Source organism: Paraburkholderia phenoliruptrix, assembly GCF_902859825.1.
GTDB lineage: Bacteria > Pseudomonadota > Gammaproteobacteria > Burkholderiales > Burkholderiaceae > Paraburkholderia > Paraburkholderia phenoliruptrix.
Genome location: NZ_CADIKB010000017.1, coordinates 1 through 56,622, shown reverse-complemented (window position 1 = coordinate 56,622; position 56,622 = coordinate 1). Strand labels below are relative to the sequence as shown.

50 protein-coding genes and 1 pseudogene (1 of these 51 only partly in view) are annotated in these 56,622 nt (G+C 64.5%); 26 read left to right on the top strand and 25 right to left on the bottom strand.

Going from position 1 to position 56,622, the window contains the following annotated elements; all coding sequences use genetic code 11:
• Positions 1-1,409: the 5' portion of a GMC family oxidoreductase gene (locus HV711_RS18075; protein WP_035480387.1), read on the bottom strand. It extends 304 nt beyond the left edge of the window; the window shows 1,409 of its 1,713 coding nt (coding positions 1-1,409); the start codon lies at positions 1,407-1,409; its stop codon lies off the left edge, out of view.
• Positions 1,410-1,529: 120 nt separating this feature from the next.
• On the bottom strand, positions 1,530-3,068 hold the full coding sequence (locus HV711_RS18070) for a CoA-acylating methylmalonate-semialdehyde dehydrogenase (RefSeq protein WP_013590072.1): 1,539 nt from the start codon (positions 3,066-3,068) through the stop codon (positions 1,530-1,532).
• A gap of 154 nt (positions 3,069-3,222) precedes the next feature.
• Between HV711_RS18070 and HV711_RS18065 the strand changes: the two genes are divergently transcribed.
• Positions 3,223-4,122: a LysR family transcriptional regulator gene (locus tag HV711_RS18065; RefSeq protein WP_028361416.1), complete on the top strand. Its 900-nt coding sequence runs from the start codon at positions 3,223-3,225 to the stop codon at positions 4,120-4,122.
• A 261-nt stretch (positions 4,123-4,383) separates the two neighbouring features.
• Complete coding sequence (locus tag HV711_RS18060; RefSeq protein ID WP_015004099.1) at positions 4,384-4,923, top strand: class IV adenylate cyclase; 540 nt, start codon at positions 4,384-4,386, stop codon at positions 4,921-4,923.
• 51 nt (positions 4,924-4,974) lie between these two features.
• On the opposite strand, the gene HV711_RS18055 is transcribed toward HV711_RS18060, so the two are convergent.
• Complete coding sequence (locus HV711_RS18055) at positions 4,975-5,466, bottom strand: Lrp/AsnC family transcriptional regulator (RefSeq protein WP_013590075.1); 492 nt, start codon at positions 5,464-5,466, stop codon at positions 4,975-4,977.
• 258 nt (positions 5,467-5,724) lie between these two features.
• Positions 5,725-5,949, bottom strand: a complete 225-nt coding sequence (locus HV711_RS18050; RefSeq protein ID WP_035480386.1) for a DUF3717 domain-containing protein — start codon at positions 5,947-5,949, stop codon at positions 5,725-5,727.
• 128 nt (positions 5,950-6,077) lie between these two features.
• On the opposite strand from HV711_RS18050, the gene HV711_RS18045 reads away from it, so the two are divergent.
• The gene (locus HV711_RS18045; RefSeq protein ID WP_013590077.1) at positions 6,078-6,764 is read left to right on the top strand and encodes a response regulator; all 687 of its coding nucleotides are present in this window, start codon (positions 6,078-6,080) and stop codon (positions 6,762-6,764) included.
• 132 nt (positions 6,765-6,896) lie between these two features.
• A complete protein-coding gene (locus tag HV711_RS18040) occupies positions 6,897-8,387 on the top strand; it encodes a sensor histidine kinase (protein WP_028361414.1) in 1,491 nt (496 codons plus the stop codon).
• A 66-nt stretch (positions 8,388-8,453) separates the two neighbouring features.
• Here HV711_RS18040 and HV711_RS18035 read toward each other — a convergent pair whose 3' ends face one another.
• The 7 genes from HV711_RS18035 to mnmC all read right to left on the bottom strand — a co-directional run bounded on the left by HV711_RS18035 (position 8,454) and on the right by mnmC (position 17,757).
• Entirely contained in the window at positions 8,454-9,011 is a 558-nt protein-coding gene (locus tag HV711_RS18035) for an SET domain-containing protein (protein ID WP_028361413.1), read from the bottom strand.
• A gap of 229 nt (positions 9,012-9,240) precedes the next feature.
• The gene (locus tag HV711_RS18030) at positions 9,241-10,353 is read right to left on the bottom strand and encodes an NADH:flavin oxidoreductase/NADH oxidase (RefSeq protein WP_035480385.1); all 1,113 of its coding nucleotides are present in this window, start codon (positions 10,351-10,353) and stop codon (positions 9,241-9,243) included.
• Between the two features lie 95 nt (positions 10,354-10,448).
• Complete coding sequence (locus HV711_RS18025; protein ID WP_035480384.1) at positions 10,449-11,162, bottom strand: glutamine amidotransferase; 714 nt, start codon at positions 11,160-11,162, stop codon at positions 10,449-10,451.
• A 123-nt stretch (positions 11,163-11,285) separates the two neighbouring features.
• Complete coding sequence (locus HV711_RS18020) at positions 11,286-11,924, bottom strand: MarR family winged helix-turn-helix transcriptional regulator (protein WP_035480383.1); 639 nt, start codon at positions 11,922-11,924, stop codon at positions 11,286-11,288.
• Between the two features lie 540 nt (positions 11,925-12,464).
• Entirely contained in the window at positions 12,465-13,580 is a 1,116-nt protein-coding gene (locus HV711_RS18015; RefSeq protein WP_013590083.1) for a YbdK family carboxylate-amine ligase, read from the bottom strand.
• Positions 13,581-13,679: 99 nt separating this feature from the next.
• A complete protein-coding gene (locus HV711_RS18010; RefSeq protein WP_013590084.1) occupies positions 13,680-14,885 on the bottom strand; it encodes a cation:proton antiporter in 1,206 nt (401 codons plus the stop codon).
• An 874-nt stretch (positions 14,886-15,759) separates the two neighbouring features.
• A complete protein-coding gene (gene mnmC / locus HV711_RS18005; RefSeq protein WP_035480382.1) occupies positions 15,760-17,757 on the bottom strand; it encodes a bifunctional tRNA (5-methylaminomethyl-2-thiouridine)(34)-methyltransferase MnmC2/FAD-dependent 5-carboxymethylaminomethyl-2-thiouridine(34) oxidoreductase MnmC1 in 1,998 nt (665 codons plus the stop codon).
• Between the two features lie 414 nt (positions 17,758-18,171).
• On the opposite strand from mnmC, the gene HV711_RS18000 reads away from it, so the two are divergent.
• Positions 18,172-18,450: an HU family DNA-binding protein gene (locus HV711_RS18000; RefSeq protein WP_006050811.1), complete on the top strand. Its 279-nt coding sequence runs from the start codon at positions 18,172-18,174 to the stop codon at positions 18,448-18,450.
• A 157-nt stretch (positions 18,451-18,607) separates the two neighbouring features.
• Here HV711_RS18000 and HV711_RS17995 read toward each other — a convergent pair whose 3' ends face one another.
• Both HV711_RS17995 and HV711_RS17990 read right to left on the bottom strand, forming a co-directional pair.
• Entirely contained in the window at positions 18,608-19,957 is a 1,350-nt protein-coding gene (locus HV711_RS17995; protein WP_035480380.1) for a GTP-binding protein, read from the bottom strand.
• Positions 19,958-20,119: 162 nt separating this feature from the next.
• Positions 20,120-20,566, bottom strand: coding sequence for a lytic transglycosylase domain-containing protein (locus HV711_RS17990; protein ID WP_013590087.1), 447 nt, complete (start codon positions 20,564-20,566; stop codon positions 20,120-20,122).
• Between the two features lie 562 nt (positions 20,567-21,128).
• Between HV711_RS17990 and gspD the strand changes: the two genes are divergently transcribed.
• From gspD to gspF, 3 genes are read left to right on the top strand one after another with little or no spacing between them, the layout of a single operon-like run.
• The gene (gene gspD / locus HV711_RS17985; protein WP_035480378.1) at positions 21,129-23,498 is read left to right on the top strand and encodes a type II secretion system secretin GspD; all 2,370 of its coding nucleotides are present in this window, start codon (positions 21,129-21,131) and stop codon (positions 23,496-23,498) included.
• Positions 23,495-25,057 (top strand): type II secretion system ATPase GspE, encoded by a 1,563-nt coding sequence (gspE, locus tag HV711_RS17980; RefSeq protein WP_035480377.1) that lies wholly within the window; start codon positions 23,495-23,497, stop codon positions 25,055-25,057. The genes gspD and gspE overlap by 4 nt, the downstream gene beginning before the upstream one ends.
• Positions 25,058-25,061: 4 nt before the next feature.
• Entirely contained in the window at positions 25,062-26,279 is a 1,218-nt protein-coding gene (gene gspF / locus HV711_RS17975; protein ID WP_013590090.1) for a type II secretion system inner membrane protein GspF, read from the top strand.
• 30 nt (positions 26,280-26,309) lie between these two features.
• Here the strand turns inward: gspF and HV711_RS17970 are convergent, their stop codons facing one another.
• Complete coding sequence (locus HV711_RS17970; RefSeq protein WP_028362220.1) at positions 26,310-26,723, bottom strand: type II secretion system protein N; 414 nt, start codon at positions 26,721-26,723, stop codon at positions 26,310-26,312.
• A gap of 155 nt (positions 26,724-26,878) precedes the next feature.
• Here HV711_RS17970 and gspG point away from each other — a divergent pair, with 155 nt between their 5' ends.
• From gspG to HV711_RS17930, 8 genes are read left to right on the top strand one after another with little or no spacing between them, the layout of a single operon-like run.
• Positions 26,879-27,343 carry a type II secretion system major pseudopilin GspG gene (gene gspG, locus HV711_RS17965; RefSeq protein ID WP_013340976.1) on the top strand — a complete coding sequence of 155 codons (465 nt, stop codon included), beginning with the start codon at positions 26,879-26,881 and terminating at the stop codon, positions 27,341-27,343.
• Complete coding sequence (locus HV711_RS17960; RefSeq protein WP_082201450.1) at positions 27,334-27,945, top strand: GspH/FimT family pseudopilin; 612 nt, start codon at positions 27,334-27,336, stop codon at positions 27,943-27,945. The genes gspG and HV711_RS17960 overlap by 10 nt, the downstream gene beginning before the upstream one ends.
• 1 nt (position 27,946) lies before the next feature.
• Positions 27,947-28,360: a type II secretion system minor pseudopilin GspI gene (gene gspI / locus HV711_RS17955; RefSeq protein WP_015004114.1), complete on the top strand. Its 414-nt coding sequence runs from the start codon at positions 27,947-27,949 to the stop codon at positions 28,358-28,360.
• Positions 28,338-29,063: a prepilin-type N-terminal cleavage/methylation domain-containing protein gene (locus HV711_RS17950; RefSeq protein WP_035480376.1), complete on the top strand. Its 726-nt coding sequence runs from the start codon at positions 28,338-28,340 to the stop codon at positions 29,061-29,063. Before gspI ends, HV711_RS17950 begins: the two co-directional genes overlap by 23 nt.
• A 1-nt stretch (position 29,064) precedes the next feature.
• Positions 29,065-30,324 (top strand): type II secretion system minor pseudopilin GspK, encoded by a 1,260-nt coding sequence (gspK, locus tag HV711_RS17945; RefSeq protein ID WP_244142699.1) that lies wholly within the window; start codon positions 29,065-29,067, stop codon positions 30,322-30,324.
• A 28-nt stretch (positions 30,325-30,352) separates the two neighbouring features.
• Positions 30,353-31,780, top strand: a complete 1,428-nt coding sequence (gene gspL / locus HV711_RS17940; protein ID WP_035480375.1) for a type II secretion system protein GspL — start codon at positions 30,353-30,355, stop codon at positions 31,778-31,780.
• Positions 31,777-32,280, top strand: coding sequence for a type II secretion system protein M (locus HV711_RS17935; protein WP_013590097.1), 504 nt, complete (start codon positions 31,777-31,779; stop codon positions 32,278-32,280). The genes gspL and HV711_RS17935 overlap by 4 nt, the downstream gene beginning before the upstream one ends.
• 22 nt (positions 32,281-32,302) lie before the next feature.
• Complete coding sequence (locus tag HV711_RS17930) at positions 32,303-33,082, top strand: type II secretion system protein N (protein ID WP_013590098.1); 780 nt, start codon at positions 32,303-32,305, stop codon at positions 33,080-33,082.
• A 47-nt stretch (positions 33,083-33,129) separates the two neighbouring features.
• On the opposite strand, the gene HV711_RS17925 is transcribed toward HV711_RS17930, so the two are convergent.
• Both HV711_RS17925 and HV711_RS17920 read right to left on the bottom strand, forming a co-directional pair.
• Positions 33,130-34,713: an efflux transporter outer membrane subunit gene (locus HV711_RS17925; RefSeq protein ID WP_035480374.1), complete on the bottom strand. Its 1,584-nt coding sequence runs from the start codon at positions 34,711-34,713 to the stop codon at positions 33,130-33,132.
• 212 nt (positions 34,714-34,925) lie between these two features.
• Positions 34,926-35,282: a hypothetical protein gene (locus HV711_RS17920; protein WP_035480373.1), complete on the bottom strand. Its 357-nt coding sequence runs from the start codon at positions 35,280-35,282 to the stop codon at positions 34,926-34,928.
• A 218-nt stretch (positions 35,283-35,500) separates the two neighbouring features.
• On the opposite strand from HV711_RS17920, the gene HV711_RS17915 reads away from it, so the two are divergent.
• The gene (locus tag HV711_RS17915) at positions 35,501-36,043 is read left to right on the top strand and encodes a MarR family winged helix-turn-helix transcriptional regulator (protein WP_035480371.1); all 543 of its coding nucleotides are present in this window, start codon (positions 35,501-35,503) and stop codon (positions 36,041-36,043) included.
• Positions 36,044-36,175: 132 nt separating this feature from the next.
• Complete coding sequence (locus tag HV711_RS17910; RefSeq protein ID WP_013590102.1) at positions 36,176-37,774, top strand: DHA2 family efflux MFS transporter permease subunit; 1,599 nt, start codon at positions 36,176-36,178, stop codon at positions 37,772-37,774.
• An 18-nt stretch (positions 37,775-37,792) separates the two neighbouring features.
• On the opposite strand, the gene HV711_RS17905 is transcribed toward HV711_RS17910, so the two are convergent.
• The 4 genes from HV711_RS17905 to ada form a co-directional block, all read right to left on the bottom strand.
• On the bottom strand, positions 37,793-38,326 hold the full coding sequence (locus tag HV711_RS17905; RefSeq protein ID WP_035480369.1) for a hypothetical protein: 534 nt from the start codon (positions 38,324-38,326) through the stop codon (positions 37,793-37,795).
• A 260-nt stretch (positions 38,327-38,586) separates the two neighbouring features.
• Positions 38,587-40,203, bottom strand: coding sequence for a glutamate--cysteine ligase (gshA, locus tag HV711_RS17900; protein ID WP_035480420.1), 1,617 nt, complete (start codon positions 40,201-40,203; stop codon positions 38,587-38,589).
• A 359-nt stretch (positions 40,204-40,562) separates the two neighbouring features.
• The gene (locus tag HV711_RS17895) at positions 40,563-41,480 is read right to left on the bottom strand and encodes a DNA-3-methyladenine glycosylase family protein (RefSeq protein WP_035480367.1); all 918 of its coding nucleotides are present in this window, start codon (positions 41,478-41,480) and stop codon (positions 40,563-40,565) included.
• Positions 41,477-42,643, bottom strand: a complete 1,167-nt coding sequence (gene ada, locus HV711_RS17890; protein WP_035480365.1) for a bifunctional DNA-binding transcriptional regulator/O6-methylguanine-DNA methyltransferase Ada — start codon at positions 42,641-42,643, stop codon at positions 41,477-41,479. Before ada ends, HV711_RS17895 begins: the two co-directional genes overlap by 4 nt.
• A 418-nt stretch (positions 42,644-43,061) precedes the next feature.
• Here ada and HV711_RS17885 point away from each other — a divergent pair, with 418 nt between their 5' ends.
• Positions 43,062-43,487: a VOC family protein gene (locus tag HV711_RS17885; RefSeq protein WP_028362209.1), complete on the top strand. Its 426-nt coding sequence runs from the start codon at positions 43,062-43,064 to the stop codon at positions 43,485-43,487.
• Between the two features lie 89 nt (positions 43,488-43,576).
• Here HV711_RS17885 and HV711_RS17880 read toward each other — a convergent pair whose 3' ends face one another.
• Both HV711_RS17880 and HV711_RS17875 read right to left on the bottom strand, forming a co-directional pair.
• Complete coding sequence (locus HV711_RS17880; RefSeq protein ID WP_035480419.1) at positions 43,577-44,131, bottom strand: YaeQ family protein; 555 nt, start codon at positions 44,129-44,131, stop codon at positions 43,577-43,579.
• Between the two features lie 143 nt (positions 44,132-44,274).
• The gene (locus HV711_RS17875) at positions 44,275-45,252 is read right to left on the bottom strand and encodes a LysR family transcriptional regulator (protein WP_013590109.1); all 978 of its coding nucleotides are present in this window, start codon (positions 45,250-45,252) and stop codon (positions 44,275-44,277) included.
• Positions 45,253-45,399: 147 nt separating this feature from the next.
• On the opposite strand from HV711_RS17875, the gene HV711_RS17870 reads away from it, so the two are divergent.
• From HV711_RS17870 to HV711_RS17850, 5 genes are all read left to right on the top strand, one after another.
• Positions 45,400-46,848 carry an aldehyde dehydrogenase family protein gene (locus HV711_RS17870; protein WP_013590110.1) on the top strand — a complete coding sequence of 483 codons (1,449 nt, stop codon included), beginning with the start codon at positions 45,400-45,402 and terminating at the stop codon, positions 46,846-46,848.
• Between the two features lie 132 nt (positions 46,849-46,980).
• Positions 46,981-47,985: an arabinose ABC transporter substrate-binding protein gene (locus HV711_RS17865; protein ID WP_013590111.1), complete on the top strand. Its 1,005-nt coding sequence runs from the start codon at positions 46,981-46,983 to the stop codon at positions 47,983-47,985.
• 116 nt (positions 47,986-48,101) lie between these two features.
• A complete protein-coding gene (araG, locus tag HV711_RS17860) occupies positions 48,102-49,661 on the top strand; it encodes an L-arabinose ABC transporter ATP-binding protein AraG (RefSeq protein ID WP_028362207.1) in 1,560 nt (519 codons plus the stop codon).
• Positions 49,662-49,758: 97 nt separating this feature from the next.
• Positions 49,759-50,763, top strand: coding sequence for an L-arabinose ABC transporter permease AraH (araH, locus tag HV711_RS17855; protein WP_013590113.1), 1,005 nt, complete (start codon positions 49,759-49,761; stop codon positions 50,761-50,763).
• Between the two features lie 50 nt (positions 50,764-50,813).
• Positions 50,814-52,547 (top strand): IlvD/Edd family dehydratase, encoded by a 1,734-nt coding sequence (locus HV711_RS17850; RefSeq protein ID WP_035480363.1) that lies wholly within the window; start codon positions 50,814-50,816, stop codon positions 52,545-52,547.
• Positions 52,548-52,831: 284 nt separating this feature from the next.
• On the opposite strand, the gene sap1 is transcribed toward HV711_RS17850, so the two are convergent.
• Positions 52,832-53,170, bottom strand: coding sequence for a surface attachment protein Sap1 (sap1, locus tag HV711_RS17845; protein WP_013590115.1), 339 nt, complete (start codon positions 53,168-53,170; stop codon positions 52,832-52,834).
• A gap of 465 nt (positions 53,171-53,635) precedes the next feature.
• Between sap1 and HV711_RS17840 the strand changes: the two genes are divergently transcribed.
• Positions 53,636-53,848, top strand: a complete 213-nt coding sequence (locus HV711_RS17840; RefSeq protein ID WP_374725903.1) for a hypothetical protein — start codon at positions 53,636-53,638, stop codon at positions 53,846-53,848.
• 64 nt (positions 53,849-53,912) lie between these two features.
• Here HV711_RS17840 and HV711_RS17835 read toward each other — a convergent pair whose 3' ends face one another.
• Together HV711_RS17835 and HV711_RS17830 are read right to left on the bottom strand one after the other, a co-directional pair.
• Positions 53,913-54,338, bottom strand: coding sequence for an HIT family protein (locus HV711_RS17835; RefSeq protein ID WP_035480361.1), 426 nt, complete (start codon positions 54,336-54,338; stop codon positions 53,913-53,915).
• Positions 54,339-54,401: 63 nt separating this feature from the next.
• Complete coding sequence (locus HV711_RS17830) at positions 54,402-54,929, bottom strand: Lrp/AsnC family transcriptional regulator (RefSeq protein WP_013590118.1); 528 nt, start codon at positions 54,927-54,929, stop codon at positions 54,402-54,404.
• Positions 54,930-55,080: 151 nt separating this feature from the next.
• Between HV711_RS17830 and HV711_RS17825 the strand changes: the two are divergent.
• Positions 55,081-56,529: pseudogene (locus HV711_RS17825) on the top strand (thiamine pyrophosphate-binding protein); the annotation flags it as partial.
• Positions 56,530-56,622 lie beyond the last annotated feature (93 nt).

Genomic DNA, 56,622 nt, shown 5'->3' with positions numbered 1-56,622 from the left:
TCCTCGGTCTGATACTCGATGCCCGGCAAGATTTCCCGAGGCTGGTAACGCGCGAGCGCGGGCGCGGCTGCAATGCGGCGCGTGAGACGCAGCGCGTTCGCGGCCACGTGCCGGTCATAGTCGGTGGAGAGATAGTTGGGCGCGATGAGCGGAGGCGCCGCAGCGTCCGCCGATTCGATATGAATGCTGCCGCGCGATGTGGGCCGCAACTGGCACACAGATGCGGTGAATGCATTGAAGCGGTGCAGCGGCTCGCCGAAGCGATCCAGCGAAAGCGGCTGCACGTGATATTCGAGGTCGGGGCGCGTGAGCGAGCGATCGTCCGGATCGGACTTCGCGAAAGCGCCCAGTTGCGACGGCGACATCGACATAGGACCGCTTTGGAAAAGCGCATACTGCACGCCGATCATCAGCTTGCCCCACCAATGCGCGGACGCAGTATTCAGCGTGCGAACGCCGTCCACGCGATAGGCCATGCGCAGTTGCAAATGATCCTGCAAATTTTCGCCGACGCCGCGCAGATCGTTGACCACGCCGATACCCAGGTTCTGCAGACGCGCACCATTCCCGATGCCGGACAACTCAAGCAATTGCGGCGAGTTGACCGCGCCCGAACTCAATATCACTTCGCAGCGCGCCTTCGCCACATAGTCGATACCGTCGCCGCGATATTCGACGCCGGTACAGCGGCGTCCTTCGAATGTGACGCGCTGAGTGTGCGCGCCGGTAATGACAGTGAGATTCGGCCGCCGCATTGCCGGACGCAAGAATGCCTTCGACGCATTCCAGCGAATGCCGCGCTTCTGATTGACGTCGAAATAGCCGACGCCGGTGTTATCGCCGCGGTTGAAGTCGTCGGTAGCGGGAATGCCTGTCTGTTGCGCCGCCTTCGCAAACTCCTCGAGTATCTTCCACTTGAGGCGCTGTTTTTCGACGCGCCACGGCCCACCCGCGCCGTGCGATTCGCTCGCGCCCGCGTAGTGATCTTCGCTGCGTTTGAAGACCGGCAGCACCGCGTCCCACGACCACGACGGATCATTCGTCACGCGCGCCCACTCGTCGTAGTCCTCGCGTTGCCCGCGCATGTAGATCATGCCGTTGATCGACGAACAACCGCCGAGCACGCGGCCGCGCGGATACGAAAGCGCGCGCCCGTCGAGGCCCGGCTCCGCCTGCGTTTTATAGAGCCAGTCAGTGCGAGGATTGCCGATGCAGTACAGATAGCCGACCGGCACATGAATCCAGTGATAGTCGTCCTTGCCGCCTGCTTCGAGCAGGAGCACCTGCACGTCGGGATCTTCGGTCAGACGATTGGCGAGCACGCAGCCCGCCGTCCCCGCGCCGACAATGATGTAGTCGAACTCGCCTTCGAGACGCCGCCCCGAAGACGCGGCTTGCACGTGGCTCATCGTTCAGTCTCCTAATCATTTTTACCGGCAGCGCCGTGGGCGGCGACCGGTTTTATCGATGCCTTCGGCGCGCCGCGCGAAGCACTGCGCGAGCGCCGCCAAAGGCCAACATCATGAGCACTACTTGGCGACCGGCATGGTGAACTCGGCGCCCTTCGCGATGCTGTCAGGCCAGCGCTGCATGATGCTCTTGTAGCGTGTGTAGAACCGCACGCCTTCCTCGCCGTACGCATGATGATCGCCGAACAGCGACTTCTTCCAGCCACCGAACGAGTGCCACGCCATCGGCACCGGAATCGGCACGTTAATGCCGACCATGCCGATCTGGATCTGCCGCGAGAAAGCGCGCGCGATCCCGCCGTCCGACGTGAACAACGACACGCCGTTCGCAAACTCGTTGGCGTTGATGAGCTCCACCGCCGACGCGAAATCCGGCACGCGCACCACGCACAGCACCGGCCCGAAAATTTCCTCGCGGTAAATCTTCATATCGGTCGACACATTGTCGAACAACGTACCGCCGAGAAAGAACCCCTTCTCGTGTCCGTCGACCCGATGAGCGCGGCCGTCCACGACGAGCTTCGCGCCTGCGGCGATGCCGGCTTCGATATAGCCCAGCACTTTGTCGCGATGCGCGGCGGTTACCAACGGTCCCATTTCGGCAGCCGATTCCATGCCGTTCAGAATCTTCAGGCTCTTCACGCGAGGCGTGAGCCGTTCGATCAACTCATCGGCGATATGCCCGACCGCGACCGCCACGGAAATCGCCATGCAACGCTCGCCGGCGGAACCGTATGCGGCGCCGATCAGCGCATCGACGGCCTGGTCGAGGTCGGCATCCGGCATCACGACGAGGTGGTTCTTGGCGCCGCCCAGCGCCTGCACGCGCTTGCCGTGCCTGGTGCCTTCCGTGTGGATGTATTCGGCAATCGGCGTGGAGCCGACAAACGAGACCGCGCTCACGTCGGGATGCACGAGGAGCGCGTCGACGGCGACCTTGTCGCCGTGCACGACATTGAACACGCCGTCGGGCAAGCCCGCTTCCTTCAACAATTCCGCGAGACGGTTCGCCGCCGACGGGTCGCGCTCCGACGGCTTCAACACGAACGTGTTGCCGCAGGCGATGGCGACGGGGAACATCCAGCACGGCACCATCATGGGAAAATTGAACGGCGTAATGCCGGCGACCACGCCGAGCGGCTGGCGCAGATTCCAGTTGTCGATGCCGCCGCCGATCTGGTCGGTAAAGTCGGTCTTCAGCAGATTGGGAATGCCGCACGCGAACTCGACCACTTCGATGCCGCGCATCACCTCGCCCTTCGCGTCGGAAAACACCTTGCCGTGCTCGCGTGTGATCAGTTCGGCCAGCTCGTCGTGGTGGCGGTCGAGCAACTCCTTGAACTTGAACAGCACGCGCGCCCGCTTGATGGGCGCCGTTTCGCTCCACGCGGGAAACGCGGCATAGGCGGCGGCAACCGCGGCGTCCACTTCGGCCACACTGCCGAGCGGCACCCGCGCGCTCACCTCCCCGAGTGCGGGATTGAAGACGTCGCCGTGACGGCCGCTGGTTCCGTCGATAGCCTTGCCGTTGATGAAATGCGCCAGCGTGCGCACGCCGGCACCCGCGCGGACGGTTTCGTCCTGATATGTCTCGCTCATGTTGTTCCTCTCGGTGGTGGACCATCATCCGGGATGGCTGCCGCGATCTTCCGCCACAAGAATGGCGTGCCGAAACACGAGCGTACGGCGCTTCGCCGAGCGAAATCCAATGAGTAATGCTCAACTGGGCTATAAGCAGCGTTAATATCAGCGCATGGATCTCATTCTGTTACGCGCGTTCGTCACCGTCGCACGCGAGGGCAACCTCACGCGTGCGGCGGTGCAACTGCATCTGACGCAGCCGGCCGTCAGCCTGCAAATCAAGCATTTGCAGGAGACGCTCGGCGTGACGCTGTTCACGCGGGCATCGCATGGACTCTCGCTCACGCGCGACGGCCAGGCGCTGCTGCCGCACGCCGAACGCGCGCTGGCCGCGGCGAGCGACGTGCAGCGCGCGGCGCAGTCGCTGCGTCAGGAGGTGCGCGGGCGGCTGCGCATCGGCACCATTCTCGACCCTGAGTTTCTGCGGCTGGGCGGCTTTCTCAAGCAGCTGGTGGAGACGTGGCCGCATATCGAAACGGCCTTGCGGCACGGCATGTCGGGCTGGGTGCTGGAGCAGGTCCGCGCGGGCGAACTCGACGTCGGCTACTACATCGGCGTGCCTTCCGACGACGAGAGCCGCGACGCGCCCGCGTTCCACACGCTGACGCTCACGCATTTCCAGTACCGCGTGCTGGCGCCGGCCGGCTGGAAAGACCGCGTCAAAGGCGCGCGCGACTGGCGCTCGCTCGCCGCGTTTCCGTGGATCTGGACGCCGCCAGCCTCCGCACACAACCGGCTCTTGTCGCGCGCATTCGGCGAGGCGGGCGTGAAGCCGGTGAAGGTCGCGGAAGTGGATCAGGAGCCGTCCATGCTCGATCTCGTCAAATCCGGCGTGGGTCTCACGCTGGCGCGCGACGCGATTGCCCTTGCCGAGGCGCACGCGCATGCGCTGACGATCGTGGAAGGCATTACGGTGCCGACGCAACTGAGCTTCATCGCGCTTGCCGAACGCAAAGACGAGCCCGCGATAGCCGCCGCGCTCAAGCTGATCGAACTGCAATGGGCCAGCTGACGGACGCCCCGAGCACGCCTTGACGATCGTCTGGGCATGCCGCGTTGCGATATGAGCGGTTCTCATGACAGCACGCGCGAAGCTGCGTCCCACGCTTCGCTGCGGGATGAAACCGCGGCGTCACGCAGTTTTTGTTAGATTGGCGGTTCGCTCACGCGCCCGTCTCGCCGCTTTTCCGTTCCAACCGACTCTGTCTTTCCCGGCAGCTTCGCCGCACATGACGCAAGCCGCCGGCCATTCCATTCCCGACAGGAGCCCGACATGGCACGCAACATCGAAATAAAAGCCCGCGCCCAGCATTTCGAGCAGCTGCGCGAACGCGCGGCGCAGCTCGCGCCGGACGCGCCGCTGATCTTCCGCCAGCAGGACTTTTTCTACGACGTCCCGCGCGGGCGCCTGAAGCTGCGCCAGTTCGACGACGGCACGCCCGCCGAACTGATCTTCTACCAGCGCGACGACCGCGACGGGCCGAAGGCCTCGTACTACACGCGCAGCCCGGTGACGAATCCCGAAGCCATGCACGCGCTGCTTGCGACGGCGCTGACCACGCGCGGCATTGTGACCAAGGAACGGCACGTGTATCTCGCGGGACGCACACGCATTCATCTGGACCGCGTCGACGGCCTTGGCGATTTCGTCGAACTCGAAGTGGTGCTCGGACAGGACGACGACGAGGAGCACGGCCACGCGGAAGCGCATGCGATGTTCGCGAGCCTCGGCGTGCCCGAAACGGATCTCGTGGCGGTGGCCTATGTCGATCTGCTGAGCAGCCCGAACGGCGAGCCGAAGCAGGCTGCATGAAAGCGCCAAAATGCGCGCTAGGGCCTGCGCGCCAGGGCCGCCCGAGCCGCTTCAGCCCGCGGCCGTTCCCGGCGACAGATGCGCAAGCGGCAGCGGCCCGTTGCGCTTGAACGTGGTGAGCACGATGTTCGAGCGCACGCTATCCACCCCCGGCACGCGCATCAGCTTCTTCATGACGAAGGTGGACAGGTAGTTGAGGTCGGGCGCGACGATGCGCAGCAGATAGTCGGCGTCGCCCACCACCGCGTGGCATTCCAGCACTTCGGGCAACACGTCGATCTGCTGCTGGAACTGCTCGATGATCGAGTCGCCGTGATGTTTCAGCTTGAGGCTCGTAAAGGCGGTGACGCCCAAGCCGAGCTTTTCCGGCCGCAGCACGACGCGATAGCCGTCCACCACACCGACCTGCTCGAGCCGCTGCAAGCGCCGCCCAATCTGCGACGGCGACAGCGGCACCTGTTCGGCAAGCTGCTGATGCGTGGCGCGGCCAAAACGCTGCAGTACGTCGAGCAGCGCGAGGTCGAAGTGGTCGAGATCCAGCATGTAGAAAATCTGCATCGAATTCAAGTTTGATGCACGATTATTGCATGGCGTAGGCACCACGCGTCGGATCACCCGGAGCGATTCAACGCGTAGGACAAGGTGGAGATCACTCTGTCGAAGCACGAAGCGAATGGCCTCATGACGCGCGACATTAAACCGGCGCGGTGTATCGACCGTGTGCCAGCCCACGCAGCCACCGCTCAGAATTCGTCGTATTGAAAGGGCTTTGCAGGCAATGCCGTAGACAAACCTTCAGTTCTACAGGCCATTCTTAAGGCGCACGTAAGAATCCCATGCCTGCTGTGCATTCGCGTCCAAACGATCCCGCGATAGCGTGTTCCGACGCTGTACAATCAGGAGCGCATACGGCTTGGAGAGCGCGCTTGCCTCCTTGCACAGAACGAGTTCGTCCCCGCTCGCGGGTGGGCGGGCGCGCCAGAAGTTGATCGCGGCTTCGAGTTCCTGAATGCTGATCTCGGACATGGCTTCGATTATCCGGAGGGCGCGAGCAAGCTGCTCGATGCAGCAGACGGGCGAACCAGTCTGTGAAGCAGGCGCCCCGGCGAACCGCTTGCCCGAACGCCTAAACCCATTGTACTTGAGCGAAATCCATGCGACTCCTTCTGATCGAAGATGACCGTCCCATCGCACGCGGCATCCAAAGCAGTCTCGAACAAGCCGGCTTCACTGTCGACATGGTCCACGACGGCATTTTCGCCGAACAGGCCCTCACGCAAAACCGCCACGAACTGGTGATTCTCGACCTCGGCTTGCCGGGCATCGACGGCATGACGCTGCTCTCGCGCTTCCGTCAGAGCAATCGCCATACGCCGGTGATCATCCTCACCGCGCGCGACGAACTGAACGACCGCGTGCAAGGCCTCAATTCTGGCGCGGACGACTACATGCTCAAGCCGTTCGAGCCGACCGAACTCGAAGCGCGCATTCGTGCCGTGATGCGCCGCAGCGGTCCGCACGGCGACATGCCGCGTCCGGAAGTGTCGCTCGGCGGCGTGCGCCTGTCGGGCGTGGATCGCCGCATTTTCAACGACGACAAGCCGCTCGAACTCTCGCCGCGCGAATTCGCCGTGCTCGAAATGCTGCTGCTGCGCCATGGCCGCGTGGTCAGCAAGGCGCAACTGCAGGACCATCTGACGCATTTCGGCGGCGATCTCGGCGACACAGCCATCGAGGTCTATGTGCACCGCGTGCGCAAGAAGCTCGAAAACTGCCGCGTTGAAATCGTCACCGTGCGCGGTTTCGGTTATCTGTTGCAGGAAATCCGCCAGGCCGCATAATCGTCGTGAAGGCCGCCATCCGCCGGCGGCCCGACGGCGCCGGGCCGGCGCAGCGCACCGCGTGTGCGAGTTGCCGGCATCCGGTGAAACTTCAGGGCGCCTCGCGCCTGCTCTTTCCCCGCGCGCTCGATCATGCCCCAGCCGGCCGCCAATAGTCTGCGCCGCACGCTGCTGCGGCGCCTCGCTGCTCCCCTTTCGCTGCTCGCGCTGATGAGCGGCCTGATCGCCTACTGGCTCGCGTGGCAGTACACGCAGCACGTGGTCGACCGCTCGCTCGCCGATCTCGCCACCGCCATCTCCAAGCAAATTCAGATTGCGGGTCCGGAAGCGCCCATTACCGTGCCGCCGCTCGCGCAAGCCATGTTTTCCGATCCGATCGAGCATCTGGTTTATCGGATCAGCAACGGCGAAACCGAAATTGCCGGCGATAAAACGCTGCCGCTGCAAGGCACGAGTGTTCGGCGTATGCACTATGCGTACGTGTTCGAAACGCAGCACCAGGGCGTGACGGTGCGCGTCGCGCAAGTGCGCGTCGATCAGCCGGTCGGCAACCCGATCGTCGTCGAGGTCGGGCAGCCGGTCCATCACCGCTTTCGCATCGCCGCCGAGTTTCTCGTGGCGATCATGATGCCGCTGCTGTTGCTGCTGCTCGCGGGCTGGGTGATCGTGTGGCGAGTGGTGAATCAGCAGCTCAACCCGCTGACCGATCTCGCCGATTCGCTGAACCGCCAAACGCACACTTCGCTCGAGCCGGTCGACGAAACCTATGTGCCCGTCGAGATCCGCCCGTTGACCGGCGCCGTCAACGCGCTGCTCGGCCGTCTCAAGACCGCGCTTGACGGTCAGCGCAAATTTATCGCCGATGCCGCGCATCAGCTGCGCACGCCGCTCACGGCCGTCAAGCTGCACGCGGAGCAGGCCGCCGTCGCGCGCGATCCGCAGCAGACGCTTGCCGCGGTGCGGGAGCTGCGCGCGGCCGCCGATCGCGCGGTGCGCCTGTCGAATCAGCTGCTGTCGCTCGCGCGGGCGGAACCGGCCGAGCAGGCCGCGCGCTTCGTCAATGTCGACATGGCCGCGCTCGCCTTCGACACCGGCGCGGAATGGGTACCGCGCGCGCTGGCCTCGCACATCGACCTGGGTTTTCAGCGGCTCGACGATCCCGCCAACGATCAGCCGTTGATCGCGCGCGGCAATCCCGTGCTGCTGCATGAAGTGATTGCGAATCTGCTGGATAACGCGCTGAAGTATGTGCCGCCTTCGCGCTTCGACGGCGGGCGCATCACGGTCACCGTGTCGCAAACCGTGGTGGACGACGTGCGCATGGCCGAGATCGTGGTCGAAGACAATGGCGCGGGCGTGCCTCATACGCAGCAGGCCGATCTGTTCAAGCGGTTCTTTCGCGGCGACGGTCAAAGCGACGCCGGCGTGGACGGCGGCGCCGGGCTCGGCCTCGCCATCGTGCACGACATCATGGCGCTGCATCACGGCACCGTGCATTACGAAGATGCGCCGGAAGGCGGAGCGCGCTTTATCGTGCGCATTCCGCTCGTGAAAGCCGCTTTGCCGAAAGACGCGAACGACCTCAACAAAAAACCGGCGCACTCGGCGCCGGTCGATCTGTAGCGATAACTTATTGGAACGCGCTGCGCGGGCGTCATTCGCACGACGAACCACGCAGCTCGTCGCGTGTTACTTCTTTTTGGCTTTCTTTGCCGCTTTAGCGGATTTCTCAGACTTCGCGGACCTGGACGCTTTGGTCGCTTTAGTCGCCTTAGCCGCTTTATCCGCGCCCTTCTCCTTCTCCGGCGGCGCCAGCATGGTGCCGCGGCATTTGCGCGAGCCGCAGCGGCATTCGTATTCCTTCTTCAGCTTCTTGGTCTGGCGCGCGTCGATCACAAGGCCGTAGTCATAGAAGAGCTCCTCGCCCTCGGCGATGTCGCGCAGCGCGTGCACATACACGTGACCGTCGATCTCTTCCGCTTCGCAGTTCGGCGCACACGAGTGGTTGATCCAGCGCGCGCTGTTGCCGTTCACCTTGCCGTCGATCACCTTGCCGCTGTCGAGCGCAAAGTAGAACGTGTGATTCGGTTCGTCAGGATTATGCGGATGACGGCGCAACGCTTCTTTCCAGGAAATCCGCTCGCCCTTGTATTCGATTAGCCGCTCGCCGGCCGCAATCGGTTCGAGCGCAAACACGCCTTTGCCGTGCACACCGGAACGACGCACGGCGATCCTGCGTGAACTCATTGAATGAATCCTTGTGAAGAACTGGGGATGAAGTCCGGCAGCCGTCGGAAACGCCCGCGTCTGACGCGCTGATTTTTCTGGCGCTGATAGCAAACGCGGCGCCCTGCGAGCGCCGCGTCGACACTGCGACGCACATGCGCCACATCCGGCATCCTACACGGTCAAGACGGCTTCGTTCAACCGTCAAAACCATATGCCGCGTGAGCATGTGCGATGCGCGCGTGCTGCTTCAACGTTGCCCGAATGAAATCTCGCCGAACAGCGCCTTCTGGTCGCGCGGCTGCGAGCGCCAGTACTGCGGCGGCGCCTCGACTGTCGCGCCGAGTTGCGCGGCCGCATGCCACGGCCAGCGCGGGTTGTACAGCAACGCACGAGCCAGCGCGATGAGATCGGCGTCGCCCTCTACGATCAGCTGCTCAGCGTGAACCGGGTCGGTGATGAGTCCGACGCCGATGGTGGTGAGGCCCGTCGCTTTCTTGACAGCCTTCGCGAACGGAATCTGATAGCCCGGCTCGAGCGGAATCTTCTGCAACGGCGAGACGCCGCCGGACGATACGTCGATCCAGTCGCACCCGCGCTTTTTCAACTCATGCGCGAACGCAATGGTGTCGTCGAGCGACCAGCCGCCTTCGACCCAATCCGTGGCGGACACACGCACGCCGACGGGTTTGTCGGCGGGAAAAGACGCGCGCACGATGTCGAAGATTTCAAGCGGAAAGCGCATGCGATTTTCGAGCGACCCGCCGTAGTCGTCGTCCCGTTGATTGGCGAGCGGCGAGAGGAACTGGTGCAACAGATAGCCGTGCGCGGCATGCACTTCCAGTGCGTCTATGCCGAGGCGCGCTGCGCGCCGCGCGGACGCTGCAAAGGCTTCGCGGATGCGATTGAGCCCCGGCGTGTCGAGCGCGAGCGGCGGTTCTTCGCCGGCCTTGTGCGGCAAGGCCGAGGGCGCGTGCGGCAACCAGCCGCCTTGCGACACCGGAATCAGCTGGCCGCCTTCCCAAGGCGCATGACTCGACGCCTTGCGCCCCGCGTGCGACAGCTGCATCGTCACGTTGATATGCGAATGCTTGCGGATCGCGGCAAGCACTGGCCTGAGCGCGGCCTCGGTCGCATCGTCCCACAAGCCGAGATCGCCGGGCGTGATGCGGCCGTCCGGTTCGACCGCCGTCGCCTCGATGCACAGCATGCCCGCGCCGGACAAGGCGAGGCTGCCAAGGTGAATCATGTGCCACGCGGTGGCCTCGCCGCGTTCGGCGGAATACTGGCACATCGGCGAAACGACGATACGGTTCGGAAGCGTCACGCTGCGCAGCGTGAGTGGAGAAAATAGCGCGCTCATGGATCACCGCCCAGTAGAAACCCGAGAGCGATCGAGCATAGCACCGTGAGTCGTTTGCTGCAGGCAGCCCACGCTCATGATCAACGTGATGCCGCTCAGGGTTTCGCTTCGACCTGATCCAGCCATTCGCCGAACATGCGGCAAGCCGCGGCCTCCAGAGCCGGACCGAATTGCGCGGTCTCGGCGCGCAGTTGACGCGCGTCGATTCCATGACCGACGAGCTCGCCCGCATTGCCGATCAGCCATGGCTCGAAGCGATCTGTGCGGATCTCCGGATGACATTGCAGCGCGAGCACATGGCGGCCCCATGTGAAAGCCTGGTTCTCGCATGCACGCGTGGAGGCGAGGCGCGTCGCGTTGGCGGGAAGATCGAAGGTGTCGCCATGCCAATGCAGCATGGACGTATGCGCGCCATCCAGATGACGCACCGGCGACGAACGACCGGCATCGGTGAGCCTGAGCGGCTCCCAGCCGAGTTCCGTCTGGCCCGCCGGATACACCCGCGCGCCGAGCGCCCGCGCGATCAGTTGCGCGCCGAGACAGATGCCGAGTGTAGGAAGCCCTGCTTCGATGCGCTTTTCGATCATCGAAAGCAGCGGCACGAGCGTGGGATAAAGCGCGTCGTCGGTCGCGCTGATCGGGCCGCCGAGCACGACCATCAACGACGGCGTGACGGGGTTTGGCGCCTCGATGCGGGCAAAGCCGACGTCGAGATAACGGACTGGGCGCCCGCGTTCGCCGAGCACCAGCTCGAGACTGCCCAGATCCTCGAAGTGCACGTGGCGAATGGCCAGAACTTCCTGATTCATCAGCCGGTCACCTTCAGGTTGACTGCAGACTGCCGCTACGCGGCGCCGGAAAGGCCGGCAGACGGCGTGTGCCGTCTGCCGCTGCCGGTTGCAGTGTAGCGGATTGCCCGGTGAGCAGCCGCCTTACTGGGCGAAGATCTTCCAGGTCTTCTTCTGGTTGGCGACATCCGCGGTTTCATGCACCGCGCAATCCAGACGCAGGTCGGTATCTGCCATATTCAGATCGAGCAGCTTGCAGTGATGCGGCGCCTTCTTCGGATTCTTGCTCGGCTCGAAATGCGTGCAGCTCAGGCACATGCGGTGCGGCGGAATCGTGCCCTGCGCTTCCAGTTGATAAACCGTCTTGAGCAGCGTTCGGTAGAACATGGCCTGCTCGTCGTCGCGCAAGGTGCCAACTGCCTTCGCAAGGAAGTCCGGCCATTGCGCGGCGCGCTTCGCAGCTGTACGGCCACGAGCGGTGAGGCGCACGGCGAGCGCGCGGCCGTCATCGAGCGCGCGGCGTTTTTCGACCAGCCCCTTGGTTTCCAGCGTGCTGACAGCGTCGCTGGTGGTCGCCGCGGTCAGTGCCGTTTCGCGCGCGATTTCCCCAAGCCGCATCGGGCCCTTTCGCTGCATCAACAGAACCAGGATTTCGCCCTGCGTGGGCGTGAGCCCCGCGCCTTCGGCCCATTCCCAAGCCTGGCTTCGCATTGCCGTGCTGAGTCGCAAGAGGCTGTGGGTGACTCGCCCGGTTGCCTGTTCTCCGTATACGCCTTCGCTCATAATCTTCGATTGGTTTATTTACAGCTTTTGTGCGGTGCCGGCCGATTGCTCGCCGGGAACGCCCGTAGCCTGTGTGGGGTAGCCCCGCCCAAAACAGGACGAGACGGTCTCAACTATCTCAAAAATTCACCGCCTTGCAAGCCAAAGCAGTTAAGACGACATTCTATGCGAGAGCGGCGAATCGTACAGCTAAGTTATCCAATGTAATCTGTGGATAACCGTGGGACAACATCGGGGAAGACATGTGCGCCGATTCTTGATAAGCATCCGTACCACACTTACCAGTCCTTAAGTTGTCCTCGCCGAGCGCCGCCCGCCCACTGCTCACCGGTCCACTTATGGTTTACGCAGCGCCTTGACTTTGCAGGGAATTATTCAGTTGTCCGCAGCCTGCGGCGCTGCTTGTTAACTACTACTACGTTTGTATACGTACATATTTGAAAAACCTTAAGGGCACCGAACTGGAAATTTTAATGACGAAAAAAAACCCGCGCGTGGCGGGTTTGTTACGGTTGAACACAAGCAAAGACGCCCGATCGGTCAGGCTCGCCACTTCAGGCACTGCTGCCGCACCACTTCGTGCAGCGATTTTTCCTTTTCGACGACGCCTCTTAGCCACGTTGCATCGTTGATCTGGCCGCGTGCAATCGCGCCGATTTCGGCAAGCGCATGGCCCGAACCCAGCGCGTCGCCGTGCGGCGCGATCCGGTCGAGCGTTTCGAGGATATCTTCCGAAATGGTCTTGCGTTCGCCCGTCTGCGGATTGATGCAGGTGCCGGCAAGACCGAAGCGGCAGGCCTCGAAGCGGTTGAACGTGTAGACGAGGTAATCGTCTTCATGCGGCGTGACCGGCTTGTCGAGCAGCAGATGCCGCGCGAGCGTCTGGATGTAGCACGCAATGGCCGCGGCGCGATCCACGGAAAGCGGCGTGTCCATGACGCGGACTTCGATGGTGCCGAAACCCGGCTTCGGCCGGATGTCCCAGTAGAAGTCTTTCATGCTGTTGACCACGCCCGTGTGGACCATTTTCGAGAAATATTCCTCGAAACTGTCCCACGTCAGCACGAACGGCGCGCGGCCCGACAACGGAAAGGCAAACACGGAATTCAGGCGTGCCGAATGAAAACCGGTGTCCACGCCCTGCACGAACGGAGACGATGCGGACAACGCAATGAAATGCGGGATAAAGCGCGACATCGAATGCAAAAGGAATAGCGCGCTGTCAGCATCCGGGCAGCCGATGTGCACGTGTTGGCCGAACACCGTGAACTGCTTGGCGAGATAGCCGTATAGCTCGGAAAGATACTGGAAACGCGGCGTATCCACGATCTGCCGCTCGCTCCATTGCTGGAACGCGTGCGTGCCGCCGCCGCACAAGCCGACATTCAGATGATCCGCTGCCGAAACGAGCGTGTCGCGAATCTTGCGTAGATCGGCAAGCGCCTGCTCGTGATTCGTGCAGATGCCCGTAGAGAGTTCGATCATGCTCTCGGTAATTTCCGGCGTGATATTGCCGGGGATCTTCTGATCCTTGACGAGGCGCAGCAGATCCGAGCCGGCTTTGGTCAGATCATAGTCATGCGTATTGACGATCTGCATCTCGAGTTCGACACCGAAAGTGAACGGCTTCGAATCGATGAAGGGTTCGAGTGACATGGCGTCCCCTTGAGTGAGGTCGGCCGGGCGGTTGTCGGAAGCCCGGCCGTTATGTGAAGCGAATAACCTGAATAACGCGCGATTTGAATCGCCAAGCGCCTACTCTTCGCGCCGTTCGGCAACCAGCGCGAGGCTGCGATAAACGAGCCACGGCCCGAGAATCTGCAGCACGACGATCGAACACATGACGATGGCCCGCAGTTGCGGATCGAAATTCGGATACAGGTTGTAGGTGTCGTCGACGAGCAGATAAGCCAGCGCCGACATGGGCGAGAGCGACAAACCGAGCGCCATGCCCTGCTTCCAGTTCAGCCCGCTCGGCTTCGCAAACGCGAGCACGCCGACGAGCTTTGCGACCAGACGCGCAACAATCAGGCCCAGCGCCGCGACGCCGCCGAGCGCAATGTCTTTCCATTCGAACGATGTCAGCGTGAGCACGAACAGAATCACGGTGAGCAGCCAGCCGGCGGTGCCGAAGTGCTGAGGCCACAGCTGCGGCCGCGCTTCGTGATTCTTCACGATGATGCCGGCCGCCAGCAGCGCGAGAATCGTCGACAGCTTGAACAGATGCGCCACCGCAATGGCCAGCAAAACGAGGCCGAAGAGGGCGACGAACGAATGCTCGTCCTGCATGTTGAGCCGCCGGTAAAAGAAGGTGCAGGTGCGCGCGAGCAGATACGCGAGCACGAGCGAGCCGACCAGCAGATAAAGCGGCTGGAGAATCGTTGCGAACACGTTGCCGTACGCTTCCTGATGCAGCCAGCTCGACACGAGCTTTTCGATCACGACCGCATACATGCTGTTCAAGGCGGTAAGCGTCAAAAGACGCTGCGTGACCTGCCCTTCCGCGCGAAGCTCGGTCTTGAGCTGGATCACCATGGCCGGCGAAGTCGCCATGGCAATGGCGGCGAGCACCGTTGCGACCATCAGCGGCACGTTCAGGAACAGCAGCACCGGCAAGACCAGCGCGAAAGTGAGTGTGGCTTCGGCGACGCTCGACATTACAAGCCAGGGATTACGACGGATCCAGCGCAGATCGAGCCGGCTACCGAGTTCGAACAGCAGCAGGCCGAGCGCCACGTCGAGCAACGGCCGCGCTGCCTTGGCCGAATCGGCGTCGATCACGCCCGAACCGGCGGCGCCGGCAATCAGACCGATGACCGCGTAGCCGGAAATACGCGGCAAACGCCACGCGCGATAGCACAGCTCGCCGCACAAGCCCGCGGCGAGCAAGGCGAGACCAGCCCAAAAGATGGCGTCGGGTGCGAGCGGCCAGGCTGGAAAAAATGAAAACGCCGAATTCATCGTTATGGGTTCTCCTTTGCAGCAACGGCAGATGACACGAACCAGCGTGAGCCGGCGCGAACACCGGCGAGCGGGTGGACGCACGAGACGTTCCACCGGCGTACATCGCTTCGCGTGATCCGCGTTGCGAATTTTCAACGATCGGATGATTCGAACGCGCCGCAGTCGCAAGGATTCCGGCGCATTCAGGGGTGCGGCCGTCGCAGTCGGCACGGCACGGTGAAAGAACGCCGTCGACGTTGAATCAGAGTCTGATTGAACGGCACCGTTCCGTAGCAGCGGGTACCGCTAGAGGCGAGGCACCACGCGGAAAAAGAACGGCGATTGTGCCATAGCTTTTTCGGCTTCGACCGAAAACACACGAACATGCAGGCAAAACGGTAAAAAAGTGCTTTATCTTCGTGAGATGCGGAAAAAGCGCCCGCTTTCCCGGCCGAGCGCACAGGCATTGCCCGGCTGTTGCGCGAGTGCAGCCGGTGATCTCGAAGCAGTGTGCACTGCTCGCGTGTGCTTTTCAGGACAGCACTTAGCACGAGGGTTTCAGGCGTCGCGCGATCTGTGCGGTGGCGCACAGTCCGGCTCAGGCCTTGGTGTTTACGCGTTTACTGTATGTATACGTAGTAGCAGTTAACAAGCTGCCCGCTTTTCTGTGGATAACCGTTGTTTACTGAAGCGAATCAGCATGTTGCAGACTTCATAACCGCGCGCACAGCGTGTGCGGCGACGACTCGTATACGCGGGTAACTTTTGGCGAAATTTTGCGGCGTTCGAGTTACCCCGTTTACGTCCACAACGGTTCCACACGAGTTGCAGCGGTAAACAGCGCGGTTATCCACAATTTGCGGTGGATAACCGTGGCGCACGCTGCGGTGAGTTAACCGACGACGCTTCCCTGCCGCAACGCGCGCAGCAGAAACCGCGCAGGGTCGATGCCTTCGGCGAGATCCCGTTCGAGCGGCCACGGCTCGCCTTCGATCTGCGAAGCGATCAGCTCCGCGCCGAGCGCAGCCCATACGAGACCGCGCGAACCGTAGGCGAATGCGCTGTAGAGGCCCGGCGCACGCGGCAGATCCAGTGGCCATGCCCCGCGCAACCGTTCGGCGTCGCGCGCGGCGAGTGTTTCGTCGGCGATGTTGCCGATCATCGGCATGCGGTCGCTCGTCACACAGCGGAACGCGACGCGGCCCGTGACGGCCGCGGCATCGGCGTGATTCGTGGGATAGAGGTGAGCGGCCGAGCGCGCAAACGCAGGCAGCATGTGCGCAACGCGCTCAATATTTTCCAGATGACCCGCTGGACGAAGCGACGTCTCTGCGTCGTCGAGCTCATAAGTGGCGCCCGTCAGCGTGACGCCGTCGGGCAGCGGTATCGCATAACCTTCGCCGATCACAGGCAACGCGAGCGACGGCGCGGCGCCCGGTGGCAGCGAAGTAAGCTGGCCGCGGATGCTGCGCGTCGGCGCGTGACGCAAGCCGGCAAGGCGCGCGGCCTCGTGAGCGCTCGCGACAATCACGACCGGCGCGCGCGCGAGCGGCTCGCCCGCCGTGTCGAACACGGTCCACTGATCGCCGGAATGCTCGATGCGCGCGACGTCCACGCCGAAGCGCCGCTCGAGCAGATCACCGGCGGCGGCGCACTGGGCGGCGCAGAGCGACGCCGGGTCGATCCAGCCGCCGTGCGGGAAAAACCAGCCGCCGCGCGCGAGCGGCGTACCGGCGAGTTTTTGCGCCTCGTCGGCGGAAACGGGCGTGACGAACTCGGGCGGATAGCGCAGCGCCGCGATGGCTTCGCTCATCGCGCGCGCTTCGTCTTCGTTTTCGGCGATCTGCAAAAGACCAGGGCCGCCGCGCTTCGGCGCGTGGCCGCGCCGTTCCAATGCGGCCCAGCGCCTGAGCGCGTACAGAAAACCCGCGCGCGTGACGCGCGAGGCGACGCTGTCGTCGCGCGAGATCATCGGGTGGAAGACGCCGGCCGGATTGCCTGATGCATCCTGGGCAACCGACGCATGCCGCTCCAGCAACGTCACCCGCCAGCCGCGCGCCGCGAGCCGCTCGGTGAGCGCGCATCCCGCAAGGCCGGCGCCGATCACCACCGCGTGCCGTTCGCCGGGCGCGAGCGGTCCGAGCGCCACGGGCGGCTCATGGCGGCGCACGCGCCAGCGCGGCGCAAAGTGGCCGACCAGCATCGCGCGTTTCCAGCCGAAGCCGTCCACCTTTCTGTACTCGAAGCCGGCCTGCGTCAGGGCGCGCTTGATGTCGCCGGCGCTGCTGTAAGTGGCGAAAGTCGCGCCCTCGCCGGCCAGCCGCGCGAGCGACTTGAAGACGGCGGGCGTCCACAGTTCGGGATTTTTGGCGGGCGCGAAACCATCCAGATAAAACGCGTCCGCGCGCAGCCTCAGGTTCGGCAGGCTCTGCTGCGCGTCGCCGAAAACCAGCGTGAGCACGACGCGCCCATCGTCGAATTCCAGCCGATGTGTGCCCGGCACGAGCATCGGCCATTCGCTCGCCAGCGTGTCAGCGAGTGCCGCGATCGCCGGATCCGACAGGATCGCGGCGTAGGCCCGCCGCAGATCGGCGAGCGCGAACGGATGCTTTTCCGTCGATACGAAATGAAGCCGCTCGCAACGCGCCGGGTCCGCCCGCCATGCGGCCCACGTCACGAGAAAGTTAATGCCCATGCCGAAGCCCGTCTCGAGCACGGTGAAGACGCGCCGGCCGTGCCAGCGTTCGGGCAGCGCGTTGCCGCTCAGGAAAACATAATGAGCCTGGTCGAGCGCGCCGACGGCGCTGTGATAGATGTCGTCGTAGAGCGGCGAAAAAGGCGTGCCGTTGTCCCGGAACGAGAGCACGGCTGGGATCAGCGGATCGGTCATGCGCGACGCAAAGTGACGCCCCGTAATGCGGGTGCAACGTTACCGCCAGCGCGCGCGGCTCGCCGGGCGGCGAAAAAGACGCGCCGAGCGTTGGCAAAAACCAACGTCAAAGCCCCGTCCACACTGGGTTTCGGGCTAATCAGCGAGGCCGGATCAGCAAAAAGTGCCGTTTCCTTGCTGTATCTGTTCCAAAACCGCGTAATTCTTCGAAACCCTTGTCCTGATTGGGTTTGCGCTGCGCTATCATAGCAAGCGCCGCGAAGGGAGCGGCAGCACGGCCGACGGACACTCGCTGTCCGGCGCTTTCGATCCGGAGGGGCTCCGGAGCCGCAGCTGCTCGACGGCGCGGCGCGCGCACGTATAATCGGCGCGTTCGCGCTGTTCGTGTCAACCTAAACTCAGAAAGGAACCTTAATGAACAAACAGGAACTGATCGACGCCGTCGCAGGACAGACGGGCGCCAGCAAGGCTCAAACCGGTGAAACGCTGGACACGTTGCTTGAAGTGATCAAGAAGTCTGTGTCGAAGGGTGACGCGGTCCAGTTGATCGGCTTCGGCAGCTTTGGTTCGGGCAAGCGCGCAGCGCGTACGGGTCGCAACCCGAAGACGGGCGAAACCATCAAGATTCCGGCCGCGAAGACCGTCAAGTTCACGGCAGGCAAGGCGTTTAAGGACGCAGTCAACAAGCGCTAAGCAGACTACTGCCAGGCAGTTGACACCCGCCAACGGCGGGTTTTTTTTCGCCCGTTTTTTCGTCTCTTTGCTGGGATCGAGCGAATGCGCCGCGTGGGGACCTGGCCCCGGGCGCTTTGCGGTTGCCGCCGCCGATGCCGGCCGACGGCGCTACCGCCTAGTCGTGGCGATGCGGCGTGTCGCCGTGAGTGTGGCTGTGTTCGTGGCCGTTGTGATCATGGTGGCTATGCCCATGTCCATGGTGCTCGTGATCATGATCGTCTTCGTCGAAATCCCATGCGGGGAATGGATCGGCGAATTCTTGCCAGCCTTGCGGTCCCAGCGCGTATTCGTCGTCGGTCAGGAGGCACGCGTCGAATTTCGCCGCCCACAGCGCCGGGTCGATGCCGACGCCGATCATCACCAGCTCCTGCCGGCGGTCGCCGATGCTCGAGTCGTCCGGCGCGCCGTACCAGTCGGCGGCGATTTCGGCGGCCAGTTCGTCGTCGTCGTCCGGCCATTCGCTGCGGTCCTGGGCGGCCCACCACATGCCCGCCGGACCGTGCCGGCAAGCGCCGCCCGCCTGTGACAGCGAACCGGCGATGTCGTTGCGCGTCGCAAGCCAGAAAAAGCCTTTGCTGCGCAACACGCCCTTCCATTCCTCATGCAGCAGCGCCCACAGGCGCTCCGGATGAAACGGACGGCGCGCGCGATACACGAAGTTGCCGATGCCGAACTCGTCCGCGTCGCTGCAATGGCCGTGGCCATGCTCGTCTTCACTTCGATTCTGCGGATCGAGCGACGCCAGCCAGCCCGGCGCATCGGCGGTTTCGTCGAAGTGAAAGCGCTGGGTATTCACGATCTGCTCGATCGGCACGGCGCCGAAGCGGCTCACCACTTGCACGGCGCGCGGGTTGATCCGCGCGAGCAGGCGTTGCAGGCGCATGAGTTCGTCGGTACTGACGAGGTCGGCCTTGTTCACGACGAGCACGTCGCAGAATTCGATCTGCTCGATCAGCAGTTCCACCACCGTGCGGTCGTCATTTTCCGTCGCGGCGATGCCCCGCTCGGCGAGCGCTTCTGCTGAGCCGCAGTCGCGCAGGACATTGAGCGCGTCGATCACAGTGACCATGGTGTCGAGTCGCACCGCTTCCCAAAGCGAGTCGCCATCAAGCTCGGCGGCCGCAAAAGTCTCGGCGATCTGCATGGGCTCGGCCACAGCCGCCGACTCGATCAGAATCGCGTCGAAGCGTTTTTCAGCGGCCAACCGTTGCACCTGCGCGAGCAGATCGTCGCGCAACGTGCAGCAGATGCAGCCGTTCGCGAGCTCGATCAGCTCGGCGTCCGGACGCGAGCCCGCCGCCGGATTGCGTGCGAGCGTCGCCTCCGCGTTGACGGCGGCCAGATCGTTGACGATCGCCGCCACTCGCAGGCCGGCGCCATTCGCGAGAAGGTGGTTCAGGAGCGTGGTCTTGCCGGCGCCCAGAAAACCGGAGAGCACGGTGACGGGCAATGGCGGCTGGTTCATCGCAGTACGGGAGATCGGGAGAATTGGAAGGCGTGCCGGGCGCCGTATCGCGGCGTGAGTTCAATCACGGTCGAGCGCGGGCAGCAGCACGAAGCCGCATTGTGCATCAAATCGGCAAGTCGAAGCGGACGGGGGTTGCAACCGGCAAATTCACGCACTGCTTCAGCGTGCCGCCGGCATCAGATTCCATTTGCGCAGAATCGCGGCAATCTGTTGAGCGTACTTGTCGCGCAACGCGGGCGTCTCCGAGTGATACGCGCCTACCGCCTGCCAGGTATTGCCGTACTTGTTCATCTGCCGGCGCAGATGCCATGCGGCGATGTAGACGTTCTTGCACGGCTCCATGAGCGTGCCTTGCGAGATCCCGTACTGAGCCAGCGTGGGCAGATGAACGGAGTTGATCTGCATGACGCCGTAATCGGTCGAACCGTTGGCGTTCTTGTGCTGGGCGTCGGGACGGTTATGCGATTCCTGCCACGCGATCGCGCGCAGAATCAGCGGGTTCACTTTCTGATATTTCGCGGCTTCGTCGAAGCAATCGGCGTGTGCCGGCCCGGCTGCGGCCAACACGGTAATTCCTGCCAGAAAGGTCACGAAGGTTCGTTTCATCGGTCAAGACGACTTGGCAAACCGCAAGGGTAAGGGATAGTAAGGCCTGCTATCAGTCATTGTTCAGCCGATTCAAGCCGGCACGCGCAATCTGGCCGGGACATTGGCGGGGTCTACGGGAAAACCCGTGCTCGCGAGGGCGAACCGGCGGCTCGAACGGCTCGTATGATACCGGCAGGTCGAGACCCGTCAAGTTGGCTAACAGACATAAGCGAGACAATAGGCGAGACATAAGCGGGAACGGAGCGAGACCTAAGCGCGCGAAAACATAGGGTTTTCTTGCGGCTTTCAACCAGTGAGGCTTTGCCTTTCAAGGGTCCTCGAGCGGGCGTGATCCCTCGCGAAAACTCACTCGGCCTTTCCATTTGTGACAAATCCGACATGAAAAACTGTTACTGTTCCTTCTTTTCGGACATCGGATGGCCAGCATTTTAGGGCGGGTTCGCCCACCTGGCCCGCCGGCAGACCGACAGACTGGCGGTCTGCTTCCCTGTCCGTGCTGCATGACCGCCGGCGGCTCGCGCTGCCGGCATCGACATTACATTCCATGAGAAGAAATCGTATGGCTTTGCGTCGCGTCGCAACGGCGTTGCTGCTGGCTGGACTGATCACCGCGCAGACCGCACACGCACAGGTGACACTCAACTTCGTCAACGCCGATATCGACCAGGTCGCGAAGGCGATCGGCGCGGCGACCGGCAAGACAATCATTGTCGACCCGCGGGTCAAAGGTCAGTTGAATCTGGTGTCGGAAAACGCGGTGCCCGAGGACCAGGCGCTGAAGACGTTGCAATCGGCGCTGCGCATGCAGGGCTTCGCCCTCGTCCAGGATCACGGCGTACTGAAAGTCGTGCCCGAGGCGGACGCCAAACTGCAGGGCGTGCCCACCTACGTCGGCAATGCGCCGACCGCGCGCGGCGACCAGGTGGTCACGCAGGTGTTCGTGCTGAAGAACGAATCGGCGAATAACCTGTTGCCGGTGCTGCGTCCGCTCATTTCGCCGAACAACACCGTGGCCGCTTATCCGGCCAACAATACGATCGTCGTGACGGACTACGCGGACAACGTGCGGCGCATCGCGCAGATCATCGCCGGGGTGGACACGGCGGCGGGTCAGTCGGTGTCGGTCGTACAACTGAAGAATGCCAACGCGCTCGACATTGCCGCGCAGCTGAACAAGATGCTCGACCCCGGCGCGATCGGCAGCACGGATGCGACGCTCAAAGTGTCGATCACCGCCGATCCGCGCACCAATTCGCTGCTGATTCGCGCCTCGAACGCCGCGCGTCTTGCCGCGGCAAAAACGCTCGCGCGCGAACTCGACGCGCCGACCACCATGCCGGGCAACATGCACGTCGTGCCGCTGCGCAATGCCGAGGCGACCAAGCTCGCGAAGACCTTGCGCGGCATGCTCGGCAAAGGCGGCGAAAGCGGCTCCGCGACCGGCGGCAACGAGGCCAACTCGTTCAACCAGAACAGCGGCGGCGGGATCGGCGGCAACAATTCGACAGGCACGGCCGGCACGCCGCCGCTGCCGTCGGGCGGCCTGAACACGAGTTCCATGTCCTCGCCGATGGGCGGGTCCGGCGGCGGTGGCTACGGCGCGAACAATGCCAGTCAGTCCGGCGGTTTCCTCGGCAACGACAAGGACAAGAACGACGAGAATCAGCCGGGCGGCATGATCCAGGCGGACGCCGCGACCAACTCGTTGATCATCACCGCGTCCGAGCCGGTGTACCGCAATCTGCGCGCGGTAATCGACCAGCTCGACGCGCGTCGTGCTCAGGTCTATATCGAGGCGTTGATCGTCGAGCTGAATTCGAACACGAGCGGCAATCTCGGCATTCAATGGCAGGTGGCGAACAATTCGGTTTTTGCCGGCACCAACCTCGCGACCGGTTCGAGCAACAGCATCATCAACCTGACGGCAGCGGCCGCGGCGGCGGGCACGACGGGCGGTCTTGCCACGGCGCTCGGCACGCAGGGTATCCAGCAGGGCCTGAACATCGGCTGGATTCACAATATTTTCGGCGTGCAAGGTCTCGGCGCGCTGCTGCAGGCACTCTCGCAGACGGCGGACGCCAACGTGCTGTCCACGCCTAACCTGATTACGCTCGACAACGAGGAAGCGAAGATCGTTGTCGGTACAAACGTGCCTATCCAGACCGGTTCGTACTCGAACCTGACGAGCGGTAACGCCAGCTCGGCATTCAATACGTATGACCGCGTCGACGTGGGCCTCACGCTGCACGTCAAACCGCAGATCACCGACGGCGGCATTCTCAAGCTGCAGCTGTACACGGAAGACTCGGCCATCGTGAACGGCACCACCAACGCGGCGACCAACCCGGCCGGCCCGCAGTTCACGAAGCGCTCGATCCAGTCGACGGTGCTCGCCGACAACGGCGAAATCATCGTGCTCGGCGGCCTGATGCAGGACAACTATCAGGTCAGCAACAGCAAGGTGCCGCTGCTTGGCGACATCCCGTGGATCGGCCAGCTGTTCCGCTCGGAGCAAAAGAATCGCAACAAGACGAATCTGATGGTGTTCCTGCGTCCGGTGATCATCAGCGATCGCGATACGGCGCAGGCTGTCACGTCGAATCGCTACGACTATATTCAAGGTGTGCAGGGCGCGTACCGTCAGGACAACAACCTGATGAAGGACAACGACGACCCGGTGGTTCCGCCGAAGCCGGTGGGCCCGAGCCAGGGCGGTTCGACGCTCAATCTGTTCGATCTCGATCAGATGCGCCGTCAGCAGATGCAGCCGCCGCAGGTCCAGCCGCGTCTGTCCACGCCGCAGTCCAGCGCGGCGCCGAGCACCGCGCCGGCCACCGTGCAGCCGGCGCCTGCCGTGAACGGCGGCGCCGTGCAAAGCAATCCGGTGCCGGTCGCGCCGTCCACCGCATCACCAGGAGTGAAGCCGTGAATACGCCGTCCATGCCGCCGTCAGCGTCAACGTCGCCGGCATCGTCGCGGGCCGGAGCGCCGGCCGCCGGTCTTTCATCCGCGGACGTGATCGGGCAGGCGGAACGCGCGGCGCCGTCGGCCGTCGCCGCGCGGCTCGTGCCGTACGGCTTCGCGCGCAGCGGCCAGATTCTCGTCGCGCATCAGCACGCGGACAGCCTCGAGGTGTGGATCAGCGAGCGCACGAGCGAAGCCGCGCTCGCGGAAGTCGCGCGCAATTTCGGCGCGGTCTCGGTGGTGCGCCTGCCCGCGGACGAACTCGCGCAGGCGATCAACCAGGCCTACGCGCGCCAGGACGGCAGCGCGGCGCAGGTGGTCGGCGAGGTGGAAGGTGAAGTCGATCTGTCGCGCCTGATGCAGGACATTCCCGAAGTGGAAGACCTGCTGGAATCGGAAGACGACGCGCCGATCATCCGCATGATCAATGCGCTTCTCACGCAGGCCGCGCGCGAACAGGCATCGGACATTCATATCGAACCGTTCGAGAACGCGTCGGTGGTGCGCTTTCGCGTCGACGGCACGCTGCGCGACGTCGTGCGCCCGAAAAAAGCGCTGCACGGCGCGCTGATTTCGCGGATCAAGATCATGGCGCAGCTGGATATCGCCGAAAAACGCCTGCCGCAGGACGGCCGCATCACGCTGCGCGTGGGCGGGCGTCCGGTCGACGTGCGGGTCTCGACGCTGCCCACCGGCCACGGCGAGCGCGCGGTGCTGCGTCTGCTGGAAAAAGACGCCACGCGCCTGAACCTCGAGGCGCTCGGCATGGGCCCGGACACGCTCGGCAAGTTCGACAAGCTGATCGGCCGGCCGCACGGCATCGTACTCGTGACCGGCCCGACCGGCTCGGGCAAGACCACCACGCTGTATGCGTCGATGTCGCGGCTCGAGACGGCGACCACCAACATCATGACGGTGGAAGATCCGATCGAATACGACCTGTCGGGCATCGGCCAGACGCAGGTCAACGAGCGGATCGGCATGACCTTCGCGCGTGCGCTGCGCTCCATTCTGCGGCAGGACCCCGACGTCATCATGATCGGCGAAATCCGCGATCTGGAAACCGCGCAGATCGCCGTGCAGGCTTCGCTGACCGGCCACCTCGTGCTGGCCACGCTGCATACCAACGACGCCGCCTCCGCCGTCACGCGTCTGACCGACATGGGCGTCGAGCCGTATCTGCTGGCGTCGTCGTTATTGGGCGTGCTGGCGCAGCGGCTCGTGCGGCGCTTGTGTCCGGTGTGCCGCGAACAGCGCGTCGAGGAAGACGGTCGCGTCCATTGGCATCCGGTCGGCTGCGACAAGTGCGGCCAGTCGGGCTATGCGGGCCGGCGCGGCGTTTACGAACTGCTTCTCATCGACGACGACATCCGCTCGCTGATTCACCGCAATGCATCGGACGCCGACATTCTCGCCGCCGGCCGCGCACAAGGCATGCACACGCTGCGCGAGGACGCGGAGCGCTGGCTCGCCTCGGGACTCACGTCGCTCGAAGAAGTGATTCGCGTGACGGGCGGAGCGTAAGCGTATGCCGGCATTCCGTTTTGAGGCGATCGACGCGGCGGGCAAGGCGCAAAAAGGCGTGCTCGACGCGGACAGCGCGCGCGGCGCGCGGACCAATCTGCGTTCGCAAGGGCTCACGCCGCTCGTCGTCGAACCGGCGGCCACTCGCACGCGCGGTGAGCGCAATCAGCGGCTTTCGTTGGGGCGGCGGCTGTCGCAGCGCGAGCAGGCCATTCTCACGCGGCAACTCGCGAGTCTGCTGATTGCCGGCCTGCCGCTCGACGAAGCGCTCGCCGTGCTCACCGAGCAATCGGAGCGCGACTACATCCGCGAATTGATGGCGGCGATCCGCGCCGAAGTGCTCGGCGGCCATTCGCTCGCGAATGCGCTCTCGCAGCATCCGAAAGATTTCCCCGAGATTTACCGCGCGCTGGTTGCGGCGGGCGAACACACCGGCAAACTCGGCCTCGTGCTCTCGCGGCTCGCTGACTATATCGAGCAACGCAACGCGCTCAAGCAGAAGATCGTGCTTGCGTTCACCTACCCGACCATCGTCACGATCATTGCGTTCGGTATCGTCACGTTTCTGCTCAGCTACGTGGTGCCGCAGGTGGTCAACGTGTTCGCGAGCACGAAGCAGCAACTACCCTTTCTCACCATCATGATGATGGCGCTCTCGGGCTTCGTGCGGAACTGGTGGTGGGCCGTGCTGATCGCCGTCGCGGTGCTGTTCTATGTGGTGCGCTCCACGCTGCGGCAAGCCGGTCCGCGCCTCGCGTTCGACCGGTGGCTGCTCACCGCGCCGCTTCTCGGCAAGCTCGTGCGCGGCTACAACACCGTGCGGTTCGCGAGCACGCTCGGCATTCTGACGGCGGCCGGCGTGCCGATTCTGCGCGCGCTGCAAGCCGCCGCCGAAACGCTCAGCAACACGGCGATGCGCGGCAATATCGATGACGCCATCGTGCGCGTGCGCGAAGGCACGTCGCTGTCACGCGCGCTTGGCAATACGAAGACGTTTCCGCCGGTGCTGGTTCACCTGATCCGTTCGGGCGAAGCGACGGGCGACGTCACCACGATGCTCGACCGTGCCGCCGAAGGCGAAGCGCGCGAGCTCGAGCGCCGCACGATGTTCCTGACGAGTCTGCTGGAGCCGCTTCTGATTCTGGCAATGGGCGGCGTGGTGCTGGTGATCGTGCTGGCGGTGATGCTGCCGATCATCGAGTTGAACAACCTGGTGCAGTGACCTGCAGGGTGCGGCCGGGCCGGCCGCGCTTTAGCGAACGTAGATGGTCGGGCCCGCTGCGTTGGCCGGCAGAAATATTTCGGAATGCGCGCCGTTGCGGTCGATCACGATAGAGCGGGCGCGTACTTCGGAGAGCTTCGCGCCTTGCATCAGCGTGCTGCCGAGCGACACGGCATGCGGCGGCTCGCCGCCCACGCTGACAATGGCCGCGGCGCCTTCGCGCAGCGCGAGAATGCCGAACAGATGTACGTCCTGGTTGACCGTGCGCGTGAGCTGCCCGCCGAACAGCGTGGCCGCCTGCTCGGTCGAGACCTGCGGGTGCGCGGCGGCTGCCGGCAGAGGCGCGCCGGACATCGTGGTGAGCGTGATGACCCAGTAGGTCAGCGTCGCGCAAAAAACGGCGAACAGCGCGAGCGACAAAAGGCGGATTTGGAGGGCGTTCATGCGCATCATTGTACGGACTATTGTGAAAATTGCGTTGCGTTGAAACCCTTCAACTGCATGACATTAAAATGACCGGCCGGGCGTGTTCAATGGCATCGAAACTGCTGGACGCTAACGCCCGCAGTCAAAAATTTATCTGAAAGAGGTAGCAAGCTATGCAACTGTCGACCACTCGCCGCACAGCAATCGCGGGTCTGCGCAGCCGTCGTCAACGCGGCTTCACGCTGATCGAAATCATGGTCGTGATCGCGATTCTCGGCATTCTGGCCGCGTTGATCGTGCCGAAAATCATGAGTCGTCCCGACGAAGCGCGGCGCGTGGCCGCCAAGCAGGACATCGGCACGGTGATGCAGGCGCTCAAGCTTTATCGTCTGGACAACGGCCGTTATCCGACGCAGGAGCAAGGCCTGCGCGCATTGATCGAAAAGCCCGCGACAGATCCCGTGCCGAACAACTGGAAGGACGGCGGCTATCTGGAGCGTCTGCCGAACGATCCGTGGGGCAACAGCTATCAGTATCTGAACCCGGGCGTGCACGGCGAGATCGACGTGTTCAGCTACGGCGCGGACGGCAAGGCGGGCGGCGAAGGTAATGACGCCGATGTGGGCTCGTGGCAATAGACGCCGGCAACACGCGTGTCGTGATTCATTCGCCGCTGCGCGCGGCGCAGGCGCTTGTGCGCGTGGCTGACGGAGGCCGCGGCAAGGCCGGCGACATGGCAAGCCCGAACGCAAGCCCGATTGCAAGCCCGAGTGCAGGCGCGAGACGCCAGCATCAGACGGGCTTCACACTGCTCGAAATGATGGTGGTGCTGGTGATTGCCGGCCTGCTGGTTTCCCTCACGGCGTTGACGATGACGCGCAATCCGCGCACCGACCTGAACGAAGAGGCGCAGCGTCTTGCGCTGCTGTTCGAATCGGCCGGCGACGAGGCGCAGGTGCGCGCGCACCCCATCGCGTGGCAGCCGCTCGACGGCGGCTTTCGTTTCGACATGCGCACGGAAGACGGCTGGCGTCCGCTGCGCGACGACCTGCTCAAGCCGCGCCAGTGGGAAGGCGGCGTGACCGGCGTGACGATCGACTATCCGGGTTCGAGCTCGCAGGCGAGCCGTGTGGTGTTCGGCACCGAGGCCATCGACGTGCCCGTGCGCGTCACGCTCTTTTCCGCCGTGGGCCGCGCGACGATCGTCGGCACCGGCAATGGCCGCTACGAGGTGCATTGACATGCGTCGTCGCAGCAGCACGGCGGCGCGCGGCGCCGCGCACCGCGAACGCGGTTTCACGATGATCGAAGTGCTGGTCGCGCTTGCCATCATCGCGGTCGCGCTGGCCGCGTCGCTGCGCGCGGTCGGCGGGCTCGCGAGCGGCGAGGCCGACCTTCACCGGCGGCTGTTAGCCGGCTGGAGCGCCGACAACACGCTTGCGCAGTTGCGTCTCACGCATGCGTGGCCGAATGTCGGCTCGATCAGCTTCGACTGTTCGCAGGGCAATTTGCAGCTGATCTGTACCGAGCAGGTGACGGCGACGCCCAATCCGGTGTTCCGTCGCGTGGAAGTGAAGGTGACGATGCCCGGACGCTCCGGCAATCTCGCCCAGATGGTCACGGTGGTCGCGAATGAAACAAACCGTTCGCTCTGAGCGCGGCCTCAGCCACGTCGGCCACGCAAGCCGCCGGAGTCGCTTGAGCCGCTTGAGCCGCCGTGGCGCCCGCGGCTTCACGCTCATCGAGCTGCTGGTCGCGATTGCGATCATGGCGGTGATTGCCGTGCTGTCGTGGCGTGGGCTTGACCAGATCATCCGCGGGCGGCAGACCATCACGAACGCGATGGAAGACGAGCGTGTCTTCGCCCAGCTGTTCGACCAGATGCGCATCGACGCGCGTCAGGCTGCCTCCGACGACGAATCCGGCCAGCCCGCCGTCTCGCTCGCGGGGGACGCCTTGCAGATCGTACGGCAGATGCACCTGCCGGGTTCGGCGCCGCGATTGCAGGTGGTGCGCTACCGCGTTACCGAGGGCCGCGTGGTCCGCTATGCGTCGCCGCCGCTGGCCAATATCGGCGATCTGCGCGCGGCCTCGCGCGGCGGAGAAGGCGAAGGCTGGTCGGCCGTCCCGCTGATGGGCGGCGTCGGCGCGATTTCGGCGCGCCTGTACGTGCCACGCGTCGGCTGGACCACGCAGATGAAGGACGTGCAAGGCGCGATCACCGAGGCCGACAACAACCTGAAGGTGCCGCAGCTCGGCAACTCGCCCCTGCCGCGTTCGGTGACCGGGCTGGAAGTGAGCGTGGGTGCGAAGTCGCTCGCGCGGCCCATCACGCGCGTTTTTCTGATTGGAGAATGAGATGAGGTTCTCCTTCCATGCTGGCTATGCGGCTTCGGCTCAGGCTGCGGCTCCCGCTCCGGCTCCGGCGCTGCGCGCGCAACGCGGCCCGCGCGGCGCGGCGCGCAGTTGCGGGAAGCGAGCGCGACAGCCGCAACGGCCAGGACCGGCGCAACGGCCGCAGCCGGCGCAACCGCTGCAACAGCGGTCACGGCAGCGCGGCGCGGCCATCATCAGCGCATTGCTCGTGGTCGCGCTGTCGGCGATCCTCGTCTCCGGCATGCTGTGGCGTCAGCAAGTCCAGGTTCGCCGGATCGAGAACCAGCGTCTGCTCGCGCAGGCGCAATGGGTCGCGCGCGGTGCGCTCGACTGGACGCGCCTGATTCTTCGCTCGGAAGGCGATACGTCGGCGGGCATCACGTATCTCGGCGGCGTGTGGGGCGTGCCGATCGCGAAGACGCGGCTCTCCGACTTCCTCGGCCAGATCGGCGAGGTGCGCGCGCAGCAAGGCGCGGCGACCTACCTGTCGGGGTCGATCGAGGACGCCCAGGCGAAGTTCAATTTGCGCAACCTGGTGGCGAGCCCGGCGCCCGGCGTCATGCAGCTCGACGCGGAGCAGATCGGCGCGTATCAGCGACTCCTCGTCTCGCTCGGCGTGAACAGCCAGCTCGCGAAGAACACGGCGGTGCAGGTGCGCGCGAGCCTGATGCAATCGGCCACGCGGTTTCAGACGGTGACGTCCACGTCCGGCACGACCTCCACGCCGGCTATCCAGAGTGGTGCGATGGGTGGCGCAACGGGCGGCGGCTTCACCGACAAACCCGGCATAGAAGACAGCGAGGACAGCGCCGCCCACGCGCCGCTGCAAATGACGAGCGTGGATTCGCTGCTCGACATTCCCGGCTACACGCCGGAGATGGTCGCGCGCCTGCGGCCCTTTGTTACCGTGCTGCCCACGGTGACGGCGGTCAACATGAACACGGCCTCCGCCGAGGTGATTGCGGCGGTCGTGCCGGGCATGAGCCTGTCTTCGGCGCAGGCGTTCGTCGCGCGCCGGCAGACGGTGTTTTTTCATAACGTCGGCGACGTGCAGCTCGCGTTGCGCGGCGCGGGCGTGCAGCAGGTGTCGATCGATCCCAACCAGTTCGACGTCAACACCAATTACTTCCTGATTCACGGCCGCGTGCAGCACGAGCGCGCCGAGGTGGATCGCACGACTCTCGTCTATCGCGACGCTTTGACTCACACTACGCGTATCGTGCGGGTGCAAGACCAACTATGAACAACGCCTTTCCCAGAGAGAGTGGCCTTTGAGCACGCTGATCGTCTTATTGCCGCCGCGTGATCCGGCGGTGCCGTCGCAGGAATGGCAACTGCCGGACTTGCCGTTCGTGCTGCTCGACAAGTCGGGACGCACGCAGCGGGCCGGGCGCTCGGCGCTCGCGCTGCTGCCGCGCGCCACGTCGACGGTGCTGATGGTCGCCGCGCGCGACCTGCTGATGATGCCCGCCACGCTGCCGCCGCTGCGCGGGCCGAAGCTGCGCCAGGCGTTGCCGAACATCGTCGAGGATCAGCTCATCCAGGACCCGCAAACCTGCCACATCGCCGTCGATCCGCAACCGGCCGCGGGCGGACGGCAGATCCTCGCGATCATCGACCGGGGATGGTTCCGTTTCATCTGCGAGGCGTTTTCCGCAGCGGGTCACCGCAGCCTGCGCGCGGTGCCGGTCACGCGCTGCCTGCCGGAGGCGCCGCTGTCCGCGCCGGTCCAGGTGGCCGAAGAAGCGACACAGACGGCGAACGCGCCCGAGCCGGCGCTGGCGGGCGCGGGCGCTTCCCTGCGCGAGGCGCCGCCGAAGCCAGGCGCGCCCAGTGCATCTGCCGACGCCGCATCGGAAGTCGTGCCGATGGTGGCGGCCGTGCTCGGCGCGGTCGTGCAAACGGCGCCGGCCATGCTGCTGGAAGGCGCGGCGCAAAGCGGCCCGCCGCGCGTCGAACTGGCGATTGCGCGCGGCGCGCAAGGCGAAGGGCTGGCCGTGCCCGCGAGCGCGGTGAACGCGACGCTCGCTGCCCTCGCCGGCGCCGCGCCGGTCTCGCTCCACATGCTGACCGAGGTGCCGGGCAACGAGCCGAGCCTCGGTGCGAGCAGCCCCGCGCGGCTGGCCGCCCATGTGCACGGCGCGAGTCCCTTGCCGTTCGAGCAGCTCGCGCGCCGCGCGCTCGCGTGCCGCTTCGATCTGTGCCAGTTCGAGTTCGCGTCGCAGCCGTGGCGGCTCGATCGCGCGACGCTGCGCCGCCTGCGCCTGCCGGTGCTGCTCGCGGTCGGCGCGCTGCTGGTCGCGATTGTCGGTGCCAATGTGCAGTGGCTGATGCTTTCGCGCCAGCGCGACGCCATCAACACGCAGATGACCGAGCTGCTGCTCAACGCCTTCCCGAAGACGACCGTCGTGCTCGATGCGCCCGATCAGATGTCGCGTCAATTGCAGCAGTTGCGCGTGGCTGCCGGCGAGCTGTCGCCCGACGACTTCCTCTCACTCGCCGATGGCCTCGCGCGGTCACTGCCGCCCGTGCCCGTCAACGGCATCGCCGCGCTTGACTATCACGACCGGCGGCTCGACGTCACCTTCAAGCCCGAGGTCAAGCTCGATCCGGATTTCGGCAAGCGCCTCGCGCGCAACGGACTCAATGGCGCGGTCGACAGCAATACCGGCAAGTGGACCATCAGGAACGGACAATGAAAGCTCAACTCGCTCAAACCTGGGCCGGCTTCTGGGAGCAGCGGACGGACCGCGAAAAAATGCTGCTGACGTGGGGCGGCGCACTGCTCGCGGTCGTGATCGCGTGGTCGGTGCTGTGGGCGCCCGCGCAGGAGGGGCGCGCGCGGCTGCGTGAGTCGCTGCCCACCTTGCAGCGCCAGCTCGCGCAGATGACGGCGCAAGCCAACGAAGCGCGCCAGCTTGCCGCGGCGGCTCAGGGCGTGGCGCCGACGGGCGGCGCGCTGAAGGACGCGCTCTCCGCGTCGCTGGCCGACCACGGTCTCGCGGCCACGCAGGTCCAGGTGATCGGCAACGCGGTGCAGGTGCAGATGAAAAACGCGTCGTTTCCCGCGTGGACGGCCTGGGTCGACGACGTGCGCCGCCAGTTCAAGGTGCAGGTCGCGGAAGCGCATGTGACCGCGCTGAAGGAAGACGGCCAGGTGGATCTGACGGCATCGCTGCAGCCATCCACGGCCAAATGAGCGCGCTGCCACGGGATCTCGCATGACTTACTGGATGCGGCGCCTGCGCGCCGCGCTGCCCTGGCTGCTGGTCGCCGTTTTCTCCAGCCTGGCCGTGATGCTCGCGATGTTGCCGGCCGCGTGGATCACGCCGCAATTCGCCCGGCAAAGCGGCGGACACGTGAACCTCGTCAACCCGGCAGGGTCGCTCTGGCACGGTTCCGCCACGCTGATGCTGGCCGCCGGTTCGGACATGAGCGCCGCGACGCTGCTGCCCGGGCGGATCGAATGGCACACGGCGTTCTGGCCGCTCTTCACGGGCCGCGTGCGCATGACCATGCGTCATAGCGAGGCGATGCCCGACCCGATTACCATCGACGCGACGCCGCGCAGTGCGAATGTGACGCCCGGCACGATTGCGGTGCCGGCTTCGCTGCTGAGTGGGCTCGGCGCGCCTTTTAACACGCTGGATCTGCAAGGCGATGTGCGGCTTTCGTGGTCCGACTGGCGCAGCTTCAATCGCGAGGCGTTCGGCCAGTTGACTGTCGCGCTGACCGACGTGAGTTCGCGTGTCTCGCCCGTGAAGCCGCTCGGTTCATATCAGCTCGTGTTTCAGGCGGAAGGCGCGTCGTCGACAGTCGAGTTGCGGACCGTCAAAGGACCGCTGATGCTGAGCGGGCGCGGCGTCGTCTCATCGGCTTCCACGTCGTTTCACGGAACGGCGAGCTCCGCGCCCGAGGCGCGCGACAATCTGGCGGGACTGCTGAATCTGCTCGGACGGCCGAGCGGGCCGAACGCGGTGATGTTGTCGTTCGTGCATTGAAGGCCGCGGCCACGCTTCGGCGCGGGCCGCATGCGACGCCCCGCGAGTTACCGGCTTTGCGCCTCCATCTGCGGCGAGGCTTCGCCGGATTGTGCAACCGGAGTCGCCGCTGGCGCCGAAGCGGATGACGGCAAAGGCGCGGGCGCCGCGACGTCGCCGGTTTCGCGGTTCATCTGCGAGACGTCCCAGCCGCCGCCGAGCGCCTTCACCAGCCCGACCGACGACACCATCCGCTGCCCCGCAATGGTCTGCAGCTTCTGCTCGGCCGTGAACGCAGTGGTTTGCGCGGTCAGCACGTTGAGAAAGCCGACTGTGCCCGCCTTGTATTCGTTCGTCACGATGGCGAGCGCCTGGCGCGCCGACTCCACGGCCTGCTGCTGCACCACGATTTCCCGTTCGAGGATGCGTTGGGACGCGAGGTTGTCCTCGACGTCCTGGAACGCCGTGAGCACCGTTTGACGATACGTGGCGACGCTCTCGTCATAAGCCGCGCGAGCCGCTTCGGTTTTCGCGCGGCGCAGCCCGGCGTCGAACAGGGTCGCCGCGAGTTGCGGCCCGACGGTCCAGAAGCGCGACGGCACGGTCAGCAACTGCGAGAAAACCGAACTCTGGAAGCCGCCGGTCGCCGACAAGGTCAGCGACGGAAAAAACGCGGCAATGGCGATGCCGATCTGCTCGTTCGCCGCTGCCGCCTTGCGTTCCGCCGACGCGATGTCGGGCCGCCGTTCGAGCAGCGCCGACGGCATCTGCGCGGGCACGGCGGGCGGCGTCGCGGTGAGCGGCATGGGCGGAAGGGAAAAGCTGGAGGCCGGTTCGCCGACGAGCACCGCAATGGCATGCTCGTCCTGGGCGCGCTGCACGCCGTTGTCGATCGCGGACGCCTGCGCCGATTGCAGCTGCGTCTGCGCCTGGATCACGTCCGAGCGCGCGGCCACGCCCGCGGCGTACTGGTTCTGCGTGAGTTGCAGCGAGCGCTGATAGGCGGCGACGGTCTCGTCGAGCAGTTTCTGGTTGGCGTCGAGCGCGCGCAGCGAGAAGTAGGTTTGCGCGAGCGTGGCCTGCGCCGACAGACGCGCGTTGGCGAGATCGGCGGCGGCGCTTTGCTGGCCGGCCTTCTGCGCGTTGACCGAGCGGCCGACCGAGCCCCACAGGTCGGGTTCCCAGGTGGCGTCGAGTTGCAGGTTGTAGCTGTTGTAGACGCCCGAGCGGCTGGCCGTGGTGGAACTTGCGCTCGACGAAGCACCGTTGCCCGAGCGCGTGGCGCCCGCCGACGCGCCGACAGTCGGAAAGTAGGCCGCGCGCGCCTCGCCCACCAGCGCGCGCGCCTGCCGGTAGGCGGCGGCATATTGCGCGATGGTCTGGTTGGCGGCGTTCAGCTTCTGTTCCAGTGCGTCGAGCTGCGGGTCCTGGTAGAGGGTCCACCACGCGCCGCGGTCCTGCTGGTCCGCCGGTTGCGCGACTTTCCAGCCGGGGGCGGCTTCCTTGTAGGACGCGGGAATCCCGGCGTCCGGGCGCTTGTAGTCGGGGCCGACCGCGCATGCGGCGACGAGACCGGCAACGGCCACTGCTACCGCGAGAGTCAGGACGCGAGGCGCACATGTCCGCGCGGACGGGATTCGGTCAGACTGCATGCATTGTTTCCTTCTGGACGCCACGTGCCGCCAGTGACGGCGCCGGCCTGTACGTGTGCCGGCATGTTAGCGTATGAGCCGGCTGGGCGCGGGAAACAGAAAGGTTAATGCGGGCAGCGAAGAAGGTGTGTTACCGACGACGTCGCGAAGGTTACGTGCTGTTACCGGGCGGTGGTTCAAAACCGCCCTGGCCGCTCATGCCTGCCGCCAATTCAGCCGCGCGATTCCGCGGAAGTCGCCTTGCGCGCCAGTTTGCCGGCCGCGGCCCGGCACGGTGCTTCACCGCGCGACTGGCAGGCGTTCGCTGCACCGTGCGCCGGAGCAGCAGCAGCGCTTGCCGCGCGCACGGGCGCGGCAGCGATTTCCAAGGATGCCCCCTTCGCGCCCTTGCGCCCCCGGCGATGCTCGAACCACGCCAGTACCGCGACCCCCACCGATCCGCCGGGCAGCACGAACAGCACGGCAAACAACGCGAGCTTCCACCAGCGATGCGGACCCTGGAAGCTGTGCAAAGCGGAATCGGTCAGAGAGCGGCTGAGGCCGCCGAGGGTGTTTTTCAGGTACAGCATGGGCGGAACATCCTTAGGTCGCGCCGACTTGGCGGCGCGATAAAAAAGCGGTCAGAACATAGTCTCGGGTGGCGCGGATCGCGTAACTCGTTGCTTAATATAATATTGACTATGCAAGTAAATTTCAAGATACTGTGCGCGATGCACGGCCGCGGTGTTGTTTTTCGGCGGATCGCGCGCCTGCCACTCCGGCCTGCTGCCCTGTCCATGAATTCAAGATGACTGACGGTCCTTACAAAGCCGACGAAATCCGGCTCGATACGAGTCTCGGCTATTACCTGTCGAAAGCGCGCAACGTGCTGGTCGAGCGTACTGACCGGGCCGTTAAACCGCTCGGGCTGACGGCGCAGCAGATCGGCGTGATCCTGATGCTCGCCGCCGGGCGCGCGAACACGCCGTTCGAGCTGTCGCGCGTCATGTCATACGACAGCGGGTCGATGACCCGTCTGCTGGATCGCCTTGAAAAGAAAGGCTTTTTGCTGCGCACGCGCAGCGATGCGGACCGCCGGATGGTGAAACTGGAGCTGACCCAGCAAGGGCAGGACGCGGCGCGGCAGTTGCCCGGCATCGGCGCCGCCGTGCTGAACGAGCAGTTGCGCGGCTTTTCGGCCGCCGACCTCGCGACGCTGATCGATCTGCTTGGCCGTTTCATTGCCAACGGGATCGACGCCGGCTCCAACGCAGGCTGCGGTTTGTGCGCCGGGGCCGGACCGTCCGATGCCGGACTTGACGATTCATCGCCGGAAAACGGCAAGCATTAACTGACTGATGCCTCTTGAAGGCGTAGTTGCAATCCGGTCTCTGTCTGGGCAGAGTGTGATGGGGCATGTAACCGGCCCTACGGATTAAGCGATCCACCTAGCGACAATCTTTCCGCGCTGAGGAGAACAACCATGGCCGCTACGGCTACCAACGCTGCCGAACCCGCGGCACAACCAGCCGCTCCATCCGCCACGCCGCCTGCGGCCGAGCCCGCACCGCTGACGGGCGGCGCGCTCGCGCTGCTGACCGTCGGACTGGCGCTCGGCACCTTCATGGAGGTGCTGGACACGTCGATTGCGAATGTTGCCGTGCCGACCATCTCCGGCAGTCTCGGCGTCGCCACGAGCCAGGGCACGTGGGTGATCTCGTCGTATTCGGTGGCTTCGGCGATCGCCGTGCCGCTCACCGGCTGGCTTGCGCGGCGCGTCGGCGAAGTGCGCCTCTTCACACTGTCCGTGCTGCTCTTCACGATCGCCTCGGCGCTGTGCGGTTTTGCGCAGAACTTCGAGTCGCTGATCGTCTTCCGGCTCGCGCAAGGGCTCGTGTCCGGGCCGATGGTGCCGCTCTCGCAGACTATTCTGATGCGCTCCTATCCGCCGGAGAAGCGCGGGCTCGCACTGGGACTGTGGGCGATGACCGTGATCTGCGCGCCGATCTTCGGGCCTGTGATGGGCGGCTACATCACGGACAACTACACGTGGCCGTGGATCTTCTACATCAACGTGCCGATCGGCCTCTTTTCCGCGGGCTGCGCGTTCGTGCTGCTGCGCGGGCGCGAAACGAAGACCACGCAGCAGCGCATCGACGCGGTCGGCCTTTCCTTGCTCGTGATCGGCGTGGCGTGCCTGCAGATGGTGCTGGACCTCGGCAAGGATCGCGACTGGTTCAACTCCACGTTCATCGTGACGCTCGCGGTCATCGCGGTGATCTCGATTGCATTCATGCTGGTGTGGGAGATGACCGAGAAAGAGCCCGTCGTCGATCTGTCGCTCTTCAAGGACCGCAACTTCGCGCTTGGCGTGGTCATTATCTCGTTCGGCTTTATGGCTTTCTTCGGCTCGGTGGTGATTTTTCCGCTGTGGCTGCAGACCGTGATGGGCTACACCGCCGGCCTCGCGGGTCTTGCCACCGCGCCGGTCGGCATACTCGCGCTGTTCCTTTCGCCGCTGATCGGCAAGAACATGCACCGGCTGAACCTGCGCGTCATTGCGAGCTTCGCGTTCATCGTGTTTGCATTCGTGTCGCTGTGGAATTCCACCTTCACGCTCGATGTGCCGTTCAACCACGTGATCTGGCCGCGCCTCGTGCAAGGCATCGGCGTGGCCTGCTTCTTCGTGCCGATGACGACCATTACGTTATCGAGCGTGCCGGACGAACGGCTCGCGAGCGCATCCGGCCTGTCGAACTTTTTCCGGACGCTGTCCGGCGCGATCGGCACCGCGATCAGCACGACTTACTGGGAAAACGACACCATTCGCCATCACGCGCTGCTGGTCGATAACGTCAACGTGTACACCGCGAACACCAACGCGTACACGAATGCGCTGGCCGGCGTGGGTCTTTCCGGCGACAGCATCACCGCGCAGCTGAACCAGGTGGTGACCGCGCAGGCTTATATGCTGGCCACCAACGACTTTTTCCGCATTTCGTGCGCGGCCTTCCTCGTGCTCGCCGTGCTCGTGTGGATCACGAAACCGCGCAAGGGCGTGGGTCCTTCAATGGGGCACTGAGCGCGCGCCGGGCGCTGCTTACTGACTGGCTGCCGCGCCAGCCGACGGCGCGGCCGACTGTCCTTGCCGCGCCTCCGGGTGCATGGCGGCGGACGCCGGCTGCGACGGTTTCGCGTCGTTTCCTTGTGTGCCGGCCGCTGTGCCGCGCACGTACTGCTTGAAGTCGGCGCCCGCTTCCCACGGGTTCGGCTTGCAGCCGAGCGATCCGTCGCAATGCGCAGCAAAGCCGATTGTCGCCGTGCCGTCGGGATTGGGCGTGCGGGTGATCTGATACGCGAGCGCGCGCTTGCCGCCGTCGGGGCCGGCGGTTTGGATGAGCGTGTCGGTGGCGGCTTCGACCTTGTATTTCGAATGGCTGGTCACCCACGTTTGCGCGCGCTGCCACCAGAGGTCGCACTCGGCCTTGTTCGAGCACGTGAGCGGCGTGGTTGCAATCTGCATGACGTCGGGATCGACCTGTCCCTGCGTCGAGCATCCGGCCGCGGCCATGGCCGCAATGGCCGCGATGGCGACGCTCGCGTCGCGCAATGTGGGCAACAGACCTTTATTCATCACGTTGATCTCCCTCTCGCTAGCGTGTCATAAAAGTTTGGACCGTCTTGCGCGGAGCGTGTTTCGTCTGGATCAGAGAAACGTGGAAAGGCGCGAATAATTTGCCGACGAGGCCGCGGTTCGCCGACGTTTTGCGTAGTCGTTACCGCGAGGTGAAGCAGGCAATAAAAAAGCGGCTCGGGGAGCCGCTTTGCTGTCTTGCCGCGAATGGGCGGCAAATGAGCCGCAAGTGGTCCGCAACTGAGCCCGAGCTGCTGTACTCACACGCTGAACCGGTTCAACGTATACGCCCGATAAGCCGCGACGAACGCATCGAACGAGCCGATCTCCTCGCGCTCCAACTTCGCCTGTTCCTCGAGCGACTGCGCGGCAAGATCCGCGAACGCTTTCGCCGTGCCCGCGTCGAGCGGATGCGCGCGGAAATACGCCGCGTGCGCCTCGCTCTGTTCAAGACCGAATTCGAGGAAGCTTTGCTGCTTGTCGCGCATCGTCTGCAGCACGCGTGCGGACGGCGTCAGCGACGGATCGGCCAGCTTCGCCCGCTGCACGGCAACGGAGCGCGCGTGCGCGTCGCCGCCGTGCAGCGCGTCGAGCGCGGCTGCCGCGGCGTCGATCTTTGCGAACAGTTCGTCGGCCCATTCGGTCATCGCCACAGCCTGGCCGTCGCGGACGAGTTCCAAGCCGGGCTTGCGCCCTTCCGTCGTGACGCGCGCGAAATTCTGGTTGGCTTCGCAATACGTGGGCGGCGGCAGCGGCGCGCTGTCGTCGAGCGCGCACACGAGCAGGTAGGCGTCGAGAAAGCGCGACGTCTCCAGCGAAATGCCGACCGGCTCGAACGGATCGATGTCCATGCAGCGCACTTCGACGTATTGCACGCCGCGCGCGGCGAGCGCATGCAGCGGACGCTCGCCGGGATAAGTCACGCGCTTCGGACGGATCGTCGAGTAAAACTCGTTTTCGATCTGCAGCACATTCGTGTTGATCTGCACCCACTCGCCGTCGCGCTGTGTGCCGATCGCCTCATACGCGGGATACGGCTGGCTCACGGCTTTGGCGAGCGCGTCGAGATAGCCGGGCAGCGTGTCGTAGTCGGCGTGCAGCGCGGCTTGCGCGGTGGTGTTCGAGTAGCCGAGGTCGCTCATGCGCAGGCTCGTCGCATAGGGGCGGTACAAGGTGTCGGCGTCGAAAGTGTCGAGCGTGTGTTTGCGGTCGCGCAAAAAGCGGCAGTCGAGCGCGGGCGACGCGCCGAACAGATACATCAGCAGCCAGTTGGTGCGGCGGAAATTACGGATCAGCGCGAGATAACGGTCGGACTGAAAATCGACGGCGCTCGCGGTGGATTGCTGGTCCGCGTGCAGGAACCGCCACACTTCTTCGTTCAGCGAATAGTTGTAGTGAATGCCCGCGATGCATTGCATCGTGCGGCCATAGCGCAGCGCGAGGCCGACGCGGTACACGTACTTCAGCTTGCCGATATTCGACGTGCCGTAGTTCGCAATCGGAATGCCTTCGTCGGTGTCGGGCAACAGCCCCGGCATGGAGTTGTTCCAGAGAATCTCGTCGCCGAGTTCCGCATAGACGAAACGATGCAGCGTATCCAGTTTCTCGAGCGTCAGCGCGACGTCGTGCTCAGCGGGCGTGATCAGTTCGAGCAGCGCTTCCGAATAGTCGGTGGTCAGCGACGGATGCGTCAGCGCCGAACCCAGCGCGCGTGGGTGAGGCGTCAACGCGAGCTGGCCCGCATGCGTGACGCGCAGGCTTTCTCTTTCTATGCCGCGCAGGCCGCGCAGCAGCGCGTCGCGCTGCGGCCCGGAAGTCAGCACGGACAGGCGGTGCGAAAACGCGTCGGTCGTGCGGGATGAGGTCGTGTTTGGCATTGATGCGGGTCGGGCGTTGTCGGCCGCCATGTGCCGCGCGGCTGCCGGCTGGCAGTCTCGTGCGGTCGACAACGTTCGGCAAGATTTTCAGTAGCGGGCACTTTAACATCTCGCCACCGCGCCTGCTTGAGGCCGCTTCAGCGGGCGTTTGCGGGCCGCCGGCACGTGTGTTTGCCCGCCGCAAGTGCGGATTTGGCCACACGGTTTCCAGGTTATTCCGGGCATTTATTCTGGACGTTTCGCCAGCCGGAGTTTCAGTAGCGTGCCGGGCTTCGCGCTTCGGCCTTCAGGCTTCAGGCTTCAGGCCTCGGCACGGCGTCGCTTTTCGTCAAAGGGCTCGATATCAGCCGCCGGTGCGCCTAACCGCCGCGTGCGGCCCCGGCCCGGTCCGCCACCTCGTTCCACAGATGCATGGCCGCATAAGCGCGCCACGGGCGCCACGCGTCGGTGCGGGTGCGCTGCTGCGTGGGCCGCACGAGCGACGGGTCGCGCGCGCAGATCGACTGCATCAGCACGAGGTCCCACGCGGGCCACGCGTCGGGATCGCGCCACGCGCGCATCGCCACATATTCGACGGTCCAGGGGCCGATGCCGGGCAGCGCGAGCAATGCGGCGCGCAGGGTGTTGGCGTCGGCGGCGGCGCTGTCGAGCGGCACGTCGCCGCTCGCGACAGCGTGCGCAAATCCTTGCAGCGCGGCGACGCGTTTGCCAGGCATGCCGATCTGCGCAAGGTCGGCGCGTGCCAACGCTTCAGGCGTGGGAAAGCGCCACGCGGTGTTCTCATGCGCATGCCCTTCGATACGCTCGCCCGTCCGCTGGACCAATCGTCCGATGATGGTGGTCGCGCCCTTCACACTGATCTGCTGGCCGACGATCGCGCGCACCACCAGTTCGAAGCCGGACCACGCGCCGGGCACGCGCAGTCCGGGCGCCGCCTCGACGAGCGGCGCGAGCCAGGGGTCCTCGGCGAGAGCCGTGCCGATCTTTTTTGGGTCGGCCTTCAGGTCGAACATCTTCGCAATCGGCGCGGCTAGCGCATCGGCGTGACGGCTGACCGGGCCTTCGAGGCTCGCCACCAGACAACGCTTGCGCGGGTGCGGGCGCACGCTCAGCGTGCCGCTCTCGCCGGCCCATTCGATCGCGCGGCGGTACGCGCCGTCTTCCACGGCTTCCACGCCGGGCGTTGCGCGTCCGCCGAAGAAGCGCAACAGGCGCGGCCAGTCGAACGGCGGTTTATAGGGGAGTTCAAGGGTGGTGACGTCGTCGAGCGTGCTCACGCAGCGTGATCCAGTTTGGTGGCGAGGGTTGAGATGGAAGCGGTGCCGGCATCGTCGGCGCAAACGTGCTGGGCGTGCTGCGCCTCGTTCTCGAGCAGCGCGGCTTTGCGCGGCAAGCCCCAACGATAGCCGGCGAGCGCCCCGCCCTTTTGCACCACGCGATGACACGGAATGGCCAGCGCAACCGGATTGTTCGCGCACGCGCTGGCCACGGCACGCACAGCGCGCGGCGCACCGACGGCTTCGGCAATCTCCGAATAGCTGCGCGTTTCGCCGTAGGGAATGCGCCGCAGCGCGTCCCATACCCGCTGGCGAAAGGCCGTCGCCGCGATGTCCAGCGGCAGCTCGACCTGCTGACGCGTGCCGCGCAGATAGGCGTCGATCTGCGCAATGAACGGCGCGAGCCGCTCGCCATCCTCGAGCAGTTCTGCATTGGCCAGTTCGCCGCGCAATTCGTCCATCAGACAAGCGGTGTCGTCGGCGAAACCGATCTTGCAGATGCCTTTGTCGGTCGCGGCCACCAGCACGAAGCCGAGCGAGGTCGGCGCGCTCGCGTAGCGCACGGTCAGCCCCGCGCCCTTGCGGCGGTATTCGGAGGGCGCCATGCCCAATTCCGCCGACGCGCTGTCGTACATCCGCGAAGGCGAATTAAAGCCGGCGTCCAGCGTGGCGCGCGTGACGTCCGCGCCGCTCCTGAGCGCATCGCGCAACGCGGCGCCGCGCCGCGCCGCCTGATATTGACGCGGCGACACGCCCACCACCCGCTTGAACAGCCGCTGCAGGTGGAACGGGCTGACATGCACGGCGTCGCTCAATTGCGCGAGCGTAAGGCGCTGCTGCGGATCGGCGTCGAGCGCGGCGCACGCCCGGTTGACGATGTCGAGTTCGCGCGGCAAGCCGCCCGGCTGACAGCGCTTGCAGTCGCGAAAGCCGGCGGCGCGGGCCGCGGCGGCATCGGCGAAAAAGGCGACGTTTTCACGACGCGGCTGGCGCGATGCGCACGACGGGCGGCAAAACACGCCCGTGGTCGTCACGCCGTAGAAGAAAGCGCCGTCCGCGAGCGGATCGCGGCGCGTGACGGCTTCCCAGCGTTCGTCGTCGGAATGCCAGGCGGCGCTGCGGCGGGTCGTGTCGGTTTCTGTGGGATGAGGCGTGCGGTTCATGATGATGTCCCGATAGTGCTGTCGATGAGCTTATTCCATGCTCACCAATGTAGGCCGCATCCCGACACGGTACGCTCCGGATCTTGCCGTGTCATTGCGCTTCCTCGTAGGCAGCGGGTGTCCTTGGGCCACTGCGCGCCCGCCAACTGGTCGTTTTGCCCCAACCTGCGACAAATTTCCACGATGTCGGGTTTTCCCCTAAAAAGTTATTGCGTCGCACCAAGCGCGTGTGTATATTAGTACCTGTCTCCTCCATGTCTCCTCCTGATATGGATTCAGCCCGCTCCACATAGAGCGGGCTTTTTTTCGTCTGTACATTTTGTTCGCACGGCCGATTCCGGCTCCGTGAACGTCGGCCCCGCTTTCTCCTAAACTGGCTGTTCACCGTCAGAACGCCAGCCTCAGGAGGCCTTCCAATATGAAGATTCATATCCGCGAGATCGATCATGTGGTGATCCGGGCGACTAATGTCGACGCCATGGCGCGCTTTTACTGCGACGTGCTCGGTTGCAGTCTCGAGAAGGAGCAGCGCGAGCTTGGTCTCACGCAATTGCGCGCGGGGCGGTCGCTGATCGACCTGCTGCAGGTGGGCGCGAAGATCGACCGGCCGGAGAACGGGGCGCCCGGCGCGGCGCGCAACATGGATCACGTGTGTCTGCGCGTCGAACCATTCGACGCCGAAGCGCTCAAGGCGCACCTCGCCACACACGGCGCGCGTCTTGGCGAAGAAGGAGTGCGTTATGGCGCGGACGGCTATGGGCCGTCGCTGTATCTGTTCGACCCGGAGGGAAACATGGTCGAATTGAAGGGGCCGCCGGAGGCCGCGCGCGTGACGTCGCTGTGACGGGCTCGCGCGGTCCGGGTAAGGCTCGCGCGAGCGAAGCTCAGGCTTCCGCGGCTCAGGCTCGGGCGCCGCAGCCCAGACGCCGCAACTCAGGCGTTGGCGGGCGCCTTCAACACCGTCCAGTCGATCTTGACCGCGTCGGCCTCGGCACTGCCGAGCCACGCTTCGCCGTCCTGCACCGTGCATTGCAGGCGCATCGTGCGTTCCGCGAGCGAGCCGAGCTCCGCCGCCACATTTTCGCCGAGCGACCACACCGTCACATTGCGCATGCGCTCGACCTTGTTGCGCACGCCCTGCCACCAGATGTCCGAAGCCCGGCCGCCGTAGGCGATCACGACCACGTCGTTGGAGCGGCCGCTCGCCTTGGCGATGCGCCGCTCGTCCGGCTGGCCGACCTCGATCCAGGTTTCGATGGCGCCCGTCAGGTCCTTTTGCCAGAGATCCGGCTCGTCCACGTCCGACAAGCCCTTGCAGAATTCGAGCCGTTCCTGCGCGAAGAGCGCGAACGCGGCGACGCGCACCATCATCCGCTCGTCCGTTTCCGACGGATGACGCGCGATGGTGAGCGAATGATCGGCGTAATAGTGCCGGTCCATGTTGGCGATCTGCAGTTCCGCCTTGTAAATCGTCGATTTGAGAGCCATGCCGTTGCTGAACCAGACGCTCGCTCCACCGGAGCGAACGGAAAATGAGTCGTCGACGGCGCGCTGCCGTTTTCCGTGTTTGTTATACATATCGCGTCCCTCCCGCGCTCCGAGGCGTCTGCCTTATACAGGGGAAGGAGCATTTATCGAGCCACGGCCGCCTCCGACGGCGCGCCGTAGACCTCGCTGGCCGCCTCCCGCAGCGCTTCCAGTACGACGGAAGCCGCCGGCGACAAGAGGTGCGACTGGCGCGTGATGATACCGAAAGTATCCATCCTGCACGGTAAATCGATCGGCAGACGCTTCAATACACCGTACTGTTGGTACTGACCCGCCACTTCGTTCGGCAAAACCGCCAACATGTCGCTCTGCAGCAGCAGGCTGGAAATCGCGAGGAAGTTGTTGGTATTCACCACGTTTTGCGGCGGATTCAGGCCGATTTGCGAAAACATCAGATCGAACCGGTGCCGCAGCACGCTGCCGGGCGGATGCAGCACCCAGCTCGCGTTGACGATGCCGCGCAAGGTCAGCCCCGTCTCGTTTTCGAGCGGATGGCCCGGCCGCGCGACGACGCACAGCGGCTCGTCCGCGAGCGGTTCATAGCGGACTTCGGTCTTGAACTGGTTCTGCCGCTCCAACACCCGGCCGATCATGATGTCGAGCTCACCCTCGGCGAGCCGCGGCAGCATCACGTCGGAGGTTTCGACTTCCGCCCACATTTGCAATTGCGGATAGCGCTCCTTCACGCTCGCGATCGCGCGCGGCACCATGGTCGCCGCCGCCGCCGCAATCACGCCGATCCGCACCTGCCCGGCGAGCCCCGCGCGTAGCGCCGAGATTTCGTCGTGCGCGTGGCTCAGGTTAGAGAGCACCATGCGTGCATGGCGGATCATCACCTCGCCGTACAGCGTTGCGTGCATGCCGTGCGGCGTGCGATCGAAAAGGCTCACGCCCAGCATGTCTTCCAGCTCCTTGAGGAGCCGTGAGGCGGCCGGCTGCGTCATGCCGAGCACGTCGGCGGCGCGCCGCACGTTGCCCTCTTCTTCCATGGCGGCGAGCAGCAGCAATTGCCGCGTCTTCAGCCGCGCCCGGACGAACCAGTTCGAGTAGCTACGCGTCATGGCCTGTCTCCAGCGTCTCTTGTCGTTGGCTGAATGATGCCATACCGGAATTGTTATCGGGATAGCTCAAAAAGGGATTGGAAAGTTATTGCCCCCGCTCATACCATTCGTGGACTTTCATGCATCTCACGTGGCGCCCTTCCGTCGATGAACCGCGATCCGCTCGTCCCGCTCGTTGCCAGCCCGCTGCGCCATTACATCAATGGCGGCTGGGAGACGGGCGCGACCACGGGCGTTTCGCTGAATCCGTCGGATCTGGACGACCCGGTCGGCGAATACGTGCGCGCCGACGTGCGCCAGACCGACAGTGCGATTGAAGCCGCCAACGCGGCCTTCGGCGAATGGTCGCTGAGCTCCGGTCAGCGCCGCGCAGACGCGCTGGACGCGATCGGCAGCGAAATGCTCGCGCGCCGCGACGAGCTCGGCCGTCTGCTTGCGCGCGAAGTCGGCAAGACCTTGCCCGAGGCGCTCGCGGAAGCCACCCGCGCGGGCCAGACGTTCAAGCTGCTCGCCGCCGATGCTCAGCGCGCGTACTCGGAGCCGGTCGCCTCGGCGCGCGCGGGCGTCGAAATCGACATGACGCGCGAGCCCCTCGGCGTGGTCGGCATCATCGCGCCGTGGAGCGCGCCGCTCGCGATTGCCGCAGCCAGGATCGGCGCCGCGCTGGCGCATGGGAATTGCGTCGTCTTCAAGCCGGCCGAGTCGACGCCGGCTTGCGCGGCGGCGCTTGCGTCCATTGTGAGCCGCGCGGGTCTGCCGGCGGGCGTGTTCAATCTCGTGATGGGCAGCGGCCGCCAGGTCGGCGCGCGGATCGTCGCGCATCCGCTTGTCGCGGGTATCAGTTTCAGCGGCTCGGCGGAAACCGGCACGCGTGTGCTGCAGGCCGCCGCGGCCCGGCAGGCGCGCGTGCAGCTGGAGATGGGCGGCAAGAATCCGTTCGTCGTGCTGGCCGACGCGGACCTCGACATTGCCGTCGATGCGGCGTTGACCGGCGCCTACGGCTCGACCGGCCAGCGCAGCACGGCGGCGGCGCGGTTGATCGTCGAACGCGCGATGCATGAGCCGTTTGTCGATGCGCTGCGGGCAAGGCTCGCCCAGCTCACCGTCGACCACGCGCTCAAGCACGGCACCGACATGGGCCCGGTGGCGAACGCCGCGCAGCTCGAGCGCAATCTCGACTATGTGCGCATCGCCGCGCAGGAAGGCGCGCAGCTGCTGCACGGCGGCCGGCGCCTCGAACGCGCGACGCGTGGCTACTTCTTCGAGCCCGCGTTGTTCGCGGGCGAAGCCGAACAGCGGATTGCGCGCGACGAAATCTTCGGGCCGCTCGCGGTCGTGCTGCGCGCCGACGATTACGAGCACGCGCTGCACCTGGCGAACGACAGCGCCTATGGCCTGTGCGCCGGCATCTGCACGCGCTCGCTGTCTCGCGCGCGGCATTTCCGCCGTCATGTGCACAGCGGCCTCGTCACGATCAATCTGCCGACGACGGCAGTCGAGCATCACGCGCCGGGCGGCGGGCGCAAGGCGTCCGCGTACGGCTCGACCGACGCTGCGTTCTGGACGGCCGTGAAAACGGCTTATGTCGCGAGTTGAGCCGGTGACGCACATGCACATCGCCACCGGCATCGATCCACTCATCCGCTTTTCAAGTCCCGGCTAACGCCGTGTATCGCCTCGCTGCACATAAATGAAATTAATGCAGCTTTTCAACCTCAGGAGACAGACATGACCAGCAAGCTTCGCCGTTTGACGCTGACCGCGATTGCCGCGGCCACCCTTGCCGCGCCCTTCGCGATGCAGCTTTCCGCCCATGCGGACCAGCCGCTCAAAGTCGGCTTCCTTGTGAAGATGCCGGAACAGGCGTGGTTCATCAACGAACAGAAAGCCGCGACCGCGCTCGGTCAGAAGGACGGCTTTTCGGTGGTGAACATCGGCACGCCGGACGGTGAAAAAGTACTGTCCGCCATCGACAATCTCGGCGCGCAAGGCGCAAAGGGCTTCGTGATCTGCGCGCCCGACGTGCGCCTCGGACCGGCAATTCAGGCGCGCGCCAAGCGCTACAACATGAAGTTCGTGACGGTGGACGACCAACTGGTCGATTCCAGCGGCAAGCCGCTTGCCAACGTGCCGCACCTCGGCATGTCCGCGTTCAAGATTGGCAACCAGGTCGGCCAGGCGATCAGCGACGAAATGAAGCGCCGCGGCTGGAAGCCGGAAGAAGTCGGCGCGCTGCGCATCACGAACTACGAGCTGCCGACCGCGAAGCTGCGCACCGACGGCGCGACGCAAACGCTGCTCGCCGGCGGCTTCAAGAAAGAGAACATTTTCGACGCGCCGCAAAAGACGACCGACGACGAAGGCGGCTTCAACGCATCGTCGCCGGTGCTCGCGCAGCATCCGAACATCAAGAAGTGGGTGATCTTCGCGCTGAACGAGGAAAGCGTGCTGGGCGGCGTGCGCGCGACCGAGCAGCTGCATATTCCGGCGGCGGACGTGATCGGCGTCGGCATCAACGGCGCGGGCGAAGCCTTTGCCGAATTCCAGAAGAAGGAGCCGACCGGCTTCTACGGCACGATCGCCGTCAGCTCGACGATGCATGGCCGCGAGAGCACGGAAAACCTCGTCGAATGGATCAAGAACGGCAAGCAGCCGCCGGCCGACACGCAAACCACCGGCAAGCTGATGGTGCGCAGCAACTGGCAGGACGTGCGCAAGGAACTCGGTATTTAAGCCGCGTTTCGCTTTCGCACGCGGCGGGCCGCGCCGCAGTTCGCCAAATCGCCCATTCGCAACTCGCGTGAAGCGGGAGCGGCCCGCACAGCCTGTTCACCACTGAGGTTTTTTTGATGATGTCCTCACACACTGCGTCTTCCGCCGGCACTGCTGAGCCGGTGCAAGCGCTCTCGCCTGCGCTTGCGTCCACCGAGCCGTATCTGCAACTCGACGGCATTACCGTGCGTTTTCCCGGCGTGCTCGCACTCGACCAGGTGTCGCTCGAAGTGCGGCCCGGCGAAGTGCATGGCCTGATGGGCGAAAACGGCGCCGGCAAATCGACGCTGCTGAAAGTGCTCTCCGGCGTCAATCAGCCGGCTGCGGGCACGCTGTCGCTCGGCGGCGTCGAGCAGCAGTTCACGACGACGAAAGCGGCCATTGCGGCGGGCGTCGCGATCATCTATCAGGAACTGCATCTCGTGCCCGAGCTGACGGTCGCGGAAAACCTGATGCTCGGCGCGCTGCCCAATCGCTTCGGTGTGCTGGACGAAAAGACGCTGGCGGCGCGCGCGCTGCACGAGCTCGAACGGCTCGGCGAAAAAATCGACCCGTCGCAGCAGGTGAAGAATCTGTCCATCGGTCAGCGGCAGATGATCGAGATCGGCAAGGCGCTGATGCGCGACGCGCGCGTGATCGCGTTCGACGAACCGACCAGTTCGCTGTCGTCGCGCGAGACCACGCAACTGTTCCGGATCATTCGCGCGTTGCGGGCTGAGGGCCGCGCGATCATCTACGTCACGCATCGCATGGACGAGGTCTACGAGTTGTGCGACCGCGTGACCGTGTTCCGCGACGGCCGCCGCATCGATACGTTCGACGCAGGCGCCGGGCTCGACCGCGATCGTTTGATCAGCTGCATGGTGGGCCGTTCTATCGCGGACGTGTACGGCTATCGCACGCGCGAACTCGGCGACGTGCAGCTCGACGTGAAAGGCGTCCTGGGTCCGGGCCTGCGCGAGCCCGCCACTTTTTCCGCGCGCAAGGGCGAAATTGTCGGCTTCTTCGGACTCGTGGGCGCGGGGCGCTCGGAGTTGATGAAGCTCATCTACGGCGCGGTGAAGCCGACCGCCGGCGAAATCACGCTCAAAGGCAAGCCGGTGCGCTTTGCCACGCCGCGCGACGCGGTGCGCGCGGGCGTCGCGCTCTGTCCGGAAGATCGCAAGCAGGAAGGCATTGTCTCGATCGCTTCGGTATCCGACAACCTCAATATCAGCTGCCGCCGGCATTTCAGCCGTTTCAACGTGCTCAACGGCCGCAAGGAAGCGCAGACCGCGAAGGAGTTCATCGGCAAGCTCGCCATCAAGACACGCAATGGCGAGACGCCGATCGGCACGCTCTCGGGCGGCAATCAGCAGAAGGTGATCTTGTCGCGCTGGCTCGCCGAAGAGATCGACGTGTTTCTGATGGACGAACCCACGCGCGGCATTGACGTCGGCGCGCGCAGTGAAATTTACGGACTGCTGTATGGACTCGCCGAAGCGGGCCGCACGGTGATCGTGGTGTCGAGCGACCTGGCGGAAGTGATCGGCGTGACGGATCGCGTGATCGTGATGAAGGAAGGACGCCTCGTCGGTGATCTGCCGAAAGCGCAGGCCACGCCCGACGCGCTCATCAAGCTCGCCCTGCCCCGCTAGACATGCCGGCTCCATCTTCGCCCATCGCCGGCCGAACCGAACGCAACTGAATGGCGCCGCTGAACCGAAACTGCGGCATTGAAACGGAACACACATCATGAATACACCTTCAACCGAATCCTCCACGCCGGCCGTCGCCTCGGCAGGCTTGAGTGCGCGCGCCGCGCGCACGTGGGATCTGATCAACAAGTCCGGCATCGTGATGGTGTTCGTCATCCTGTTCGCGGTGTTGTCGTTCACCGTGCCCGACTTCCTCAGCTCGCGAAATATTCAGGGCCTGCTGCTTTCCGTCACGCTGATCGGTTCGATCTCCGTGACGATGATGTTCGTGCTCGCGCTCGGCGAAGTGGATCTGTCGGTCGCCTCGATCGTAGCGTTTGCCGGCGTGGTGGCGTCGACGCTCATCACGGCGACGCATAGCGTGCTGCTCGGCGTGGCCGCGGGTGTGGTCGCGGGCGGCGTGGTCGGGCTCGTGAACGGCGTGCTCGTGGCACGCTACAAGATCAACTCGCTGATCGTCACGCTTGCGATGATGGAAGTCGTGCGCGGCCTCGCGTACATCACGTCGAGCGGCGACGCGGTGATGATTTCCGAAGAACGATTCTTCGACCTGGGCGGCGGCTCGTTCCTCGGCATTTCGTATCCGATCTGGAGCAACATCATCGGCTTCGTGCTGTTCGGTTTTCTGCTGAAGAAAACCGTGTTCGGCAAGAACGTGCTGGCTGTCGGCGGCAATAGCGAGGCGGCGCTGCTCGCAGGCCTGCCCGTCACCCGCATCAAGATCACGGTGTTCGTGCTGCAGGGTCTCGTTACCGGTTTTGCGGGCGTGATGCTTGCGTCGCGTATGAGTCTCGGCGATCCGAAAACGTCGGTCGGCCTGGAGCTCGGCGTGATTTCCGCGTGCGTGCTCGGCGGCGTGTCGCTGACTGGCGGCGTTGCGACGATTTCCGGCGTGCTGGTGGGCGTGCTCATCATGGGCTCGGTGCAGGACGCGATGAGCCTGATGAATGTGCCGACTTTCTATCAATACCTGATTCGCGGCGGGATTCTGCTGCTCGCGGTGCTGTTCGACCAGTTCCGCCGCAGCAAGCGCGTGCACTGAAACATTCCGATTGCGCGCCCCGCTCTACACGTTTGCCAACAGGAGATTTCATGGCTGATTCCAACCAGACTAAAAAGCCGCTGCGCAGCCAGGCGTGGTTTGGCCTCAAGGACCGCGACGGGTTTCTGCATCGCTCGTGGATGAAAAACCAGGGCATTCCGCACGACGAATTCGACGGACGTCCGGTGATCGGCATCTGCAATACGTGGTCGGAACTCACGCCTTGCAACGCGCATTTCCGCGAACTCGCCGAGTATGTGAAAAAAGGCGTGCACGAGGCCGGCGGCCTGCCGCTCGAATTTCCGGTGATGTCGCTTGGCGAAACGAATCTGCGGCCGACGGCCATGCTGTTTCGCAACCTCGCTTCGATGGATGTCGAGGAATCGATCCGCGGCAATCCGATGGACGGCGTGATTCTGCTCGTCGGCTGCGATAAAACGACGCCCGCGCTGCTGATGGGCGCGGCGTCCTGCAATCTGCCGGCGCTCGCCGTGTCGGGCGGACCGATGCTGAACGGCCGCTTTCGCGGTAAGCATATCGGCTCGGGCACGGGCGTCTGGCAGATGTCGGAGGAAGTGCGCGCCGGCACGATGACGCAGGAAGAATTCACCGAGGCCGAGTCGTGCATGAACCGCTCGCGCGGCCACTGCATGACAATGGGCACGGCTTCCACGATGGCTTCGATGGTCGAATCGCTCGGCATGGGTTTGCCGCACAACGCGGCCATTCCGGCGGTCGACGCGCGCCGTCAGGTGCTCGCGCATATGGCCGGCCGACGCATTGTCGACATGGTCCGCGAGGATCTGACGATGGACAAGATCCTGACGCGCCAGGCGTTCGAAAACGCGATTCGCACGAACGCGGCGATTGGCGGCTCGACCAATGCGGTCGTGCACCTGATCGCGCTGGCCAAGCGCATCGGCGTGGAGCTCTCGCTGGAAGACTGGGAGCTCGGCTCCAACGTGCCGTGTCTCGTGAACCTGCAGCCGTCGGGCGAATACCTGATGGAAGATTTCTACTACGCGGGCGGGTTGCCGGCGGTGCTCAAGCAACTCGGCGAACAGGGTCTGTTGCATCGCGAAGCGTTGACGGTCAACGGCAAGACGATCTGGGACAACGTGCGCAACGCCCAGAATTACGACGAGAAAGTCATCACCACGTTCGCCGAGCCGTTCAAGGCGAAGGCGGGCATTGCCGTGCTAAAGGGCAATCTCGCGCCGAACGGCGCGGTGATCAAGCCGTCGGCGGCCACTGCGGAACTGCTGAAACACCGCGGCCGTGCGGTGGTGTTCGAGAACATCGAGGAACTGCACGCGAAGATCGACGACGAGTCGCTCGACATCGACGAGAACTGCATCATGGTGTTGAAGGGTGCCGGGCCGAAGGGCTATCCGGGCTTCGCCGAAGTGGGCAACATGCCGTTGCCGAAAAAGGTGCTGCAAAAAGGCATTACGGACATGGTGCGCATTTCCGACGGACGCATGAGCGGTACCGCGTACGGCGCGGTGGTGCTGCACGTGTCGCCGGAAGCGGCCGCGGGCGGCCCGCTTGCCCTCGTGCGAACCGGCGACATGATCGAACTCGACGTGGAGGCGCGGCGCCTGCACCTCGAAGTCAGCGACGAGGAGCTCGAGCGCCGGCGCGCAGCGTGGCAGGCGCCCGAGTCACCCAAGCGCGGCTACTACAAGCTCTACGTCGAGCACGTGCTGCAGGCGGATCAGGGTGCGGACCTCGACTTCCTGGTCGGTTCGAGCGGCGCGCCGGTGCCGCGCGATTCTCACTGACAGACGCGAGCGGGTCGACCAGATAAAACGTGTTTCTGCGCTTTGCGAGAAGGCGTACTGCCGATGCGGATGATATGCCGCATCGGTTTTTTTTCGCTTCGTGTGTTATCTCGCTGCGCAAAATAAAAATCGGCGGGACACCTAACCGTGTCTCGCCGATTTTTTAATCGCAAGCTTGCCGTCTCCGGTATTTAAAGCCGGAGAATGCGCATGTTCGCACTGCGCTCCCGCGTATTATCGGGGCGCGTGCGTGACGACGCGCTAAAAGCCGAAGCGCGAAAAGCTTATTGCTTGATGAATCGGTCGTTTGCCCAGAGGCCTTGCGTGTCGCTATTGCCGGCATTCACGAACTCGAAGTCGTGACCGACCACGCGCACCACGCGGAAGCTCGAATTCTCCGGCGTGGAAACGCATTGGTATCCAGAGAAGAACTCCTGCATTTTCTGCTGTTCACCGGCTTGCGCGTGCTGGTCGACGGCGTCGAGCTTGTCTTTCGACAGGCAGCCATACGAGTTGGCCTTGAACTGAATGGTCTGCTGCGGCTTGATCACGACGTCTTGCGCCTGAACGGTTGCGGCAGCCAGACTTGCAATGGCGAAAACAAGGGCGAGTCGAGTTTTCATAGTTCCTCCGGTGCGGGCCAAATGCTCAGGTTAGCTATGTATTTAACTCCATCGTCTAACCCGCACCTTGCACTTTAGGAGAACGCCGCAGAACAACAAGCACATCTTGTGTGCGGTTGCAACAGCGGCGAATTGTCGCACCGCGCGGCGCAGGTGCCTAAACCTTAGGCAGCCGGAAAAAGCGGCGAAACTGCAATGGATAACTAAACGACCCGGCATGCGCACCGCTTTCACCAGTAATGGTTTGCGGCCCGCATTAGCGTAAACGCGAGAGTCGATTTAAGCGATTTACTACAAACGGAAATGCGCTTGGTGCATTGCACACAAAGTCGTTCATATCGTCGCACGCAGGACGCGAATTAAAGCGGCAGATGCAGAAGATAAACAATGCCAGCTCACGTTCTATGTGGTGCGCACAGGTTAATGCGCGGTGGTCGGCAGTGCGGGTACGTGCGGTGCTCTAGAATGGATTCCATGCTCGAGCAAACGGAGGCCACCGTGATCGAGAACGTGATATTGGGCGTTTTTCTTGTCCTTCCGCTGCTGATCGTCGCGTTTCTTTTCTCCGACGAATTGTGGCAGGAACACCGGCATTTGCACGACATGCGTCCGCTGCATGCAAAGCCGCGGCGGCTGGACTGGCGCCATCCGCTGCGTCGTTCGCGGCATCGGCTGTAAGCGGCGCGTGTGTGCTTGACGCGATACACCGGCGCGCCGCATGCGAGTGCCTGAGCGCAGTCCGTCAATCCGCGCGCCAGTGCGCTCGGATGCGTTTGGCCAGCGCTTCGAGCGTGTCCGCGTCGGCGACCTCGCGGGCGTGCAGGCGCAGCGGCTGGCCTTCCCAACGCGGAATCACGTGAAAGTGCACGTGCGGCACCGTCTGGCCCGCCGCCGCGCCGTTGAACTGGCCGATGAATATGCCGTCCGGTTGCAACGCCGCGCGCACCGCAATGGCGAGCTTTTGCGTCATGCGCATGCAGGCCACCGTCGCCGCGTCCGACAAATCGAAAATCTCCGCGGCGGCTTCCTTCGGCACGACCAGCACGTGGCCCTCGGCCTGCGGCATCAGATCCATGAAGGCGAGCGCTGCATCGTTTTCCGCGACCTTGATGCACGGTAGCTCGCCGCGCAGAATCTTCGCGAACGGATTGCTGTCGTCGTAGCTCATCGTTTTCTTCTCCTGATTAGTGGTCGTGCGTTTGCGCGAAGCGAGGGCCGCGTGCAGGACGCGTCAGCGCCAGTCGGTCGCGACGTCGTCTGGGTCCGTCAGCGTCAATCCGGACGCGGGCAGCGGCAGCGCCGTCTTGTAGCGCACCTGTTTCAGCGCAAAGCTCGAACGGATGTTGGAAATGCCGGGAATCTTCGTCAAATGATCGACGATAAAACGCTCGAGTGTCTGCATGTCCGGCATCACCACGCGCAACAGATAGTCGGCGTCGCCCGTCATCAGATAGCACTCCATCACCTCGGGGCGCTCCGCAATGGCCTGCTCGAAGCGCTGCAGCGCATCTTCCACCTGCTTTTCCAGACTCACCTGAATGAACACGTTGATGCGCAGCCCAAGCGGTTCCGGATTCAGCAGCGTGACCTGCTGCTTGAAGAGACCGAGCTTTTCGAGCGCGCGCACGCGGTTAAAACACGGCGTGGGCGACAGATTCACCGAGCGCGCCAGGTCGGCATTGGTGATGCGCGCGTTCTGCTGCAACTGGCTCAGGATGCCGATGTCGATGCGGTCAAGCCGCCGGGTTGGCGTGGTCATAGTTGAAATCTTCTGTGAGCGGTGGGAAATCCGGAACAAATAGCCTATCGCAGCCTAACATCTCAAGCAAATGAGACGCTCATTTTGCCGACTCGCAAGTACCATTGACTCACTCGATTGTGAACCGAACGCGTCGACACGGAGTGATGTCATGACGGATTTGTCCGGCGGTAGCGAGCAGTGGCGGACCCTCGGTGCAGCCCGTGCCGAGCCGGCGGACGCCGATCCGCAGGAAACCGCCGAGTGGCTGGAGGCGCTGGACGCCGTTGTCGAACACGTGGGCCGCGAGCGCGCGCAGTTTCTCTTCGACAGGCTGGCGAGCCATGCCGTCTCGCTCGGCGTCGAAGCGGCGCGCAACAATGTGACGCCGTACCGGAACACGATCGCGCCGGAGGACGAGCCGCGCTATCCGGGCAATCTGGAGCTGGAAGAGCGGCTTGCGGCCGCGCTCCGCTGGAATGCGCTGGCGATGGTGGTGCGCGCGAACAAGGCGTACGGCGAACTCGGCGGGCATATTGCGAGCTACGCGTCGGCGGCGGATCTGTTCGAGGTCGGCTTCAACCATTTCTTTCGCGCGTCGGCTTCGGAAAAAGGCGCGGGAGCAGGCGAGGGCGCGGGCGACCTCGTGTACTTCCAGCCGCACTCGTCGCCGGGCGTGTATGCGCGAGCGTATCTGGAAGGCTTTCTGTCGCAGGAGAACCTGCGGCATTACCGTCGCGAGATCGGCGGGCCCGGGCTGTGTTCGTATCCGCATCCGTGGCTGATGCCGGATTTCTGGCAGTTTCCGACCGGCTCCATGGGCATTGGCCCGATCAACGCGATTTATCAGGCGCGCTTCATGCGCTACCTCGCGAATCGCGGGCTCGCGCACACGCAAGGCCGCAAGGTGTGGGGCTTTTTCGGCGACGGCGAGATGGACGAACCCGAGTCGACCGGCGCGTTGTCGCTCGCCGCGCGCGAAGGGCTCGACAACCTGGTGTTCGTGATCAACTGCAATTTGCAGCGTCTGGACGGCCCGGTGCGCAGCAACGGCCGCATCACCGACGAACTCGAGGCGCATTTCACCGGGGCCGGCTGGAACGTGATCAAGGTGATCTGGGGTTCGGACTGGGACGCGCTGTTTGCGCGCGACCGCAGCGGCGCCTTGCTGCGCGCGTTTGCGCAGACCGTCGACGGCCAGTTCCAGACCTTCTCGGCTAACGACGGCGCCTACAACCGCGAGCGCTTCTTCGGCCAGAATCCGGAGCTCGCCGCGCTCGCCGGGCAATTGAGCGACGAAGATATCGACCGCTTGCGGCGCGGCGGCCACGACGCGCGCAAACTGCACGCCGCTTACGCAAAGGCACTTGCGCATCGCGGCCAGCCGACCGTGATTCTCGCGAAAACGATGAAGGGCTTCGGCATGGGTGCGGCGGGCCAGGGGCGCATGACGACGCATCAACAGAAGAAGCTCGATTACGACGACCTCAAGGCGTTTCGCGACCGCTTCCGCCTGCCGCTCACGGACGCGGACGTCGAACAGCTGAAGTTTTACAAACCCGCGGAAGACAGCCCGGAAATGCACTACCTGCATGCTCGCCGGGGGCAATGTCCCAGGCGTAGTTGAAGGTTGAAGGCGGCGGTTCGCCAGTGGAATCCGAGAGAATCGGGTTTCCAGGACCAACCTCCCGAACAGGGAACCAAGGAGAACCGC

Coding starts and splice junctions, on each gene's coding strand:
- HV711_RS17930 (WP_013590098.1), top strand. CDS start 32,303: ATGACTTACTGGATGCGGCGCCTGCGCGCCGCGCTGCCCTGGCTGCTG.
- HV711_RS18010 (WP_013590084.1), bottom strand. CDS start 14,885: ATGAATTCGGCGTTTTCATTTTTTCCAGCCTGGCCGCTCGCACCCGAC.
- gspI (WP_015004114.1), top strand. CDS start 27,947: ATGCGTCGTCGCAGCAGCACGGCGGCGCGCGGCGCCGCGCACCGCGAA.
- gspF (WP_013590090.1), top strand. CDS start 25,062: ATGCCGGCATTCCGTTTTGAGGCGATCGACGCGGCGGGCAAGGCGCAA.
- HV711_RS17990 (WP_013590087.1), bottom strand. CDS start 20,566: ATGAAACGAACCTTCGTGACCTTTCTGGCAGGAATTACCGTGTTGGCC.
- HV711_RS17925 (WP_035480374.1), bottom strand. CDS start 34,713: ATGCAGTCTGACCGAATCCCGTCCGCGCGGACATGTGCGCCTCGCGTC.
- HV711_RS17870 (WP_013590110.1), top strand. CDS start 45,400: ATGAACCGCGATCCGCTCGTCCCGCTCGTTGCCAGCCCGCTGCGCCAT.
- HV711_RS18040 (WP_028361414.1), top strand. CDS start 6,897: ATGCCCCAGCCGGCCGCCAATAGTCTGCGCCGCACGCTGCTGCGGCGC.
- HV711_RS17835 (WP_035480361.1), bottom strand. CDS start 54,338: ATGAGCTACGACGACAGCAATCCGTTCGCGAAGATTCTGCGCGGCGAG.
- HV711_RS17915 (WP_035480371.1), top strand. CDS start 35,501: ATGACTGACGGTCCTTACAAAGCCGACGAAATCCGGCTCGATACGAGT.
- gspG (WP_013340976.1), top strand. CDS start 26,879: ATGCAACTGTCGACCACTCGCCGCACAGCAATCGCGGGTCTGCGCAGC.
- HV711_RS18055 (WP_013590075.1), bottom strand. CDS start 5,466: ATGCTGGATCTCGACCACTTCGACCTCGCGCTGCTCGACGTACTGCAG.
- gspK (WP_244142699.1), top strand. CDS start 29,065: ATGAGGTTCTCCTTCCATGCTGGCTATGCGGCTTCGGCTCAGGCTGCG.
- HV711_RS18035 (WP_028361413.1), bottom strand. CDS start 9,011: ATGAGTTCACGCAGGATCGCCGTGCGTCGTTCCGGTGTGCACGGCAAA.
- sap1 (WP_013590115.1), bottom strand. CDS start 53,170: ATGAAAACTCGACTCGCCCTTGTTTTCGCCATTGCAAGTCTGGCTGCC.
- HV711_RS17970 (WP_028362220.1), bottom strand. CDS start 26,723: ATGAACGCCCTCCAAATCCGCCTTTTGTCGCTCGCGCTGTTCGCCGTT.
- HV711_RS18060 (WP_015004099.1), top strand. CDS start 4,384: ATGGCACGCAACATCGAAATAAAAGCCCGCGCCCAGCATTTCGAGCAG.
- HV711_RS17935 (WP_013590097.1), top strand. CDS start 31,777: ATGAAAGCTCAACTCGCTCAAACCTGGGCCGGCTTCTGGGAGCAGCGG.
- HV711_RS17905 (WP_035480369.1), bottom strand. CDS start 38,326: ATGAATAAAGGTCTGTTGCCCACATTGCGCGACGCGAGCGTCGCCATC.
- HV711_RS18015 (WP_013590083.1), bottom strand. CDS start 13,580: ATGTCACTCGAACCCTTCATCGATTCGAAGCCGTTCACTTTCGGTGTC.
- HV711_RS17910 (WP_013590102.1), top strand. CDS start 36,176: ATGGCCGCTACGGCTACCAACGCTGCCGAACCCGCGGCACAACCAGCC.
- HV711_RS17920 (WP_035480373.1), bottom strand. CDS start 35,282: ATGCTGTACCTGAAAAACACCCTCGGCGGCCTCAGCCGCTCTCTGACC.
- HV711_RS18070 (WP_013590072.1), bottom strand. CDS start 3,068: ATGAGCGAGACATATCAGGACGAAACCGTCCGCGCGGGTGCCGGCGTG.
- gspD (WP_035480378.1), top strand. CDS start 21,129: ATGGCTTTGCGTCGCGTCGCAACGGCGTTGCTGCTGGCTGGACTGATC.
- HV711_RS17830 (WP_013590118.1), bottom strand. CDS start 54,929: ATGACCACGCCAACCCGGCGGCTTGACCGCATCGACATCGGCATCCTG.
- gshA (WP_035480420.1), bottom strand. CDS start 40,203: ATGCCAAACACGACCTCATCCCGCACGACCGACGCGTTTTCGCACCGC.
- HV711_RS18030 (WP_035480385.1), bottom strand. CDS start 10,353: ATGAGCGCGCTATTTTCTCCACTCACGCTGCGCAGCGTGACGCTTCCG.
- HV711_RS18065 (WP_028361416.1), top strand. CDS start 3,223: ATGGATCTCATTCTGTTACGCGCGTTCGTCACCGTCGCACGCGAGGGC.
- HV711_RS18050 (WP_035480386.1), bottom strand. CDS start 5,949: ATGTCCGAGATCAGCATTCAGGAACTCGAAGCCGCGATCAACTTCTGG.
- HV711_RS17885 (WP_028362209.1), top strand. CDS start 43,062: ATGAAGATTCATATCCGCGAGATCGATCATGTGGTGATCCGGGCGACT.
- HV711_RS18020 (WP_035480383.1), bottom strand. CDS start 11,924: ATGAGCGAAGGCGTATACGGAGAACAGGCAACCGGGCGAGTCACCCAC.
- HV711_RS17950 (WP_035480376.1), top strand. CDS start 28,338: ATGAAACAAACCGTTCGCTCTGAGCGCGGCCTCAGCCACGTCGGCCAC.
- HV711_RS17840 (WP_374725903.1), top strand. CDS start 53,636: ATGGATTCCATGCTCGAGCAAACGGAGGCCACCGTGATCGAGAACGTG.
- HV711_RS17875 (WP_013590109.1), bottom strand. CDS start 45,252: ATGACGCGTAGCTACTCGAACTGGTTCGTCCGGGCGCGGCTGAAGACG.
- HV711_RS17850 (WP_035480363.1), top strand. CDS start 50,814: ATGGCTGATTCCAACCAGACTAAAAAGCCGCTGCGCAGCCAGGCGTGG.
- araH (WP_013590113.1), top strand. CDS start 49,759: ATGAATACACCTTCAACCGAATCCTCCACGCCGGCCGTCGCCTCGGCA.
- HV711_RS18000 (WP_006050811.1), top strand. CDS start 18,172: ATGAACAAACAGGAACTGATCGACGCCGTCGCAGGACAGACGGGCGCC.
- HV711_RS18025 (WP_035480384.1), bottom strand. CDS start 11,162: ATGAATCAGGAAGTTCTGGCCATTCGCCACGTGCACTTCGAGGATCTG.
- HV711_RS17995 (WP_035480380.1), bottom strand. CDS start 19,957: ATGAACCAGCCGCCATTGCCCGTCACCGTGCTCTCCGGTTTTCTGGGC.
- HV711_RS18045 (WP_013590077.1), top strand. CDS start 6,078: ATGCGACTCCTTCTGATCGAAGATGACCGTCCCATCGCACGCGGCATC.
- araG (WP_028362207.1), top strand. CDS start 48,102: ATGATGTCCTCACACACTGCGTCTTCCGCCGGCACTGCTGAGCCGGTG.
- ada (WP_035480365.1), bottom strand. CDS start 42,643: ATGAACCGCACGCCTCATCCCACAGAAACCGACACGACCCGCCGCAGC.
- HV711_RS17865 (WP_013590111.1), top strand. CDS start 46,981: ATGACCAGCAAGCTTCGCCGTTTGACGCTGACCGCGATTGCCGCGGCC.
- mnmC (WP_035480382.1), bottom strand. CDS start 17,757: ATGACCGATCCGCTGATCCCAGCCGTGCTCTCGTTCCGGGACAACGGC.
- HV711_RS17880 (WP_035480419.1), bottom strand. CDS start 44,131: ATGGCTCTCAAATCGACGATTTACAAGGCGGAACTGCAGATCGCCAAC.